Here is a 56,532-nt window from a genome sequence, read left to right as displayed (position 1 = left end):
AGAGCCACAACCGCCGGCTCAAGGCCATGCGCCTCGCCATCGCCCTGCTCGACTCGGGCGTGTATCACCCGTCGAGCGCGCCCAACCGGCGGATACGGAGCACGGCGGCCCGGATCGGGATCCACCCGCCGTCCAACACCACCTGCCGCATGGTGCGCGAGCTGATCCGCTAGCGGACCCGACGGCAGTGGCGGCGGCCGCCTCCCTCATGCTCCGAGGCGCCGCCGCCAGCGAACTTCGCCGTCGTGCCACTCATCGGTGGGGCTCAGTCCGACCGCCGCCGCGACCGCGCCGGACGCCCGATGGCCGGGATGGATATGGGCGATCACCGTCCCCACGCCCTGCTTCGTCAGCCACCCCACCAGCCCTCGCGCCGCCTCCGTGGCGAACCCGCGCCCCTGCCACGCGGTCCCCACCACCCAGGACAGCTCGGCGACCGTCTCGTCCCGGAGGGTGCGGTGCGGGGTGACGGTCGCCTGGACCGTACCGGACAGCTCTCCCGGGCCCGCCCGCTCCGTCAGCACCCAGTTGCACCAGGAGAAGGCCGGATCGGGCGAGCCGGCGACCAACCTCGTGTACCGACGGCGGAGTTCCTCCGCCGTCGACGGTCGGCCGCCGATGAACGCGTGCAGCGCGGGGTCGGCGAGCACGCCCGCCATCTCCTCCGCGTGCTCGACACACAGCGGCAGCAGCGTCAGCCGCGGCGTCTCGATCACGGCGGTCCGTACCGGGGGAACGGCGGTCACGACGGCTCCCGCTCCAGGTCATCGCCACCCGCCGCCGGCTCCGCCGCGTCGGAACCCGCACCTGGGGGCCGGAGCCAGGGCCGCATCCGGACGGTGTGCAGCCGGCCATGCCGGAGCGCGAACTCCGGCAGCGATATCCCGAACTCGTCCGAGAGCGCGGCGAGCGCCTCGTACTCGTCATCCGGATCCAGCCCCAGGGGCTCCACCCCCGCCCCCTGGCCCTCCTCGTACGCGGGGAACAACTCCTCCGGGTCGAGCGAGTCGGGCAGCTCCCCCCACTGCTCGATCTCCTCGCCGCGCACCGTGAACCCGTACACGCGCTGCCCGTCCTCGGCGTACGAGAAGTGGAACGCGCCCGGCGGCGCGGAGAGCCGATCGCCGCGCTCGCACCACACCGTGACCGACTCGGCGCCGGCGGACGCCGATTCTCCGAGCCCGTTCAGCCGCTCCGGCAGCAACGCCTCGGAGAGCTGGGCGCGGCTCTCGTAGGCGAAACTCCAGCCGTCCCCGCATCGGCCGACCCGGGCGACGGGCCGCCGCTCCCTGGTCATCTCGTCCTCACCGGCCGGCGCCAGCAGCGGCCCCTGCCCTATCCGGCCGGCCAACTCCTCCGGCGGGACGCCCCGTACGAAGACGAAGCGGTAGCCGCCCTCCCGGTCGGCCGCCGGGGAGGGCTCGTCGGCGAGCCAGGCGAGCCCGTCGTCCCACGACGCCCCCTTGCCCTCTTCGACCCCGCCACCGGCACCGGATCCGCCACCGCCACCGGCACCCGCACCCACGCCCGTCTCCCGCCCCTCCGCGCCCCGGGGCGTCTCCAGCAGATACCGGCCGCGCTCCGGGGTGAGCACGGGCCCGAGCAGCGGATCGGCGAGCAGCCCGACCGGGCCGAGGTGCTCGTCCCCGTACGGCTCCCAGAGGGCCGCGGCCGCGGCGAGGGTGTCCCACGCCGCCTCGGTGTCCCCCCAGCGCGCCTGCTCCCGCGCCGCGTCCACCGCGGCGCCGAACGGCCCGGGGGCCTCGTACCGGAACGTACTCCCCGAGGTCCCGCGGTCCCGCGTCCCACCGCCGTTCAGCAGCGCCTCCACCTCGACGCGCAGCCCGCGGGCACGGGGCCTGCCGCACTCCTCCGCCTCCGTGAAGACCTTCAGGGAGGCGTCGGCCGCCGCACCGCGCAGACAGGCCAGCCGCGCCTCCTCGACCTCGGCGTCCAGTTCGCGCGTCGTGTCGTTCTCGAACCCCGGTGTGTTCCAGTACGCCCGGTGGAAGCTCCGGAACAGGGCCTGCATCAGCTCCATGAAAGATTCGTACCGGTCCGGGGCGTCGGACGAACCGGGCCGGTGGAGGTAGGCGGCCCACTCCCCGTCCGCGTTCACGTCCCCGGGATCGAGCAGAACCTCGGCCGGGCCCGCCGCCCCATCCACCGCCACATCCGACTCCACACGCAGTTGCAGCGCCCGGCCCCACGGACCGTCCGGGCCCCGCAGACCGCCCCGCTCCTGCGGATCCCCGTACCACCGCGTCCCCTCCGCCGTCCCCAGCAGCCGGAGGCCCGTCCCGGCGGGGCGCCAGCCGTCCGTGACGGCCAGGAACGACCGGAAGGTCGGCGGCAGCACCACATCAGGACCGAGCCGCTCCTCCAGCGCGCCGATCCGCTCGGGACCGGCGCCCGCGAACCCGAGCCACCACTCGCCCGACGCGTCCGGGCCCGGATCCGAGTCCGCCCGCGCACCGGGGGAGCCGGCCCAGTCCGCACTCCACCGCTCAAGGAAGGGACGCCAGTTGTAGGTCTTCATGCCGTTCATGGTGCCAGCGCCCACTGACAGTCCCCCCGCCCCGTCCTCGCCCGGCTGGCCGGGGCCGGCCGTCTGCGGCTAACCTGATCGGGAGTACGAAAGCGGCGGTGGGGCTCGCCGTACCGGAACCGCGGTGCGACCACCGCCAACGGTCCCTACTTGCGATGGAGCGCGCCCCGGCGCGGGCGCCCGGCGAGTAGGAGAGTGTTCCGCGTGATGCCCGAGATCGCGGTGGTGGCGCTGGGCGGCGTGATCGGAGCGTCGGTCCGTTACGGGGCCGGGCTCCTGTGGCCCACCGCCCCCGACGCCTTCCCTTGGACGACGCTCACCGTGAACGCGGTCGGATGTGCGGTGATCGGTGTGTTCATGGTGGTGATCACCGACCTGTGGACGGCGCACCCCCTGGTACGGCCCTTCTTCGGCACGGGCGTCCTCGGCGGGTTCACCACCTTCTCGACGTACGCCGTGGACATCCAGCGCCTGGTCACGCACGGCCGGGCGGGCATCGGCACGGCCTATCTGGGACTGACCCTGCTCGCCGCGTTCGCGGCGGTGTGGAGTGCGGTGTGGGCGACCCGCCGCGTACTGGCATGGAGGCAGGCATGACCGGACCGACGGGTATGGCACTGCGCCTGACGGTCTTCGTCGGCGAGACCGACCTGTGGCACCACAGGCCGGTCTACACGGAGATCGTCCACCGCGCCCACAAGGCGGGGCTGGCGGGCGCCAGCGTCTTCCGCGGCGTCGAGGGCTTCGGCGCCTCCTCGATGATCCATACGCAGCGGCTGCTCTCCCTCAGCGAGGACCTGCCCGTGGCGGTCGTGATCGTCGACACCGAGGAACGGATCAGAGCCTTCCTCCCCCAGCTCGACGAAGTGGCCGGCGAGGGCCTGGTGACGCTGGACCGCTGCGAGGTCGTCCGCCACGGGGGCCGGGAGGCACCCCGGTGAACTGGTTCCTGGTGGCCCTGGGCGCCGCCGTCGGAGCCCCGCTCCGCTATCTGACCGACCGCTCCGTCCAGCGGCGGCACGACTCGCTCTTCCCCTGGGGCACCTTCACCGTCAACGTGACCGGCTGCCTCGTCCTCGGACTGGTGACCGGCGCGATCACCGCGGGCGCGGCCTCCTCCTCCGTACAACTCCTCCTCGGTACGGGCTTCTGCGGCGCGCTCACGACGTACTCCACCTTCAGCTACGAAACCCTCCGCCTCGCCGAGGACGGCGCCCGCCTCTACGCCGCGGCCAACGTGCTCGCCTCGGTGGTGACCGGCCTGGGCGCGGTCTACCTGGGCGTCGCACTCGCAGGAGCCCTATGGCCCTAGGGGCGGCGCGCCGTCACTGACCGCGCCAGATGTTGTCGTACGCGGCTTCCTCGATGGACCGCCGCTGCCGTACGGCCTCCAGTTCCATCACCGCGTCGTTGACGGCGGCGAGCACGGTCACCACCGAGTCGTCCCCGATCTCCGGCGCGTCCTCCCCCTGCCCTTCCCCGATCCCGAGCGCGGCGGCGAGCGCCGCGAGAACCGGCTCACCCGACGCCCAGCGGGCGGCCGCGTGGCGGCGCGCGGGGGAGTCGGCCAGGGCCGTCCGGCCCGTACGAACGGGAAGCCAGCGGTGGCGTTCCCGGGTGAGCCCGCCCTCCGCCTCCAGAGCGGCGACGTAGACATCGGACAGCCCCTGGCCCCGCCGCCACAGCCAGTCCTCGACGGTCTCGTACGGCGCGTCCCTCACCAGCGCCGACGCGGCCTCGTCCAGCAGGCGGTCCGGCAGCGTCGACCGGCCGCCGGGCACGATGCGGTCGCCTTCCAGCGTCAGCGCCTGGGCGCCCGAGAGGTCGATCACCTCGGCCCCGGCGAGCACGAGCGACAGGTCACCCCGTTCCACGGGGCGGCCGGCCGCCACGTCCATGGAAACGATCAGCAGGTCACGCGGTGTGGTCATGAGCGGCTCCGTGTCAGAGGCACTGTGGCGGTCCTGGCCGACTCCAGTCTCCCCCGCGCAGCCCCGGCAGACCGGAAACAGCCCCTCCGAACGGCGGTTTCGCCTGTTCGAAGGGGCTGCCGGGGAGGCTTCGGCCTAGATGTCGGGCCTAGATGTCGAAGTACAGCTCGAACTCGTGCGGGTGCGGACGGAGCTGGATCGGCGCGATTTCCTTCGTGCGCTTGTAGTCGATCCACGTCTCGATCAGGTCCGACGTGAAGACGCCGCCCGCCTGGAGGTACTCGTTGTCCGCCTCCAGCGCGTCCAGGACGGCCGGGAGGGAGGTCGGGACCTGGGGGACGCCCGCGTGCTCCTCGGGGGCGAGCTCGTAGAGGTCCTTGTCGATCGGCTCGGCCGGCTCGATCTTGTTCTTGACGCCGTCCAGGCCCGCGAGGAGGAGCGCGGAGAAGGCCAGGTACGGGTTGGAGGACGGGTCAGGGGCGCGGAACTCGACGCGCTTGGCCTTCGGGTTCGAGCCCGTGATCGGGATGCGCATCGCGGCGGAGCGGTTGCGCTGCGAGTAGACCAGGTTGACCGGGGCCTCGAAGCCGGGGACCAGGCGGTGGTACGAGTTCACCGTCGGATTGGTGAAGGCCAGCAGCGACGGGGCGTGCTTCAGGATGCCGCCGATGTAGTAGCGGGCGGTGTCCGAGAGGCCCGCGTAACCCTGCTCGTCGTAGAAGAGCGGCGTGCCGCCCTGCCACAGGGACTGGTGGACGTGCATGCCAGAGCCGTTGTCACCGAAGATCGGCTTGGGCATGAACGTCGCGGTCTTGCCGTTGCGCCAGGCGACGTTCTTCACGATGTACTTGAAGAGCATCAGGTCGTCGGCCGCGGCCAGCAGCGTGTTGAACTTGTAGTTGATCTCGGCCTGGCCGGCGGTGCCCACCTCGTGGTGCTGGCGCTCGACCTGGAGGCCGGACGCCTCCAGCTCCAGGGAGATCTCGGCGCGCAGGTCGGCGAAGTGGTCGACCGGCGGGGCCGGGAAGTAGCCGCCCTTGTAGCGGACCTTGTAACCCCGGTTGTCCTCGACCGCACCGGTGTTCCAGGCGCCCGCCTCGGAGTCGATGTGGTAGAAGCCCTCGTTCGCCGTGGTGTTGAACCGCACGCTGTCGAAGACGTAGAACTCGGCCTCGGGGCCGAAGTACGCGGTGTCCGCGATGCCGGTGGAGGCGAGGTACGCCTCGGCCTTCTTGGCGATGTTGCGCGGGTCGCGGCTGTACTGCTCGCCCGTGATCGGGTCGTGGATGAAGAAGTTGATGTTCAGCGTCTTGTCACGGCGGAACGGGTCCACCCGAGCCGTCGACAGGTCCGCGCGCAGCGCCATGTCGGACTCGTGGATGGCCTGGAAACCACGGATCGAGGAGCCGTCGAACGCGAGCTCCTCGGTCGGGTCGAACGCCTTCGCCGGGATCGTGAAGTGCTGCATCACGCCAGGCAGGTCGCAGAAGCGGACGTCGACGAACTTGACGTCCTCGTCCGCGATGAACTTCTTGGCCTCGTCGGCGTTCTGGAACATCCAGCTCCTCCTCCTCCCGTCCCGGGGAGGGGCGGGGGTTATCGGTCGTGCGGCCAGTGCGGTGGCACACGCTGGACCCGACCTTAGGTTTCCGGGATTTCTCCAGCATGACCCATTTGTTTCGTCGAAGTTAACCAGCCAGGGTGTGTGCCGGGGGTACGACGGCTCCGCACGCGTACCCCCGCGCCCCTGGCGCCAACCCCGTCCCGGGGGCGCCGGCACCGCCGCAGTACCGTGGACGGGTGGACAACAGGCAAGTAATCGGATCGTGGCTCTCGGGGCCCCGCGCCGCGGCCGAGAACATGGGCGTCGACTTCGGCTACCGGGGCGAACGGCTCGGTCTGCCGGAGCGCGGCCCCGGCTCCGTCGCCCCGCTCGGGCGGCGCTTCGGCGCCCTCTTCGTCGACTGGGGGCTCTGCATGCTGATCGCATACGGACTCCTCGCCGACGGTGACTGGCAGGCATCGGGCAACTGGGCCCTCGGGGTGCTCCTCGTGCTCGGCGTGCTCACCGTCGGCACGGTCGGCTTCACGCCGGGCAAGCGACTTTTCGGCCTCCGTGTCATCGCCGAGGGCGGCGGGCGCCTGGGCTTCTGGCGCGTTCTCGTCCGTACGGTGCTGCTCTGCATCGCCATCCCCGCGCTGGTCTGGGACCGCGACGGCCGCGGGCTGCACGACCGCCTCGCGCGGGCCGTGCAGGTACGCGCCTGAGGCCGACAGGTACGCGCCTGAGGCCGAAGCGGGCGTACGGAGAGGCCGGGCGCGTATCCGGAGAGCCGGGGCATGAAGAGAGGGCGGTCGGAGAGTTCTCCGGGCCGCCCTCTTCTGTGGCTTCTGTGGTTTCTTCTACGGGTTCTTCTGTTGCCGCTCGGTTGTGTGCGGCTAGCGCATCTTTCCGCCGCGCGGCATCCGCATGCCCTTCGGCATCGGCCCCTTCGGCAGCGGCATGTTGCTCATCAGGTCGCCCATCGCCCGCAGCCGGTCGTTGGCCGCCGTCACCTGCGGGCCGGCCAGCACCCGGGGCAGCTTCAGCATGGTCGTACGGACCTTCTTCAGCGGCACCTGGCCCTCGCCGTCACCGACGATGATGTCGTGCACCGGTACGTCGACCACGATGCGCGCCATCTTCTTCTTCTCGGCGGCCAGCAGGCCCTTCACCCGGTTCGGGTTGCCCTCGCCGACCAGGACGATGCCCGCCTTGCCCACCGCGCGGTGGACGACGTCCTGGCTGCGGTTCATGGCGACCGCCGGGGTCGTGGTCCAGCCACGGCCGACGTTCTCCAGGACCGCGGCCGCCGCGCCCGGCTGGCCTTCCATCTGGCCGAAGGCGGCCCGCTCCGCGCGTCGCCCGAAGATGATCGCCATCGCGAGGAACGCCAGGATGAAGCCCAGGATCCCCAGATAGATGGGGTGATCGATCAGGAAGCCGATCGCGAGGAAGACGCCGAAGGTGACGATTCCCACACCACCGACGACAAGCCCGACCTTCGAGTCGGCCCGCCGGGTCATCTTGTAGGTGAGAGCGATCTGCTTCAGTCGCCCCTGGTTCGCAGCAGTGTCTGCGTTGTCCTTCCTCGCCATGCCCAGAAGTTTACGTGGCGTGGGAAGTGGCGGCAGACACGGCCTCCAGTACGTGCTCCGCCTCGACCCGGTCCTTGGCCCTGCGGCGGTCCTCCAGGACGGCCGTCCAGGCGTTGCGGCGGGCCGTGCGCTGGCCGGCGCTCAGGAACAGGGACTCCACGGCGCGCAGCGCGGTGGAGACGGACGGCAGGGTGGCGGGGAGGGCCGCGGAGCGGCGGGTGGGTGTGTCCGCCGCCGTCGCCTCCGTGACGGTGGTGGGTCGTACCGGCGCGACCTGCATGATGGCGGTCCCCTCAGGAGCGGTGAAGGCAGACGTGCGGGCGAACGCACAAGCGAACGGATGAGCGGAGCGCGGGACGTCTGTTCGCAGAGCGTGCGTTCAGTGTCACTCACTGGTGTTACCAGGGCGTGACCGAACGGTCAAACGTGGATGAAACCCTGGCGCGGGGGCAGAAGTTGGACCCCGAACGAATGTGCGGTCCGTACGCCCCCTTGGCCTGCGAGGAGCGTACGGACCGCGACGTGCCGGGCGCTACCGGCTGGTAGTCACTTGTGCGCCGATTCACACAATCCGCGGGTCATACAGCCTGGGCGACGGCCGCCGCGCCGCGCCGCTCGATCGCCTGCTGGTAGAGCCGGCCCGCGCGGTACGACGAACGCACCAGCGGTCCGGACATGACGCCGGAGTAGCCGATGGCGTCGGCCTCGTCCTTCAGCTCCACGAACTCGGCGGGCTTCACCCAGCGCTCGACGGGGTGGTGGCGCGCGGACGGCCGCAGGTACTGCGTGATGGTGATCAGCTCGCATCCGGCGTCGTGGAGCTGGCGCAGGGCCTCGCTGATCTCCTCGCGGGTCTCGCCCATGCCGAGGATCAGGTTGGACTTGGTGATCAGTCCCGCCTCGCGGGCGCGGGTGATCACGTCGAGGGAGCGCTCGTAACGGAAGCCGGGGCGGATCCGCTTGAAGATCCGCGGCACCGTCTCGACATTGTGCGCGAGCACCTCGGGCCGCGACGAGAAGACCTCGGCGAGCTGCTCCGGCACCGCGTTGAAGTCCGGGATGAGCAGCTCGACCTTGGTGTGGCCGCTCTCGCGCTCCGCGGTCAGCGCGTGGATCCGGCGAACGGTCTCCGCGTAGAGCCAGGCCCCGCCGTCCTCCAGGTCGTCGCGGGCGACGCCGGTGATGGTGGCGTAGTTGAGGTCCATGGTGACGACGGACTCACCGACGCGGCGCGGCTCGTCGCGGTCGAGCGGCTCGGGCTTGCCCGTGTCGATCAGGCAGAAGTCGCACCGTCGCGTGCACTGTTCGCCGCCGATGAGGAAGGTGGCCTCGCGGTCCTCCCAGCATTCGAAGATGTTGGGACAGCCGGCCTCCTGGCAGACCGTGTGCAGGCCCTCGCTCTTCACGAGCTTCTGCAACTGCTGGTACTCGGGGCCCATTTTCGCCCGGGTCTTGATCCACTCGGGCTTGCGCTCGATGGGGGTCTGGCTGTTCCGGACCTCCAGGCGCAGCATCTTGCGTCCGTCGGGTGCGACAGCGGACACGTCCGGCACCTCTCTCTGCTGGCGCGGCATTCGATTCTTCGGCGAACACCAGGTTACGCCCGTTATTTGCGTGGTCTTACGTCTGGCCAACCCCTGGGCGGAGAGGCGCATTCCCCGGTGCGTTTCCGGGGGGCGTTCCCCGGTGCGGTTTCCCGTACGGCCGAGGGCCTACGGGCGGGGCCTGTCACCGCGTCCGCCGCGCGCCCCCTACGCGCTCGCTTTCAGTGCCGCGGCCGCCGGTCCGGGTTCCCGTACGGGCTCCCGTACGAGCTCTGCCACCGGCTCGCGCCCGATCGGGCGCGGCGTCGGCTCGGCCCCCTCCAGGATGTCCCGCAGGTGCCTCTCCACCACGGGGACGACCTCCGCGACCGTGATCTCCCGGCCCAGTTCGTACGAGAGCGACGTCACGCCCGCGTCCCGGATCCCGCACGGCACGATCCGGTCGAACCAGGTGTTGTCCGGGTTCACGTTGAACGAGAAGCCGTGCATCGTCACGCCCTTGGCGACCCGGATCCCGATCGCCGCGAGCTTGCGGTCCTCCCGGCGCTGGCCCGCGTTGGACGGGGCATACTCGGGCCCGTTCAGCCGGGGGTCGAACTCCTCGTCCGTCAGCCGGGGGTCCGCCCCCGGCGCCGTTCCGGGCGCGAGGTCCAGCGAGAGCCCGCCCAGCGGGGCGCGCTCCGGCACCGGATCGCCCAGCACCCACACGCCGCTGCGCCCCTCGACCCGGCTGGTCTCCAGGCCGAACTCGGCGGCCGTACGGATCAGCGCGTCCTCCAGGCGGCGGACATGCGCGACGACGTCCACCGGACGCGGCAGCTTCAGGATCGGGTACCCCACGAGCTGCCCGGGACCGTGCCAGGTGATCTTCCCGCCGCGGTCCACGTCGACGACAGGGGTGCCGTCGAGCGGGCGCTCACTGTCCGCCGTGCGCCGCCCGGCCGTGTAGACCGGCGGATGCTCCAGCAGCAGACAGGTGTCGGGGATCTCGTCCGCGAACCGGGCCGCGTGGACCCTGCGCTGCTCCTGCCACGCCTCCTGGTACTCGACCGCCTCCGCGCCGAAACCGAGATGGACGTACCGCAGCTCACCCACGGCAGAGCCTCCTTACCACCGGCCGAGAAACTTTCGTCCTGCACGCATCGCGCGCCCTTGCCACTGTACGGCGGCCTCCGGACGGAGGGCCGGGCAGGTGCGCCCGGCCCTCCGTCCGGAAGCCGGTGCCCGCCGCCGACGCGGATTCATGGACTTGTCCCACGTCAGCGACGCAATCGATCCTCACACGATCGGATGAATGTGGGGCGAACGTGGCAGTGAGACCGGTCACGGCTACTACATTCGCGCCGTTCCATAAGGGCTGCTCCCTTGGCCCGGAAGGCAGGAGACCGTACAGCACATGTCGGAACGACCTCCGCAGCGCACCCCCAACCGCCAGCTCGCCGCCCTCATCGCCGAAGCCGGATTCTCCCACGCGGGTCTCGCCCGCCGGGTGGATCAGCTGGGCCTTGAGCACGGCCTCGATCTGCGGTACGACAAAACGTCGGTGACCCGGTGGCTGCGCGGGCAGCAGCCACGCGGCACCACCCCCGCACTGATCGCCGAGGTCTTCACCCGCCGGCTCGGACGCCGGCTCTCCGCGCAGGATCTGGGGCTGGACGCCTGTGCCCCGGTCTACGCGGGCCTCGAATTCGCCTCGACCCCCGAGGAAGCCGTCGACATCGTCGGCGGACTGTGGCGCAAGGACTCCGGCAGCCACAACGAACTCCGCAAGATCGCGTTCACCCCCGCCGGCCTGGTCGTCCCCAGCCGCGACTGGCTGATCGGGCGCGCCGACGAACGGGTGGCCCACCCGGGGCTCACCGCCGGTCCCGCCGCGCCCGCCGGCCCCACCGCTCCGGGCGGCCAGGGCAGCCAGGCCGGGGCCGGCCCCGCACCCGCCGGAGCCGCTTCCGGCCGTACCCCCGGTCCCGTCCCGCCGCGCCCCGGCCGGGGGCCGGGAGCCGCCCGGGTGCCCGCCCAGGCCCAGGCCCAGGGGCTCGCCAAGGGGAGACCCCAGGTCCCGGGGCACGCCGCGCAGGGGCCGCAGGGCGCCCTCGCGGCCCAGCACACCCAGGGCGTCCCGGCCGCCCCGTCGGCCCTCTCCGCCCTGTCCGGCCTCCCGCGCCAGCGCACCGAACGCGCCGTCGGCCAGCGCGTCACCACCGGCGACATCGAGGCCCTGCGCTCCGTCGGCGACCTCTTCCGCACCCTCGACCACGCCTACGGCGGCGGCCACGCCCGCCAGGCCCTCGTGCGCTACCTGGAGCACGAGGCCGAACCGATGCTGCGGGGCCTGTACGGCGAGACCACCGGCCGCAGGCTCTTCGCCGCCGCGGCCGATCTGACCCGGCTGGCCGGCTGGACCTCGTACGACATCGCCGCGCACGGCCTCGCCCAGCGCTACTTCGTCCAGGCGCTGCGGCTCTCCCAGGCGGCCGGGGACCGCGCGTACGGCTCGTACGTCCTGGTCACGATGAGCCGGCAGGCCGTCTACCTCGGCCACGGCCGCGAGGCCGTCCAGCTCGCCCGCGTCGCCCAGCAGGGCATCGGCGCGTCCGCGCCCCCGGTCGTCCAGGCGCTGCTGCACTCCGCCGAGGCGCGCGGGCACGGCGTGCTCGGCGAGGCGCGGGCCTGCTCCGCCTCGCTCGTACGGGCCGAACGCGCCCTGGACGCGGCGCGCCCCGGCGACGAGACGCCGCGCTGGGCGCGCTTCTTCGACGAGGCGCAGTTCGCGGACGAACTCGCCCACTGCCACCGCGATCTCCAGCAGCACCGCGTCTGCGTCCAGCACGCCGAGCGCTCGCTCCAGCTGCGCGCCCCCGAGTACGCCCGCAGCCGCCTCTTCTGCCGGGTCGTGCTCGCCTGCGGGCGCCTCGGCCTCGGCGAGCTGGACCAGGCGTGCGTGCTCGGCGCGGAGGCCGCCCGGCAGGCCACGGAGATGCGATCGGCGCGCGCGGTGGAGTACGTACGCGACTTCGAGCGGCGGCTGGAGCCGTACCGGGACGCCACGGCCGTACGGAACTACCGCGACCGGGTTGCCGCGATCGGCTGAGGAGCGCCGCGTGGTGGGCCGCGTGGTGAGCCGGTCCCGTCCGGGGGAGGTCGACACCCGGACGGGACCGGAGCTGTGCGCCCGGGACGCCGCTACGCCACCGCGGCGATCGGCGCCGTCTCGTACGCCGGGCGTACGCCCAGGTCGCGCAGGATCGCGTGGGCGGCGCGGCGGCCCGAGAAGAGCGCGCCCTGCACGGTGTTCATGTCGCGGTGGTCGCCGCACACGTACAGCCCCGACAGCAGCCGCACCGGCCGGCGCAGGTCGTGCGGCGGGTCCATCGCGGGTACGGACTCCGGGTCGTGATGGACCGCCAGCAGCTCCCAGTCGTCGGTCGGCGTCCCGTACAGGCGGGCGAGGTGCGCGCGGACCGTACGGTCCAGCTCCGCGGCCGGGGGCGGGGTGCCGAGCACCGTCGACGAGATCAGCACGCGGCCCTGGGGCGCGCGCGACGGGTCCACCGCGCTCATCACCGCCGTGTGCGTGACGGGGCCCTCGCGGTCGGCGTCCAGCAGCAGCGCGGGCTCGGTCAGCGGGGGCGCGGGCGCCGTGTGGTGCAGCACCGTCACGGGGTGGAACTCCGGCACCCGCAGCCCGGGCAGCAGCTCGGCCGCGGCGCGCGCGCCCGTCGCCAGGACGAGCGAGCGGCAGGCGATCTCGCCGTGCTCCTTGGTGCTCACGCAGTTGATCGACGTGTCCGTGACACAGACGTCCGTACGGACGGTGCCCTCCGGCAGGGTCCGCGCCAGCAGTTCCGGCAGGGTGGCGGAGCCGCCGGCGGGGACGAAGAGCCGGCCCCGCGCGAACGCCCGCAGCGCGAGATCGGCGCACCGGCTCGACGTCCGGAGTTCCGGGTCGCAGAGCAGCGCGGTGAGCAGCGGGCGTATGAAGCCGTTGACGGTACGGGCGGGCAGCCCGCGCACCGCGAGCGCCTCCCCCGCGGTCCGCTCGGGGCGGCCCAGCAGCCGGGCCGTCGGGGTCGCCGCCAGGCGCCCCAGGGCGGCGCTGAGCCGCGCCTGGTCGACCGCGCCGCCCAGCGGCGGACGGGGGGCGCTCGCCAGGGCGCGCGCGACGGTGAGTGCGCTCCGCGCGCTCCCGACCGCACCGGTGCGGTAGTTCCTGCCCTCGCTGTGGACGAGCACGCCCGGCGAGAACATCCGCACGGCCGCGCCTTCGAGCCCCGGCGTGCGGAGCAGATCCGGGTACGAGGTGGTGAGGAGCCGTCCGCCGCGGTCCAGCCGGAAGCCGTCGACCTGGTCCGTGGCCATCCGGCCGCCGATGTGGGGGGCGGCCTCCAGGACGCTGACCGTGACGCCCGCGCTGGTGAGGTGGTGCGCGGCGGACAGACCTGCGAGGCCGGCTCCGATGATGACGACGTCTGCGTGGTGCGCGGTGCTGAGTGCGGTGCTGAGCACGTGCCCCTCCCCGAGGTCAGCGCGGCTGGGTGGGTGGTCCGATGCCCGGCACCGGATCCGATGCCCGCACCGGACCACCCGGAACGCCCCGGACGAGCCAGCCCGCAGTCCCGCCCGCGGCGCCACCGCGGACTCACTCGTCGAGTTCCGGGACGAGCGTAGGGACGGATGAGCGCCCGGCGGACGCGCGCGGGCGGGGGCACCGATGCATGGGGGGTGCGCGGCCCCGTACGGCGGACGCGGCCGAGCGGCGCGGGAGACTCCGCCCGGGCTCCGGCCCGTTCCGTGTGCGCTCCCGGGCCCGGCCACGAGCACGGCGGACCCGCTCCCGGGCCGGAGCGCCGCGCGCCGGCCCCCGGGACGCCGCACCGGCCCCGCGGGCCCCGCACCGCCCCGTGACGCCGCCCTGTCCCGCCCCCGCGCGGTCGCCCCGCCGGGCGCCTCCTGTCCCGCCCGCTACACCGCCGCCCGTACCGCCTCGTCGATGGTCGGGAACGCGAACGTGAAGCCCGACTCCAGCAGCCGCGACGGCACCACGCGCTGACTGCCCACGATGTCGTCCGCCAGGTCGCCCACCACCAGCCGCAACGCCGCCGCGGGGACCGGGAACGGGGTCGGGCGGTGCAGGACGCGGCCCATCGCCGCCGTCACCTCGCGGTTGGTGACGGGCTCCGGGGCCGTCAGGTTGACCGGGCCCTCCAGACCGTCCGTGTCGACGAGATGCCGCAGCGCCGCCACCTCGTCGTGCAGCGAGATGAAGCTCCAGTACTGGTCGCCCGAACCGAGCCGGCCGCCGAGCCCCGCGCGGAAGAGCGGGAAGAGCCGCCCCCACGCGCCGCCCTTGCGCGCGACCACCAGACCGGTGCGCGGGAAGACCGTACGGATGCCCGCCTCCTCCGCCGGCAGCGCGGCCTCCTCCCACTCCACGCAGAGCGACGGCAGGAAGCCGTCCCCCGGAGGGGTGCTCTCGTCCACCTTCCGGTCCCCGGTGTAGCCGTAGAACCCGATGGCGGAGCCGGAGACCAGCACCCGGGGCGGCGAGTCGAGCGTGGTGAGGGCCTCCGCGAGGGTGGCCGTGCCGAGGATCCGGCTGTCCCGGATCTCCCGCTTGTAGGCGTCGCTCCAGCGCCGGTCCCCGACGCCCGCGCCCGCGAGGTGGACGACCGCCTCGCAGCCGTTCAGCTTCCCCGCGTCGATCGTCTGCCGCACGGGGTCCCACTCGATCTCGTCCGCCGCGCGGGCCGCGTGCCGTACCAGCCGCGTCACCTCGTGCCCGTCCGCGCGCAGGGAGCTGACAAGTGCCGTACCGATGAGCCCGGTCGAACCGGTGACCGCGATTTTCATGCACCCATCCTGCCTCCGGAACATCACGTGACACAGTTGCGCCATGGTGGAACCCCGGATACGTCCCGCCGAGCGCGCGGACGACGACGCCCTCGGCGCGCTCGACCGCGCGACCTGGTCACCGCTGCACGCCGTTACGCCGCGCCCGCGCCCGCCGTACGGACCGTTCTTCGACGCCCAGCACCGGCCGGAGGACTTCCTGGTCGCCGAGACCGACGGAGCCGGGAGCGGACGCGGAGGCGGTGACGCGACCGGGAGCGGACGCGGTGAGTACGGTCCGGACCGTATCGCCGGGTACATCCGCGTCGCCCGCCCCACGCCCCTCGCCAGCAACGCGCATGTACGGCAGATCCAGGGCCTCACGGTGTACCCGTGGGCGCGCGGCCGGGGCGTGGCGCGCGCCCTGTTGCGCGCGGGCGTGCTGCACGCGCGCAACCAGGGCGCGCGGCGGCTGACCCTGCGCGTCCTGGGGCACAACGCACCGGCGCGGGCGCTCTACGAGGCGGAGGGCTTCCGCGTCGAGGGGATCCTGCCGGGGGAGTTCCTCCTCGACGGCGCGTACGTCGACGACGTCCTCATGGGGCTCCCGCTGGAGTGAGCCGCCGGGTGCCGCCCCCGAACGGGAAGCGGCCGGGCTCACTCGCCCCCGAAGCGCTCCGTCAGCCTGGGGAAGCGTTCCGCCAGCGCCGCCTCGTCCTCGAAGTCCAGCGGGGTGCCCTCCGGCTCCGGGCGCTGCGCCGCGATCCCCAGGGCGGGCGCCACCACGCCCGTGAGCTGTTCGTACGCCTCGTCCGCCGCGTACCCCAGCTCCTCGCCGTCCCCGTCGACGGTCTCGTCGAACTCGTCCAGCAGCCCGGCCAGGCTGTCCGGGTCGTGCAGCGCGCCCTCGAAGACCTCCCGGCCCTGCCCGATCAGCCAGCAGCGGAAGTAGTCGAAGGCGTCGTCACTCGCGCCGCCGAGCAGGACGGCCGCCGCGCCCCAGAGATCCCAGTGGTAGGCGCGGTTGTAGCGCGACTCGAAGTGCCGCGCGAAGTCCAGTACGGAGTCGGGATCGAGCTGGAGGAGCCGTTCGACCAGCAGGTCGGCATGGTCCTCGGGGTCGCCGTCGGCGGCCTCGCGGGTGCTGTCGACGATCTCCCAGAACTCCGTCTCGTCCATCACGGGTCAAGCATCGTGCCTGCGGAGGAGCGGCGCACGCGGAGCCGCGAGTCGCAGGACTTCTGTGACCTGCCACGCCCCGCACCCCCTGCCACGCCCCGCACCCCCTGCCCGGCCCCCGCACCCCCTGCCCGGCCCCCGCACCTCCTGCCCGGCCCCCGCACCTCCTGCCCGGCCCCCGCGCCCCCTGTCGGCCCCTGTACCCCTCTGCTACCGGTACAGGTCCCGCATCCGCGCCGCCGCCTCCGCGAACCGGCGCCGCAGCGTGTCCGGCGCCAGCACCTCCGCGTCCGGGCCCAGCGTCAGCAGCTGGGTGTACGCCACCTCCTCCGACTCCACCGGCAGCGTCACCGTGATCCGGCCCTTCGCGTCCGCCGGGGCCGCCGCTTCGACCGCCTCCGTGGCTGCCACCCGGTCCGCCACGTACGGCAGTCTGCGGGCGCCCTCGGGCGAGAGGCGCACCTCGATCTCCGTGTGCAGCAGGGAGCGCGCGAACTCCGCCGCGCGCTCCTCCCAGAACGCCGGCAGATCGAAGGTCTCCTCACGAGAGAAACGTTCCTGCAACGGTTCGACCGCGGTGAACCGCTCGATCCGGTAGACCCGGAACGTGCCCTCCGTGGCCGCGCACAGGTACCAGACGCCCGCCTTCAGCACGAGACCGTACGGCGCCAGCTCCCGCTCCACCTCCACGTCCTTGCGCAGGTAGCGCGCCGCCACCAGCCGGTCGCCCCACACCGCCTCCGCGACCGCGGGCAGCAGCTCCGGGGTCCCCGGCTCCTGGTACCAGCCGGGCGCGTCGAGGTGGAAGCGCTGCGCCGCCGCGGCCGGGGCGTCCCGCAGCGACGGCAGCAGCGCCGCCGAGACCTTCAGCCGGGCGGCCGACGAGATGTCGTCGAGCCCCATCTCGCGCAGCGCCCCCGGCACCCCGGAGAGGAACAGCGCCTCCGCCTCGCCGCGCGCCAGGCCGGTCAGCCGGGTGCGGTAACCGCCGATCAGCCGGTACCCCCCGGACCGGCCCCGGTTGGCGTACACCGGGACGCCGGCCTCGGAGAGGGCCTGGGCGTCCCGGGTGATCGTGCGTTCGGACACCTCCAGCTCACGGGCCAGTTCGCCGGCCGTCATCGAGGGTCTGGACTGGAGGAGAAGGACCATTTTGATCAGGCGGGCAGCACGCATACGTCCATCATGCAGGGAGCCCCCGCCACCGAGTGACAGGGGCTCCCCGGCCTGCTATAGGGGATCTGACGGGCCGGCGGTCCGTGGAACGCCGGCCCGTGCAACGGCCGTCAGAGGCCGTAGCGCTCCCGCGCCTCCGCGATCCGCTCCGGCTTGACCTCGCCGCGCCGCGCGAGCTGCGCCAGCGCCGCGACCACGATCGACCGCGCGTCCACCCCGAAGTGGCGGCGCGCCGCCTCGCGGGTGTCCGAGAGCCCGAAGCCGTCCGTGCCGAGCGAGCTGTAGTCCTGCTCCACCCACTGGCTGATCTGGTCCGGCACCTGCCGCATCCAGTCGCTGACCGCGAGCACCGGGCCCGGGGCGCCCGCCAGCGCGCGGGTCACGTACGGCACCTTCTCCTCGCCGCGCAGCAGGGCCTCGTCGGCCTCCAGCGCGTCCCTGCGCAGCTCGCTCCAGGAGGTGGCGGACCAGACGTCGGCCGTCACGCCCCAGTCGGCGGCGAGCAGTTCCTGTGCCTCCAGGGCCCAGTGGATCGCCGTACCGGACGCCAGGAGCTGGATCGCCGGTGCGTCGGCCGCAGCCGGGACGCCCTCCTTGAAGCGGTACAGGCCCTTGACGATGCCCTCCTCGACGCCCTCGGGCATCGCGGGCTGCGGCATCGGCTCGTTGTAGACCGTCAGGTAGTAGAAGACATCCTGGTCCTCGCCGGGCACGGGCTCGCCGTACATCCGCCGCAGACCCTCCTTGACGATCACCGCGACCTCGTACGCGAACGCCGGGTCGTAGTTGAGCGACGCCGGGTTGGTGGCCGCGATGAGGTGCGAGTGGCCGTCCGCGTGCTGGAGCCCCTCGCCCGTCAGCGTCGTCCGGCCCGCGGTGGCGCCGACGATGAAGCCCTTGCCGAGCTGGTCGGCGAGCTGCCACATCTGGTCGCCCGTGCGCTGCCAGCCGAACATCGAGTAGAAGATGTAGAACGGGATCATCGTCTCGCCGTGCGTCGCGTACGACGTCGCGGCGGCGATGAAGTCGGCCATCGAACCGGCCTCGGTGATCCCCTCGTTGAGGATCTGGCCGTCCTTGGCCTCCTTGTAGTACATGATCTGGTCGCGGTCGACCGGGTCGTACGTCTGGCCCAGCGGCGAGTAGATGCCGGCCGACGGGAACAGCGCCTCCATGCCGAAGGTGCGGGCCTCGTCGGGGACGATCGGGACCCAGCGCTTGCCGGTCTCCTTGTCCCGCATCAGGTCCTTCATCAGCCGGACGAACGCCATCGTCGTCGCCACGGACTGCTTGCCCGAGCCCTTGGCGACGGCCTGGAACGGCTTCTCGGACGGCTGGGGCAGCGCCACCGCGTGCACCCGGCGGGCCGGGGCGGGGCCGCCGAGCGCCGCGCGCCGCTCCTGGAGGTAGCGCACCTCGGGGGAGTCCGCGCCGGGGTGGCCGTACGGCACCAGGCTGTCGTCGAGTTTCGCGTCCGGGATCGGCAGCTCCAGCAGGTCGCGCATGGTGCGGAACTGCTCGCCGGAGAGCTTCTTCATCTGGTGGTTGGCGTTGCGCGACTCGAAGCCGGCGCCGAGCGTGTAGCCCTTCACCGTCTGCGCGAGGATCACGGTCGGCGCGCCCTCGTGGGCCAGCGCCGCCCGGTACGCCGCGTACACCTTGCGGGCCTCGTGGCCACCGCGCGAGGTGAAGAAACACTCGGCGATCTTCGCGTCGGTCAGCAGCTTCGCCAGCTCGACGAGGGCCGGCTCGGCGCCGAAGAAGTGCTCACGGATGTACGCGACGTCCCGCGTGGCGTACGTCTGGAACTGGGCGTCCGGCACCTGGCGCAGCCGGCGTACCAGCGCGCCCGTGGTGTCCAGCGCGAACAGCTCGTCCCAGGCGGAGCCCCACAGCGTCTTGACGACGTTCCAGCCGGCGCCGCGGAACTGGGCCTCCAGCTCCTGCACGACCCGGAAGTTCGCGCGGACCGGGCCGTCGAGGCGCTGGAGGTTGCAGTTGATGACGAAGGTCAGGTTGTCGAGCCGCTCCCGCGCCGCGAGGGCGAGGGCCGCCGTCGACTCGGGCTCGTCCATCTCGCCGTCGCCGAGGAACGCCCAGACGTGCGAGGCGGAGGTGTCCTTGATGCCGCGGTTGGTCAGGTAGCGGTTGAACCGCGCCTGGTAGATCGCGGAGAGCGGGCCGAGGCCCATGGAGACGGTGGGGAACTCCCACAGCCACGGCAGCCGCCGCGGGTGCGGGTACGAGGGGAGGCCCTGGCCGCCCGCCTCCTGGCGGAAGTGGTCCAGGTCCGTCTCGGTGAGCCGGCCGTCGAGGAAGGCGCGGGCGTAGATGCCGGGGGAGGCGTGGCCCTGGACGTAGAGCTGGTCGCCCGAACCGTCACCCTCCTTGCCGCGGAAGAAGTGGTTGAACCCCGTCTCGTACAGCCACGCGGCGGACGCGAAGGTGGCGATGTGCCCGCCGACGCCGTACCGGGCGCCGCGGGTGACCATCGCCGCCGCGTTCCAGCGGTTCCAGGCGGTGATCCGGGACTCCATCTCCAGGTCGCCGTCGAACGCGGGCTCGGCGTCGGTGGGGATGGTGTTCACATAGTCGCTCTCCAGCAGCTCGGGCACCGGGACCCCGGCGGTCCCCGCGTGCTGGAGGGTGCGCCGCATCAGGTACGCGGCGCGGTGCGGGCCCGCGTGTTCGGTGACGGCGTCCAGGGAGGCCGCCCATTCGGCGGTCTCCTCGGTGTCACGGTCCGGGAGCTGGTCCAGCTCGCTCGGAAGCTTGCCTACGGGGTCGGGCATCATCGCCGCCTTCCGGACAGGAGGGGGGTGGAGAAGTGGTCATGTCTGGCAGGACAGGACGCTGGGCTGGGTGCAGCCCGTCGTCGACTGTAAAACGCTGATCGATGATCGATCAAAGGGTTGAACGGCAAAACTTCTCGATCTCAAGAAATTGGCATCCCGTGCCGCACGATAGGGCACGGAGTGACGGACGGTAATTCATGACAGAAGTGGGGCAGAAGGGGGCGAGTCAGGCGCGCGGCGCGCATCCGAGCACATGGTCCTTCACCAGTGAGCCGATGCCCGGGTCCCGTCTGCGGAACGCTTCGACCAGCTCCTGATGCTCCTCGGCGTACGACTTCTGCACCGTGCCCAGCCAGCGGATCGACAGCGCGGTGAAGACCTCGATGCCGAGCCCCTCCCAGGTGTGCAGCAGCACAGCGTTACCGGCCGCCCGCACCAGCTCCCGGTGGAAGCCCACCGTGTGCCGTACCTGCGCGGTCCCGTCGGCCGCCCGGTCCGCCGCGTACAGCGCCGTCACGTGCGGCTCCAGCGCGGAACAGTCCACGGCCAGCCGCTCGGCGGCCAGCTCCGCGGCGATCTGCTCCAGACCGGCCCGTACGGGATAGCTCTCCTCCAGGTCGGCCGCGGTCAGGTTCCGGACCCGTACGCCCTTGTTGGGCGCCGACTCGATCAGCCGCAGGGACTCCAGCTCGCGCAGCGCCTCGCGTACGGGCGTCTGGCTGACCTGCAGCTCCGTCGCGATCCGGCGCTCGACGATCCGCTCGCCCGGCTTCCAGCGACCGCTGACGATCCCCTCCACGATGTGCTCGCGGATCTGTTCGCGCAGCGAGTGGACGACAGGCGGACTCATGAAGGGCTCCTCGGGCCGGGAAGATGTCTGGACAATACGGCGGTACGCACCGAACGACAGCGCCCCCGCCCGGACTTTTCTCCGGGCGGGGGCGCCATTGCCGTACGGGGGATGCCTGCGACGCTCCCGCGGTCGTCCCAGGCCGGTGCTCCACCTCTTACAGGCCGAGCTCCACCTCGAACTCGCCGGCTTCGAGGATCGCCTTGACCGCCGTCAGGTAGCGGGCGGCGTCGGCGCCGTCCACCAGGCGGTGGTCGTAGGAGAGCGCGAGGTACGTCATGTCGCGCACCGCGATGGTCTCGCCGAGGTCCGGGTGGTTGATGACCACCGGGCGCTTGACGGTGGCGCCGATGCCCAGGATGGCGACCTGGGTCGGCGGCACGATGACCGTGTCGAAGAGCGCGCCGCGCGAGCCCGTGTTGCTGATGGTGAACGTGGCACCGGCCAGGTCGTCCGGTGTGATCTTGCTGGCCCGGACGGCCGCCGCCAGTTCCGCGGTCTTCTTGGAGATGCCGGCGATGTTCAGGTCGCCCGCGCCCTTGATGACCGGGGTCATCAGACCCTTCTCGGAGTCCACCGCGATACCGATGTTCTCCGAGTCGAAGTACGTGATCGTGCCCTCGTCCTCGTTGATCCGGGCGTTGATGACCGGGTGGGCCTTCAGCGCCTGGGCCGCCGCCTTGACGTAGAACGGCATCGGGGAGAGCTTGACGCCCTCGCGGGCGGCGAAGGAGTCCTTCGCCTGCGCGCGCAGCCGCATCAGCTTCGTGACATCGACCTCGACCACGCTGGTGAGCTGGGCCTGCGTGTGCAGCGCCTTCACCATGTTGTCGCCGATGACCTTGCGCATGCGGGTCATCTTGACGGTCTGACCGCGCAGCGGGGACGCCTCCAGCTTCGGCGCCCTGGACGCCGCCGGGGCGGCGGCGGCCGGAGCCGGGGCTGCAGCGGCGGCCTTGGCGGCGGCGGCCGCTTCGGCGGCGGTGATGACGTCCTGCTTGCGGATCCGGCCGCCGACGCCGGTGCCCTTGACGGACGCCAGGTCGACCGCGTTCTCCGCGGCGAGCTTGCGGACCAGCGGCGTGACGTACGCGCCGGCGTCGTCGCCCGCGGGGGCGGCCGGGGCGGCGGGGGTGACCGGAGCCGGAGCGGCCGGAGCCGGAGCGGCGGGGGCGGCCGGCGCGGGCGCCGGAGCCTTCGGGGCCTCCTGTACGGGGGCGGCCGGGGCCGGCGCCGGAGCGGCCGGGGCCGGAGCGGCCGGAGCCGGCGCGGGAGCCGCCGGAGCCGGAGCCGCGGCCGGGGCCGCCGGGGCAGCGGCGGCGGGGGCGGCCGGGGCCGCGCCCGGGGCGCCGATGACGGCCAGCTTCGCGCCGACCTCCGCGGTCTCGTCCTCGCCGACCACGATCTCCAGCAGCACACCGGCGACCGGGGCGGGGATCTCGGTGTCGACCTTGTCGGTGGAGACCTCCAGCAGCGGCTCGTCCTCCGCGACCTCCTCGCCGACCTCCTTCAGCCACCGGGTGACGGTGCCCTCGGTGACCGACTCGCCCAGCGCGGGCAGCGTGACATCGGTGCCGGAGGCGCCACCGGCCGGGGCGGCGGGCGCGGCGGGCGCGGGCTCGGCGGCCGGTGCGGCCGGTGCCGGGGCCTCGGCGGCGGGGGCCGGGGCGGCCGGAGCCGGAGCCGCGGCGGGGGCCGGAGCGGCCTCGGTCGGCTGGGCCGCCGCCTGGCCGCCCGTGCCGTCGTCGATGATGGCGAGCTCGGCGCCGACCTCGACGGTCTCGTCCTCGGCGACCTTGATGGACGCCACGACACCGGCGACCGGCGCCGGGATCTCGGTGTCGACCTTGTCGGTCGAGACCTCCAGCAGCGGCTCGTCGGCCTCGACTCGCTCGCCCTCGGCCTTCAGCCAGCGGGTGACAGTGCCCTCGGTGACGCTCTCGCCGAGCGCCGGCAGGGTTACGGAAACCGACATGGTTTCAGTTGCTCCTATCGAATGTACGGAAGTGGTCGTCGCGCCCGGACTGAACCATCAGTCGTGGGAGTGCAGCGGCTTGCCGGCCAGGGCCAGGTGGGCCTCGCCGAGCGCCTCGCTCTGGGTGGGGTGCGCGTGGATGAGCTGCGCGACCTCGGCCGGCAGAGCCTCCCAGTTGTAGATGAGCTGAGCCTCGCCGACCTGCTCGCCCATACGGTCACCGACCATGTGGACACCGACCACGGCACCGTCCTTGACCTGGACGAGCTTGATCTCACCGGAGGTCTTGAGGATCTTGCTCTTTCCGTTGCCCGCGAGGCTGTACTTGAGGGCGACGACCTTGTCCGCGCCGTAGATCTCCTTGGCCTTGGCCTCGGTGATGCCGACGGAGGCGACCTCGGGGTGGCAGTACGTCACCCGCGGCACGCCGTCGTAGTCGATCGGAACGGTCTGGAGACCGGCCAGCCGCTCGGCGACGAGGATGCCCTCGGCGAAGCCCACGTGCGCGAGCTGGAGGGTCGGGACCAGGTCGCCGACGGCCGAGATCGTCTCGACGTTCGTGCGCATGTACTCGTCGACCACGACATAGCCGCGGTCGATCGCGACGCCCTGCTCCTCGTAACCGAGCCCCTGCGAGACCGGGCCGCGGCCGATCGCGACCAGCAGCACCTCCGCCTCGAAGGTCTTGCCGTCGGCGAGCGTGACACGGACGCCCGTGTCGGTGTACTCCGCCTTGTCGAAGAACGTACCGAGGTTGAACTTGATCCCGCGCTTGCGGAACGCGCGCTCCAGCAGCTTCGAGCTGTTCTCGTCCTCGACCGGGACCAGGTGCTTCAGGCCCTCGATGACCGTGACGTCCGTGCCGAAGGACTTCCACGCGGAGGCGAACTCGACGCCGATGACGCCGCCGCCCAGGATGATCGCGGACTCCGGGACGCGGTTCAGCGTCAGCGCGTGGTCGGAGGAGATGATCCGGTCGCCGTCGATCACCAGGCCCGGCAGCGACTTCGGTACGGAACCGGTCGCGAGGAGGACGTGGCGGCCCTGGACGCGCTGACCGTTCACGTCGACGGAGGTGGGCGACGAGAGCCGGCCCTCGCCCTCGATGTACGTCACCTTGCGGGAGGCGACCAGCCCCTGGAGCCCCTTGTACAGGCCCGCGATCACGTCGTCCTTGTACTTGTGGACCCCGGCGATGTCGACACCCTCGAAGGTGGCCTTGATGCCGAACTGCTCGCTCTCGCGGGCCTGGTCGGCGATCTCGCCGGCGTGCAGCAGGGCCTTCGTGGGGATGCAGCCGTTGTGCAGGCAGGTGCCGCCCAGCTTGTTCTTCTCGATCAGTGCGACGTCCAGGCCCAGCTGCGCTCCGCGCAGCGCCGCGGCGTAACCGCCGCTACCGCCGCCGAGGATCACTAGGTCGAAAACGGTGCTGGCGTCGTTCGCCACGTCACGTCCTCCATGCATGTGCGCCGGGCGCGGTCTCACATCGACCGGGCGGCGGCTGGTCTTCGGCCGCTATGTCTTCGGCCCTGTGGTGGGGGCCCTGTCCTGCCGATTACCCATCTTTGCACGGTGCGCGGCCCGACGGGGTCGGGGGTCACGGTGCGAACGGACACCCCGCCCGCACCACGACCCCCGCCCGCCACCGCCCGGGGCGCCCCCGGGATCAGCCCAGGTCGCCCGCGGCGGTGCGCTCCGCCAGCCGCACCAGCGTGCGGACCGAGGAGCCCGTGCCGCCCTTGGGGGTGTAGCCGTACGGGGCGCCCTCGTGGAAGGCCGGGCCCGCGATGTCCAGGTGGGCCCAGGTGATGCCCTCGCCGACGAACTCCTTCAGGAAGAGGCCCGCGACCAGCCCGCCGCCCATCCGCTCGCCCATGTTCGCGATGTCCGCGGTGGGGGAGTCCATGCCCTTGCGCAGGTCGGCGGGGAGCGGCATCGGCCAGGAGGCCTCGCCCGCCTCCTCGGCGATCTCGTGGAGCGAGGTGCGGAACGCGTCGTCGTTCGACATGATCCCGAAGGTGCGGTTGCCCAGCGCCAGCACCATCGCGCCGGTCAGCGTCGCCACGTCCACGATCGCGTCCGGGTTCTCCTCCGAGGCGCGGGTCAGCGCGTCCGCCAGCACGAGCCGGCCCTCGGCGTCGGTGTTGAGGACCTCGACGGTCTTGCCGCTGTACATGCGCAGCACGTCACCGGGGCGGGTCGCCGTCCCCGACGGCATGTTCTCGGCCAGCGCCAGCCACCCGGTGATGTTGACCGGCAGGCCGAGGCGCGCCGCGGCGACGACCGTGGCGAACACGGCGGCGGCGCCGCTCATGTCGCACTTCATCGTCTCGTTGTGCCCGGCGGGCTTGAGGGAGATGCCGCCCGAGTCGTAGGTGATGCCCTTGCCGACGAGCGCGAGCGTCTTCTGCGCGTCGGGGTGCGTGTACGCGAGCTTCACCAGGCGCGGCGGGTTGGCCGAGCCCTGGCCGACGCCGAGGATGCCGCCGTAGCCGCCCTTGGCCAGCGCCTTCTCGTCCAGGACCTGGACCTTGATGCCGTTCTCCTTGCCCGCGGCGGTGGCCACGGCGGCGAAGGACTCGGGCGTGAGGTCGTTCGGCGGGGTGTTCACGAGGTCACGGGCGCGGTTGACCTCCTCGGCCAGCGCGATCGCACGCTCGGCGGCCCGCTTGTGGGCCTTGTCACGCGGCTTGGCGCCGACCAGCACCACCTCGCCGAGCGGCTGCTTGGGGCCCTCGCCCTTCTTCGCGTTCCTCTCGCCGCCCTGGTACGCGGTGAAGGCGTACGCACCGAGCAGCGCGCCCTCGGCGATCGCCTCGATGTCCTCGACCGACTCGACGGGCAGCGCGAACGCGGCCTTCTTGACGCCGGAGAGGGCGCGCGCCGCCGCACCGGCGGCCCGGCGCAGCGTCTCGGCGCCGTACGTCTCGTCCTTGTCCGGTACGGGGCCGAGGCCGACCGCGATGACGACCGGGGCCTTCAGACCGCCCTGCGCGGGCAGCTTGGTCACCTCGCTCTCGCCGCCGGAGGCACCGAGTGTCTCCAGGACGGCGGCGAGCTTCCCGTCGAACGCCGTGTCCACGGCCTCGGAGCCCGGTGCCGCCACCGGCCCCTTGGCGCCCTTCGCGATGCCGACGACGATCGCGTCGACGCGCAGGGTCGCCACGCCGGCGGGCTTAAGAGTGAGAGCAGTCACGGTGGTGAAATCTCGCTTTCATTGAGTTCTCGACGGCCGGGGGGTTGCGCCGGCCGTGCCCGCCGCGGCGGCCCGTCCCCGCCGCGCGGCGGGATTGAGCCTACGCTCGGTGATGGACGCGCCTCACAGCGGCGGCGGTTCACTCGTCTGTGGGGGTGTTCGGCACGTTTCGGGACGCCCGCGGGACCGGCTCCGTACGACGCCCGCAGGACCGGCTCCGTACGACGGTCGCGCGCCGTACGTCACTTGGTCGCGCGCCGTACGTTCCGGGGCGCGCGGTACGGGGTCAGCCGAGCGTCAGCGCGACGAGTGTCGCCGTCGCGGCCGTCTCCGCGAGCGCGCCGAACACATCGCCGGTGACCCCGCCGAAGCGCCGTACGCAGTGCGCCAGCAGCAGCGCCGCCGCACCGAGCCCGGCCACCACCGCCAGCGCGTGGCGCACGGCGCCGGCCGCCCCGAAGAGCCCGCCCGCCGCCGCGGCCACGCCCGTGACCAGGAGCGCGGCGCACCACGCGGCCCGCACCGGCACCGTGCCGGCCACCGCGGCGCCGAGCCCCTCGGGCCGGGCCGGCGGGACGCCCGTGCGGCAGCCGAGGGTGAGCGCGAGCCGGGCGGTGAGCCCGGCCAGCACGGCCGCCACCGCGCCCCGGGCCACGCTCTGGCCGTACAGCTCCGCGACCGCCGCCACCTGCGCGAGCAGCACCAGCAGCAGGGTGATCACCCCGAACGGGCCGATGTCCGACCGCTTCATGATCCGCAGCGCGTCCTCGGCGGGCTGGGCGCTGCCCAGGCCGTCCGCGGTGTCGGCGAGACCGTCGAGGTGCAGCCCCCGGGTGAGGACGGCGGGCGCGGCGACGGCCGCCACCCCGGCCGACAGGGGTGAGGCGCCCGCGAGCAGCAGCAGCGCCGAGGCCGCCGCGGCGCAGCCGCCCACGGCGAGCCCGGCGGCCGGGGCGCTCAGCATCCCGGCGCGCGCGGCCGGGCGGTCCCAGCGCGCCACGCGGACGGGGAACACGGTGAGGGTGCCGAACGCGAAGCGAAGTCCGTCGGCGAGCGAGGCGCGGCCGTTCGCGTCGGTGGAGGTCATCGCGGGAAGGGTAGCCGGGCGCCGGCGGCGGCCCCGGGGCAGGGCGGGCGGAGGCGGGCCCCGGGCCGGGGCGGGCACCGGCGAGGGTGGCGAAACGCGCTAAATTGCGCATACGTGATCAATGGGTGCGATCGGTGATGCGGGAGTGGCCGGCATGGGGGACTGGTTCCAGCGGAACATCACCGATCCCGGCAAGCTCCCCACGCTGCTCACTCTCGCCTCGTTCGTCCTCACGTTCCTGGTGACGCGTACGGTCACCCGGCTCATCCGGGCCGGCAAGGGCCCGTTCCGGAACATCGCGCCGGGCGGGGTGCACATCCACCATGTGGTCCCCGGGGTGATCCTCACCGTGGTCGGCGGCTTCGGCGCCGTCGGCAGCGGACGCCACGGGGTCACCGCCTGCGTCTGCGCCGTGGTCTTCGGCGTCGGCGCGGGGCTCGTACTCGACGAGTTCGCGCTGATCCTCCACCTCGACGACGTCTACTGGAGCGAACAGGGCCGCCGGAGCGTGGAGGTGGTGATCCTCGCCGCCGCGCTCGCCCTGCTCGTCCTGAGTGGATTCTCGCCGCTCGACGTCAGCTCCCTCACCCCCGACGAGCGGGAGAACCGCGGCTCCGCGATCCTCACGATCCTGGTCAACTTCGGCTTCGTGCTGATCGCGCTCTTCAAGGGCAAGCTCCGCATGGCCCTCATCGGCACGCTCGTGCCCTTCGTCGCGCTCGTCGGCGCGCTCCGGCTGGCCCGGCCCGGATCGCCGTACGCCCGCCGCTGCTACCGCCGCCGCCCCCGGGCACGGGCGAGGGCGGAACTGCGCGCCCACCGCCGCGACCTGCGCTGGGCGGGCCCGCGCCGCCGCGTACAGGACTGGATCGGCGGCCCCGCCGACACCCCCGCCGGGCCGGAGCGGCCGCCCCGCTGACGGCGCGCCGCCCGGCCGTCACCTCGCCCGGGGCCGGAGCCCGCCGCGCCGTCTCCACTCCAGTACGGCGAGCAGCACCAGCACCGCCGACGCCGCCGCCAGATGCTCCCGGCCCGCCAGATTGTCCTTGAGCGCGCACTCCCCGACCAGCGCCACGAGCAGCGCCCCCGCCGTCCACCGCGCCCGGTAGCGCGAGCACACCACCAGCGCGAGCCCCACCACCGCCGCCGAAGGGCCCGTGTCGACGATCTCCGCGTCCGACGCGGGCAGCCCCAGGAACGCCTCAGGACCCAGCGCGACGCCGACCCGCGCGTACAGCGTCCCGGCCAGCGTCGCCACGTACGCGATCGCCAGCGTCCGCCACCGGCCCAGGCAGATCTCCGCGACCCCGAACACCAGCAGGATCTGCGCCAGCGCGCCCCACACCGGCAGGTCGAGCGCCGGTACGAACAGCGACAGCGGTGTACGGAGCAGGGCCGCCCCGAGCGGATCCTCGGCCCGGACCGCGCCGAGGTCCATCACCGGCCGGTACCCCCACGGCTGGTTCTGCGCGATCTGCGCCACAGCCGTCAGCCCCACCGCCGTCAGCGTCATCGGGACCGCCCGCGCCCCCCGCTTCGACAGCGTGGTCCCCACCGTGGTCAGCAGCGGCCCCCACTCCCGCCGGGCGAACCGGCGCAGCCGCGTACGGAGCGCCGTCCCCCTCGCCCCCACCGTCACCGGCGGCTCTCCAGCCGCCGGCGATGCAGCCACCCCGGCAGCCCCGGCGCCTCCAGAAAACCCTCGGCGCGCCCCGCCGCCAGCCCGATGCGCAGCAGGTCGGCGCTCTTCTCGAAGAGCATGAAGCGCGGCTCCCAGACCGGCCGGTACTTGGCGTTGGCGCGGTACAGCGACTCGATCTGCCACCACCGGGAGAAGAAGCTGAGCAGCGAACGCCACAGCCGCAGCACCGGCCCGGCGCCCAGCTTCGCGCCCCGCTCGAAGACGGACCGGAACATGGCGAAGTTCAGTGAGACCCGGGTGATCCCGATCTCGCCGGAGCGCTGGAGGAGTTCGATCACCATGAACTCCATCAGGCCGTTCTCGGCGTCCCGGTCACGGCGCATCAGGTCGAGCGAGAGCCCGTTCGGCCCCCACGGCACGAAGCTCAGCACCGCCCGCAACTCGCCCTCCCCGTCCAGGCATTCGAGCATCACGCAGCGCCCGTCGTCCGGATCCCCGAGCCGGCCCAGCGCCATCGAGAATCCCCGTTCGGTGGCGCCGTCGCGCCAGTCGTCCGCGCGCCGCAGCAGCCCGGCCATCTCCTCGGCGGGGATGTCCTCATGACGCCGGATCCGGACCCGGTAACCGGCCCGCGCGACCCGGTTGTACGCCTGCCGCACCGTCCGCATCGCCCGCCCCCGGAGCGCGGACGGCTGCCCCGGCGGACGCCCCGCGACCGCCCACCCGGCGGTCTCCACCAGCGCCTCGTCGCCCAGCTCCAGCGCGTCCATGCCGTGCCGGGCGTAGATCGTCCCGGCCTCCTCGCCCGCCCCCATCACCGCCGGGATCCACCCGTGGGCCCGCGCCTGCGCCAGCCACGGCGTGATCGCCCCCGGCCACGCCTCCGGATCGCCGATGGGATCCCCGGACGCCAGCGACACCCCGCCCACCACGCGGTAGACGACGGCCGCCTTGCCCGTCGGGGACCACATGACGCTCTTCTCGCGGCGCAGCGCGAAGTACCCCAGCGAATCCCGTTCGCCGTGCCGGGCGAGCAGCACCCGCAGCCGCGCCTCGTCGTCCACCGTCAGCGGATCCACCGCGCGCCGCGCCCGGAACGCCGCGTACACCACCGCCAGCAGCAGCAGCGTCGAGAGCACGTTGACGACCACGTCGACCCAGCCCGGGGTGGCGATCCCCGGGAACCGCGTCTCGTCCGCCGCCAGCGAGACCAGCCGCATCGTGCCGTACCGCCACCGCTCGGTGAACGACGAGCCGCCGTGCGCCGTGTTCGTGACGGTGACCAGCACCGCCGCCACCAGCGAGGTCACCAGCAGCCCGCCCGCCGCCACCGCCGCGGCCAGCCGCGGATTGGCCCGGTCGCCCTTCGCGTAGAACGCCCGCCGCCCCAGCAGCAGCGCCGCGACGAACGACGCAGTCAGCCCCAGCGAGACCCAGTTCTGCACATGCTGACGCAGTTCGGGGAAGGTCATCGCGAACGAGAACAGCAGCAGGAAGGGGCCCGAGATGACCAGGTTGAGAATCCACGCGGCGCGCTTGCGGCGGCGCATCGTGATCGCCAGGAACAGCGTGAAGAGCCCGGACGCGAACCCCGCCGTCAGGAGATAGGGCGTGAAGTAGTCGTCCACGTTGTGCCGCCGCAGATCCTGGCCCAGCGAGACCCAGACGGCGCTCAGGAAGTTGATGAAGGTGACGGTCCGCAGGTACCAGACGGCGTACGCCGCGGCGCGCCGGGAAAGGACCGTGCCCCGGCCCTTACTGTCCCCCTGACCCGGGGCGCTCTCCCGGGTCGACCGCTCGGCAAGCACGTGCACTTCTCCCATGAAACGCGATCATATGGGGCATCACGCTGCATGCCGGGTGAGGCGGCGGCCCGTCCCGGCCGCCGCATCCGATGCCCCGCTCCTACGTGGTCACCACATCGGCCCCGCCGACGTCACCGACGTCACCGGCCTCCTCCGCGGCCTCGGGCTCCGGCCGCTCCGGCAGCTCCGCCGCGAGCGCGGCCGCCGCCTGGACGAGCGGAAGCGCCAGCAGCGCCCCGGAACCCTCGCCCACAGTGACGCCCTGGTCGAGCAGCGGGTTGAGCGCCATCCGGTCCAGTGCCTTCGCCTGCGCGGGCTCGCCGCTCAACTGCCCCGCCAGCCACCAGTCCGGGGCCCGGAACGCCGCCCGCTGCCCCACCAGCGCGCACGCAGCCGACACCACACCGTCCAGGATCACCGGCATCCGGCGCACCGCCGACTGCAGCAGGAACCCCGTCATCGCCGCCAGGTCCGCGCCGCCCACCGTCGCCAGCAGCTCCACCTGGTCCCCGAGCACCGGCCGTGCCCGGCGCAGCGCGTCCCGTACCGCCGCGCACTTGCGCATCCACGCCAGATCGTCGATGCCCGCGCCGCCGCGCCCCGTCACCACCGACGCGTCCGTGCCGCACAGCGCCGCGATCAGGGTGGCCGCGACCGTCGTACCGCCCACGCTGAGATCCCCGAGGACCACCAGATCGGTCCCCGAATCCGCCTCCTCGTCCGCGATCGCCATCCCGAGCCGTACGGCACGCTCCGCCTCGTCCCGGGTCAGCGCGTCCTCGACATGGATCCGCCCGCTGCCGCGCCGCACCCGGTGGCGCACGACCTCCTCGGGCAGCAGCGCCGGATCGCAGTCGAGACCGGCGTCCACCACCCGGACGGACACCCCGGCCCGGCGGGCCAGCACGGCGACGGGGCTCGCTCCGTCCAGCACCGCGCGCACCAGCGCGTGCGCGCTGCCCGCGGGCCGGCCCGACACATCGAGCCCGGCGACTCCGTGATCCCCGGCGAACAGCACCACGCGCGGCTGCTCCACCGCCCTCACCGGCACGGACCCCTGCGCCGCCGAGAGCCACTCACCCAACTCGTCGAGGCGCCCGAGCGCCCCCGGTGCCACGACCAGCCGCTCCCTGCGTTCCTCGGCGTCGCGCCGGGTGCCGCTGTCGGGGCGCTCGATCAGATCGGAGAAGTCATCGAGATTAAGCGAACTCATCCGGCGACAGTACCGGGCCGCGCCGCGCCCGACGACGGGGTGTCACCGCAGGGCGAGGGCCTGGCCCGCCACCACCAGGAGCACCTGCTCGCACTCGTCCGCGACGGCCGCGTTCAGCCGGCCCAGTTCGTCGCGGAAGCGGCGCCCCGAGCGGGTGGCCGGGACCACCCCCGCGCCCACCTCGTTGGTCACCGCCACCACCGTGCGCCGCGTGGCCCGCACCGCCGCGACCAGCTCCCCGGTCCGCTCGCGCAGCGCCTTCTCGCCGCCCGAGGACCAGGCGGCGTCGTCCCACGCGTTCACCCGGTCCATCGCGTCCGTCAGCCACAGCGACAGGCAGTCGATCAGCAGCGGCGGGCCCTCCTCCGCCAGCAGCGGGACGAGGTCGCAGGTCTCGGCCGTACGCCAGGAGCCGGGGCGGCGCTCGCGGTGGGTACGGACCCGCTCCTCCCACTCCGTGTCGCCCTCGCGGCCGCCGCCCGTCGCCACGTACAGCACCCCGGGGAACGCCGCCAGCCGCCGCTCCGCCTCCCAGGACTTGCCCGAGCGCGCCCCGCCCGTCACCAGCGTGCGGCGCGGCACCTCGGGGACGGGGTGGTACGCGCCCACCGTCAGCGTCGTCCCGTCGGGGACGGCCCGCGCGCCGGCCGCCGCCAGCCGCCGCACCAGCTCGGGCCCCGGCGGTACGTCGTGGTCGAGATGGACGGCGACGACATCCGTGGCGGGGCCGATCGCGCCCGCCGCGCGCAGCCGCGCCACCGCGTCCGGGCGGCCGATCACATCGGCGGCGACCATGTCGTACGGGGCGGTCGCGGCCCGCGTACGGCCGTTCCCGGGGGCCACCCCGGCCGGCGCCCCGCCCGGCGGGAGATGCAGCAGCCGCTCGCCGCCGGGGCCCGTCACCTCGTACCCGGTGCCCGGCGCGTCCATCGCCACCGCCCGCACCCGGTGGCCGCTGAGCAGGGTCAGCACCCGGCCGTCCGCGACCCGCCCGGCCGACGGCAGCCCGGCGGGCAGCTCCACCGCGGGGCCGTCGTGCGGATGGGTGAGCAGGACCTGCCGTACCCCCGCCAGGGAGTGCCCGGCGCGGGCCGCGGCGAGCGCGGCCCCCGGGGTCAGGTCCAGCAGCAGTACACCGTCCACGAGGAGGGCAGTGGCGGCGCGGGCCCACGGGCCGCGCGCGGTGGCGCACGCCGCGCAGGGGCAGTGGGGGCGGGGGAGCCCGGTGGGGGCACCGGTGCCGAGCAGAGTCAGTTCCACAGGGTTGATCCTCCCGCGTCACCGCGTACGGTGCGCGCCCGGCTACGCTGCGGGCAGGTAGATCGATCAGTTCCGCGGGAGCCGGGAGGCGCACATGGCGTGGATGTGGCGGTTCGAGAAGACCGACGGGACGGAGGTCCCGCCGGCGGTGGAGCCGGAGGAGTTCACGACGCAGGGCGACGCCGAGTCATGGGTCGGCGAGGTCTGGAGAGAGCTCCTGGACGGCGGCGCCGACCAGGTGTCGCTGTTCGAGGACGGCACCAAGGTATACGGCCCGATGAGCCTCCAGGCCGACGCGGGCTGAACCACGCGTCCGTGAGTTCGCGCGTCCGTGAGTCCGCACGGCGGTAGGCCCGTCGGCCGGCGCGGACACGGGGCCGTACGTCCGGGGGAGCCCCCCAGGCGTACGGCCCCGCGTCACATCTCGCCCAGCGTGGCCTCCACCGTCCTCGTCGCGCCGCCCCGGGTGAAGGTCACCTTCACCCGCTGCCCCGGCTTGTCCGACGCGAGGATCTCGGAGAGCGAGGCGATCGTCGTCACCCGGGTCCGGTCGATCGCGATGATGATGTCCCCGGCCCTGATCCCCGCCTCCGCCGCCGCGCCGCCCTTGCGCGCCGTGACGACCGCGACGCCCGCCGGCTGGAATTCGGGACCGACCACCGTACGCCCCGTGATGCCCAGCGCCGCCCGGCCCGAGTCGACGACCCGGCCGTGCTCGATGATCTGGTCCGCGACCGTCCGCACCATCGACACGGGGATCGCGAAGCCGATCCCGGGCGCGGCGCCGTTGCCCAGCTCCGGATCGGTCGCGGCCAGCGTGGGGATGCCGATCACCTCGCTGTCCAGATTGACCAGCGCGCCCCCGCTGTTGCCCGGATTGATCGCCGCCGAGGTCTGCACCATGTTGGCGATGGTGGCCCCCGTACCACCGCCCGCCCCGCCCTCGCTGACGGTCCGGCCGACCGCCGAGACGATGCCCTCGGTGACACTGCTCGACAGCCCGAGGGGCGAGCCCATGGCGAGCACGATCTGGCCGACCGCCACCTTCGCCGTGTCGCCGAACGTCGCGGGCTTCAGCCCGCGCGGGACCGCGTCGAGCTTGATGACGGCGAGATCCTGCGCGGGGAAGCTGGAGACCAGCCTGGCGCGCAGCGGCTGCTCGCTGTTGGCGACGGTCACCGTCAACGTCCGCCCGCCGCCGATCACATGGGCGTTGGTGACGATGTGGCCCTGCCCGTCGTAGATGACGCCCGAGCCCAGGCTGTTCCCGGCCTCGATCTGCACGACCGACGGCAGGACGTTCCTGATCACCGTCTCGTAGTCGCCCTGGAGACCGGCCCCGGAGCCGGGCGTGGCCTGCGCGGGCCGGGCGGGGTGCGCGGCCCGCTCGGCGGCGACCGGCGCGGCGGTGCCGGGTGTGGAGCAGCCGCCGGCCAGGGCGACCATGCAGAGCGCGGCGGTCAGGGACAGCGGCACCCGGTGGGCGTGGCGGCGACGGCGGCGGGAGGGGAGGGAAGCATCCATGCCGGGATTATCCCGTTTGCCCCCTGGGTCGGCTCGCGTTGCGCCGCCGATCAGGGGCCCGGCTCAGGCCCGGCTCAGGGGCTCGCGGAAGAGCCGGCCGGGCCCCGCCGGAGGTCCCGCCGCCCCGGCGGCGGTCAGCGTGAAGCCGCCAGGAACTGCGTCGCCGCCAGCTCCCCGTACAGCGGATCGTTCGCCACCAGCTCCTCGTGCGTGCCCACCGCGCGGACCAGGCCCGCGTCCATCACCACGATCCGGTCCGCGAGCGTCACCGTCGACAGCCGGTGCGCCACCACCAGCACCGTCACCTCGCGCGCCGCCTCCGCCACCACGTCGCGCAGCGCCAGCTCGTTGACCGCGTCGAGCTGCGACGTCGCCTCGTCCAGGAGCAGCAGCCGTGGCCGCCGCAGCAGCGCCCGCGCGATCGCCACGCGCTGCCGCTCACCGCCGGACAGCTTCGAGCCGCGGTGGCCGACCAGCGTCTCCAGACCGTCCGGCAGCCGGTCGACGAGCCCGTCCAGCCTGGCCCGTACGAGAACCTCCCGGATCTCCTCCTCGGTGGCGTCCGGTGCGGCGAAGACCAGGTTCTCGCGGAGCGTCCCGGCCAGCACGGGGGCGTCCTGCTCGACATAGCCGATGGCGGCGCGCAGCTCGGGCAGCGGCCACTCCCGTACGTCCCGGCCGTCCACCAGCACCCGGCCGCCGGTCGCCTCGTAGAACCGCTCCACCAGCCCGAAGACGGTGGTCTTGCCCGCGCCGGACGGGCCGACGAAGGCGGTCATCCCGGGGCCCGGCACCTCGAAGGAGACACCGTGGTGGATGTACGGCAGCTCCTCGCGGTACCGGAAGGTGACGTCCTCGAAGACCACGGAGGCGGGCCCGGCGGCCACTGCCGCCCCCTCCTCCCCGGTCCGCGGTCCGCGCGTCACCGGCTCCGGCCGTTCCGTCTCCAGCTGCTCCGTCTCCAGTTGTTCCGCCTCCACGAGCCGCGCCACCGCCGCCGACCCCACCTGGTACTGCGTCACCGCGCCCACCAGCTTCGACACCGGGTCGATCAGATAGAAGAGGAAGAGCAGGAACGCCACCAGCGTCGACACGGAGATGGCCCCCGAGGCCACCCGCGCCCCGCCGATCCCCAGCACCGCCAGGAACGACACCTGCACGGCGAGCCCGACCGAGGACCCGGCCACCGACTGCCACTTCGCCGCCCGCACCCCGTGCAGCCACGCCTCCCGCGCGGCCGCCTCCACCACGGCGGTCTCCCGCTCCTCCGCGCCCGACGCCTTGACCGTACGGAACGCCCCGAAGGCCCGCTCCAGCACCGCCGAGATATGGCCGACGGCCTCCTGGGAGCGCTTCGCCGCCCGCGAGATCCGGGGCATCACCAGCGCCACGGCGCTGCCGATCACCACGATCACCCCGAGGGTTACCCCGAGCAGCACCGGGTCCAGCCAGCCCATCAGCGCGATCGTCGCGAGGAACGCCAGACCGCCGGTGGCCGCCGAGACGATCGACTGCGTCGTCACCGCGCGCAGCAGCGTTGTGTCCGAGGTGATCCGGGACATCAGATCGCCCGGCTGGGTCCGCTCCACCTCGGGCAGCCGCAGCCGCAGCAGCCGCCCGATCAGGGTGCGGCGGGCGGCCAGCACGACGGACTCGGCGGTCCGCTCCAGAAGGTACGAGCCCACCGCCTCGACCGCGGTGCCGAACAGCACCAGGGCCGTGAGGAGCAGCAGGATGCCGGTGATCGAGGAGTCCCCGCCGAGCCGGTCCACCAGCTCCCGCGCGGCGAGCGGCTGCGCCAGCCCGCTCGCCGCGCCGATCAGCGCGAGGAGGCCGCCGAGGGCGACGGTTCCGCGGTACGGGCGGAAGTGCCGGTAGAGAGCGCTCCAGGTCTCCCGGGCGGGCAGCGGCGGCGTCCGGGGCGCGCCGCTCCTGATGTCCTTCTCCGCGGGGGCCGCGGGGGCCGCGGGGGCCTTCTCCGGGCGGGTTTCCGCCGCGTCGTCTTGTTCCGCGCCGGTCTTCCCCGCGCTGTTCACAGTGGTCACCCCGGTAAGGACGCCGTGGCGGCCCGATCACCTGAGCGGAGCGTGCCTCCGTTCACCGGAGTCGGCGACCCCGGCGATCCGGCGCCCCGGGCCCGGTGCGCCGCCGGGCCCCGTTCAGCCGCGTACCCCGCACAGGTGCAGCAGCGCCGCCACCCCGCGGTACGGGTCGGTGCGCCCCGCCCGGTCCTCCGCGGCCAGCAGCCGCTCCAGGTCGGCACCGGGGGGCGGCAGCGCGTCGTCGGCCGCCCCGTCCGTGAAGACCCGTACGCCGTACCAGGCATGCAGCGGGGCGGCGATCCCCGCCAGTGTCGCCGTCAGCGCCTCCAGCCGGTCCGCCCGTACCCGCAGGCCCAGCCGGTTCGTGTACGTGTCCGCGTCGAAGGCGTCGAGTGCCCCCGCCCAGTCCCCGGCCACGCCGGGCCGCAGGGCCAGGCCGTTCCCGTTCCGTACCAGCAGCGACAGCAGGCCGCCCGGCGCCAGCATCCTGGCCAGCCCCGCGAGCAGCGCGTCCGGCTCGTTCACGTACATCAGCACGCCGTGGCAGAGGACGACGTCGAAGCTGCCGGGCAGGAAGTGCACCCCGGTCTCCAGGCCGTCGCCCTCGATCAGCCTGACCCGCTCACGTATCCCCGCCGGCTCCGTGGCCAGCGCCTCGCGCGCCGTGGCCAGCATCCCGGCGTCCGACTCCAGCCCCGTCACGGAGTGCCCGCCGCGCGCCAGCCGCAGGGCCTGCGTGCCCTGGCCCATGCCGACGTCGAGCACCCGCAGCCGCTGACCGACCGGGAAACGCCCGGCTATCTGCTCGTCGAGCTGGCGCGCGACCAGCTCCTGACGGACCACGTTCCGCAGCCCACCGAGCCCGGCCAGCCAGCTCGCCGAGCCGCCGGCGAAGCCGGAGACCTCAGCGCTCAGGGCCGCTCTCCGCGCTTGACCTGCGGCTTGGGCAGCCGCAGCCGGCGCATCTGGAGCGTACGCATCAGGCCGTAGGCCACGGCGCCGCGCTTGGGGGTGTCGGGGAAGCGCTCGGCGAGCTGCTTCTTCAGGCGCAGCCAGATGCCGATCGAGTCGACGACGATCATCACGATCACACCGAGCCACAGCAGCAGCGCGATGTTCTGGAGCGAGCCGACCCGGACCATGCTCAGCACGAGGATCACCACCGCGAGCGGCAGGAAGAACTCGGCGACGCAGAAGCGCGAGTCGACGTAGTCGCGGACGAAGCGGCGCACCGGCCCCTTGTCACGGACAGGCAGATAGCGCTCGTCACCGTTGGCCAGCGCCTCGCGCTGCCGGGCCAGATCCACGCGGCGCGCCTCGCGCTGCTGCTTCATGGCCGACTTGCGGTCGGTCGGTGGGGTGACGGCACGCCGACGCTGCGACTGTGCCTCACTGCGCTTGGGGGTCGGGCGGCCCTTGGGGGCCTGCGGGTCGCGGGGCGTGGAGAGGTCCGCCGTCACCTTGGTGGCGGTGGCCTTCTCTTCCTTCGAGCGGCTTCGGAACACAAAGCCCAAGGGTACGGGGTGTCGCGGTTGGACCCCACCCCGCCGGGGAACGATCCCGCAACGGCGTGCGTCTGTACTGGGACAGACGGGACTTTGTGCCGCGTCCCCTGATGGTCATCTACTCCTTGCGCCTGATGGCGGGGCGGAGCAGTCGTCCTTGGGGAGGAGCGCATCCGTGCTGGAACAGTGCGGTAATAGAGGCAGGGCCCGTACTGTGGGTTCTGTTGGAGTGCTGGAGCTGTAGTCCGTCAGAAGGGGGCGCGCGAAGCCCATGAGCGGTGTCATGAAGCGTATGGGGATGATCTTCCGCGCGAAAGCCAACAAGGCCCTTGACCGGGCCGAGGATCCGCGCGAGACCCTTGACTACTCGTATCAGAAGCAGCTCGAACTGCTGCAGAAGGTGCGTCGCGGCGTCGCCGACGTGGCGACGTCCCGCAAGCGCCTGGAGCTGCAGCTCAACCAGTTGCAGGGCCAGTCGAGCAAGCTGGAGGACCAGGGCCGCAAGGCGCTGGCGCTGGGCCGGGAGGACCTGGCGCGCGAGGCGCTGTCCCGCCGTGCCTCGCTCCAGCAGCAGGTCAGCGACCTGGAGACGCAGCACCAGACCCTCCAGGGCGAGGAGGAGAAGCTGACCCTCGCCGCGCAGCGCCTCCAGGCCAAGGTCGACGCCTTCCGTACGAAGAAGGAGACGATCAAGGCCACCTACACCGCCGCCCAGGCGCAGACCCGGATCGGCGAGGCCTTCTCCGGCATCTCCGAGGAGATGGGCGACGTCGGCATGGCGATCCAGCGCGCCGAGGACAAGACCGCCCAGCTCCAGGCGCGCGCGGGTGCCATCGACGAGCTGCTGGCCTCCGGCGCCCTGGACGACCACTCCGGGCTCGCGAAGGATGACATCGCGACGGAGCTGGACCGCATCTCCGGCGGTTCGGACGTGGAGCTGGAGCTGCAGCGCATGAAGGCCGAGCTGGCCGGCGGCTCGGCCCAGAAGCAGGCGATCGAGGGCGGCGCGGCCGACCCTCAGGACGCCACCCCGAGCCAGCACAAATTCGACAAGCAGTAGGGATTCGTCATGATCGTACGGATCATGGGGGAGGGCCAGGTGAAGCTGGCGGACAGCCACTTCACCGAGCTCGACAAGCTGGACGACGAACTGCTGGCCGAGGTCAGGAGCAGTGACGAGGACGGCTTCCGCCGCACCTTCCACGCGCTCCTGGCCAAGGTGCGTGAACTGGGCGAACCGCTTCCCGCCGACGCGTTGGAACCGTCCGAACTGATCCTGCCGTCCCCGGATGCCACGCTGGAGGAGGTCCGGGCCCTCCTGAACGACGACGGCCTGATTCCGGCGTCTTCCTAGGGCTCGGTTCCCGCTCCGTGGTCCCGGGCCGTGCTGCGGCAGGGCGCTCCCCGGCGCACCATGGAAGGCGGGGGCTCAGGGGTGGGGAACCCGAAATCGGGGGCCCAGTCAGTGGGAGGTACGAGACCGATGGCCACCTTCATGGACATCCACCACGGCATGCGCGACATCACCGGTGACCAGCTCCGGGAGGCCCACAACGCCGACCTCGCCGTCGAGAGCCAGGAGAACGTCCACTTCCAGCACGCCTGGGCCGACCCGGCCTCCGGCGATGTCTTCTGCCTCTCCGAGGCGCCCTCGGCCGAGGCCGTGCAGCGCGTTCATGAGCGGGCCGGCCACCGGGCCGACGAGGTCCACCCCATACCGTTCTCCGTGTGAGACCACCGTTCTCCGTGTGAGACCGGCTCTGCCCCGGCGGGCACCGGGGGACGGGAGCGCACCGTACCGTTGGGTGGCGTGACCTCCCTCGGAAGCGTGTTCGGGCGCACGCGGCGCTGGGCCCGCGCCCACCCTCTCGCCGTCGACGGCGTGCTCGCCGCGGGCGCCCTCGTCTTCATGATCATCGGTTCGTTCACGGAACCGCACCGGGGTCCCGGCGGCCCCTCCTTCGGGACCCGCACCCCCACCACGCTCAGCCTCGTGCTCGTGGTGCTCGGCGCCGCCGTGCTGGTCTTCCGGCGCCGCGCGCCCATGCAGGTCCTGCTGTGCGCCGGCGCGCTGACCCTCGTCGGGCTGATCACGACGGAGAAGCCCGCGCCGGTCTTCGTCTCCGCCGTTCTGGCGCTCTACACCGTCGCCGCCCGTACCGATCGCCCCACCACCTGGCGCGTCGGCTTCGTCACCATGAGCGCGCTCGCGGCGGTGGCGATGGGGATCGGCCCCGGGCCCTGGTACTCGCAGGAGAACTTCGGGATTCTCGCCTGGACCGGGTTGGCGGGCGCCGCGGGGGACGCCGTACGGAGCCGCCGCGCCTTCGTCGACGCCATCCGGGAACGCGCCGAGCGCGCCGAACGCACCCGCGAGGAGGAGGCGCGCCGCCGGGTCGCCGAGGAGCGGCTGCGGATCGCCCGCGACCTGCACGACGTCGTCGCCCACCACATCGCCCTGGTCAACGTGCAGGCGGGGGTCGCCTCCCACGTCATGGACAAACGGCCCGACCAGGCCAAGGAAGCCCTCGCCCACGTACGGGCGGCCAGCCGCTCGGCGCTCGACGAACTGCGCGCCACCGTCGGCCTGCTCAGACAGTCCGGCGACCCGGCCGCCCCGACCGAACCGGCCCCGGGCCTCGCCCAGCTCGACGGGCTGCTCGACACGTTCCGGAACGCGGGCCTGCCCGTGGAGTTCGCGACGAACAGCGCGGCCCGCCCCGGGGACGAGCTGCCCGCCGCCGTCGATCTCGCCGCGTACCGGATCATCCAGGAGGCGTTGACCAATGTGCGCAAGCACGCGGGCGGGGGAGCGAAGGCCGAGGTCAGCGTCGTACGGGTGGGACCCACCGTGGAGATCACCGTCCTGGACAACGGCACCGGCGACACCGACACCGAGGCCGGCATCGCCGACACCGGTGGCCACGGCCTCATCGGCATGCGCGAGCGCGTCACCGCCCTCGGCGGCACCCTCACCGCGGGCCCCCGCTACGGCGGCGGCTTCCGCACCCAGGCGATACTGCCGGTGATGAACCGGACCGGGGAGAACGTGTGACGATCAGGGTGCTGCTCGCCGACGACCAGGCGCTGCTGCGCAGCGCGTTCCGCGTACTGGTCGACTCCGAGCCCGACATGGAGGTCGTCGGCGAAGCCGCCGACGGCGCGCAGGCCGTCGCCCTCGCCCGCGCCACCCGCGCCGACGTGGTCCTGATGGACATCCGGATGCCCGGCACGGACGGCCTCGCCGCCACCCGTACGATCAGCGCCGACCCGGAGCTCGCCGGGGTGCACATCGTCATGCTGACCACCTTCGAGGTCGACGAGTACGTGGTGCAGTCGCTGCGCGCCGGGGCCTCCGGCTTCCTCGGCAAGGGCGCCGAGCCCGAGGAACTCCTCAACGCCATCCGGATCGCCGCCGCGGGCGACGCGCTGCTGTCGCCCGCTGCCACGAAGGGGCTGATCGCCACCTTCCTCGCGCAGGGCGACGGACAGCCCGAGACGCGGGATCCGGCCCGGCACCACGAGCGGCTCGCGGCCCTCACGGTGCGCGAGCGCGAGGTGCTCGTCCTCGTCGCGGGCGGCCACTCCAACGACGAGATCGCGGAACGCCTTCAGGTCAGTCCGCTGACTGTCAAGACCCATGTGAACCGCGCGATGGCAAAACTTGGCGCCCGGGACAGGGCACAACTCGTGGTAATCGCCTACGAATCGGGCCTCGTACGTCCAAGGGTGGAGTAGGAAACCGCGTTCGACTACTCCAGGCGCGGTATGCGGAGCATAAGGAAAAGAGACCTGGGGGCGACGGATTCGGCTCCCGAATGGTTGATCGTATGAGGAGAGGTCGTCGCCGTTCTCCGCCGGCCGCGTCATGCACTTCCGGCGGAGGTGCCATGCCGTGCCTCCACGGCCGGGCCGTACCGCCCGCCTGCCGCGTACACCACAAGAAGAGAGACCCCATGTCCTGGCTGGCAAAATTCAGCCTCGCGCAAAGGGCCCTGATAGGGCTGATGTCTATCATCGCGCTGCTCTTCGGAGCGATCGCGATACCGCAGCTCAAGCAGCAACTGCTGCCCTCCATCGAACTCCCGATGGTCTCGGTGCTCGCCCCCTACCAGGGCGCCTCCCCCGATGTGGTCGAGAAGCAGGTCGTCGAACCGCTCGAGAACTCCATCAAGACCGTCGACGGCATCGAGACCGTCACCTCCACCGCCAGCGAGGGCAACGCCGTCATCATGGCGAGCTTCGACTTCGGTGACAGCGGTACGAAGCAGCTCGTCGCCGACGTCCAGCAGGCCGTGAACCGCGCCAGGGCCCAGCTCCCGGCCACCGTGGACCCGCAGGTCATCGCCGGCTCGACGGACGACATCCCGACCGTCGTCCTCGCCGTCACCTCCGACAAGGACCAGCAGGCCCTCGCCGACCAGCTCGACCGCTCGGTGGTTCCCGCGCTCCAGGGCATCGACGGCGTCGGCCAGGTCACCATCGACGGCGTCAGGGACCTCCAGGTCTCCGTCACGCCCGACGACAAGAAGCTCGCCGCGGCCGGCCTCAACGCCATGTCGCTGTCCGAGGCCCTCAAGGCGGGCGGCGCGGCCTTCCCCGCGGGCTCCTTCACCGAGGACGGCAAGAGCCGTACGGTGCAGGTCGGCGGCGGCTACACCTCCCTCAAGCAGATCGAGGACCTGCGGATCGCGCCCGCGGCCGGCGGCGCCGGCGGAGCCGGTGGCGGAGCAGGTGACAGCGGGGCGCCGTCCGGCGCCGTACGTCTCGGCGACATCGCCACCGTCGAGCAGACCGAGTCCGCCGCGGCCTCCCTGACCCGTACCAACGGCAAGCCCAGCCTCGCCGTCGCCGTCACGATGGACAAGGACGGCAGCGCCGTCGCCATCTCGGACGCGGTCAAGGAGCAGCTGCCCGACCTGCGCAAGGACCTCGGCTCCGGCGCCGGCCTCACCGTCGTCACCGACCAGGGCCCCGCGGTCTCCAAGTCCATCTCGGGCCTGACCACCGAGGGCGCGCTCGGCCTGCTCTTCGCGGTCCTCGTGATCCTGGTCTTCCTGGCCTCGCTGCGCTCCACCATCGTCACCGCGGTCTCCATCCCGCTCTCCATCGTCCTCGCGCTGATCGTGCTGTGGACGCGTGACCTGTCGCTCAACATGCTCACCCTCGGCGCGCTGACCATCGCGATCGGCCGCGTCGTCGACGACTCGATCGTCGTCCTGGAGAACATCAAGCGCCACCTCGGCTACGGCGAGGAGCGCGAGAAGGCGATCCTCACCGCGGTCCGCGAGGTCGCGGGCGCCGTCACCGCCTCCACCCTCACCACCGTCGCGGTCTTCCTGCCGATCGGTCTCGTGGGCGGCATGGTCGGCGAGCTGTTCGGCTCGTTCTCGCTCACCGTGACGGCGGCCCTGATCGGCTCGCTGATCGTCTCGCTCACCGTGGTCCCGGTGCTCTCGTACTGGTTCCTCCGGCCGCCGAAGGAGATCGTCGGGGTCGACCCCGACGAGGCACGCCGCGTGGCGGAGGAGAAGGAGACCAACAGCAGGCTCCAGCGGCTGTACGTCCCGGTCCTCCGGTTCGCCACCCGGCGCCGGATCGCGAGCCTGGCCATCGCGGTCGTCGTCCTGCTCGCCACGTTCGGCATGGCACCGCTGCTCAAGACCAACTTCTTCGACCAGGGTGAGCAGGAGATCCTCACCGTCAAGCAGGAGCTGGAGCCCGGCACCAGCCTGGAGTCGGCGGACGCCGCCGCGAAGAAGGTCGAGAAGGTCCTCGCCGACACGGACGAGGTCAAGGACTACCAGGTCACCGTCGGCTCGTCCGGCTTCATGGCGGCCTTCGGCGGCGGTACGGGCGCCAACCAGGCGTCGTACCAGGTGACTCTGAAGGACGCGGCGCAGGCCGAGCGGACCACGGAGCACCTGGAGAAGGAGCTCGCCGAGCTCGACGGCATCGGCAGCACCACGATCGGCGCGGGCGACGGGTTCGGCAACCAGAACCTGAGCGTCGTGGTCAAGGCGTCCGAGGCGGACACCCTCGACAAGGCGGCGGAGCAGGTACGGGACGCGGTCGCCGGCCTCGACAACGTCACCGACGTCGAGAGCGACCTGGCGCAGAGCATCCCCCGTATCTCCGTCAAGGCCAACTCCAAGGCCGCCGACGCCGGTTTCAACGACACCACGCTCGGCATGGCGGTCGGCCAGGCCGTCCGCGGCACCCCGGCCGGTACGGCGATGCTGGACGACAGCGAGCGCGATGTCGTCGTCACCTCCGACAAGCCCGCCACGACCATCGCCGAGCTGAAGAACCTGCCGCTCGGCCCGGTGAAGCTCGGTCAGATCGCGACCGTCGAACTGGTCCCCGGGCCGGTCTCGATGACCCGCATCGACGGCGCGCGTGCCGCGACCATCACCGCCAGGCCGGTCGGCGACAACACGGGCGCGGTCAGCACCGAGCTCCAGTCGAAGATCGACTCCCTGAAGCTGCCCGAGGGCGCCACCGTCTCCATCGGCGGTGTCTCGGCGGACCAGTCGGACGCGTTCGTCCAGCTCGGCCTGGCCATGCTCGCGGCCATCGCGATCGTGTTCATGCTCCTGGTCGCGACCTTCCGCTCGCTGGTCCAGCCGCTGATCCTGCTGGTCTCCGTGCCGTTCGCGGCGACGGGCGCGATCGGGCTGCTGGTGGTGACCGGTACGCCGCTGGGCATCCCGGCGATGATCGGCATGCTGATGCTGATCGGCATCGTGGTGACCAACGCGATCGTCCTGATCGACCTGATCAACCAGTACCGCGCCCAGGGCCTGGGCGTCGTGGAAGCGGTCGTCGAGGGTGGCCGCCACCGGCTCCGCCCGATCCTGATGACGGCGCTGGCCACGATCTTCGCGCTGCTCCCGATGGCACTCGGCATCACGGGTGAGGGCGGCTTCATCGGCCAGCCGCTCGCCGTGGTGGTGATCGGCGGCCTGCTGTCGTCGACGCTGCTGACGCTGCTGCTGGTGCCGACGCTCTACGCGATGGTGGAGCTCCGCAAGGAGCGCCGCGCGAAGAAGAAGGCGGCGAAGAGGTCCACGGACGAGAACCCGCCCGCGCGGACCGGGACGGACGCGGGCTCGGGCTCGGCACCGACCCCGGAGCCGGCGAACGCCTGACACCCCGTCCGGTGTGAAGTGCCCCGGAGCGGCCGCGCTGAGCGGCCCGCTCCGGGGCACTGTGCTGAGCGGAGCGGGTCTCCTCTGTTTCGGTTACGTCCCGTACAACTCGGGGACCACGTAAGCCAGTTGTGTCAGACCCAGGGCGGAGGGCAGGTGCAGCCCGGCGGGGGATCCGCAGGTGCGGCCCGTTCCTGAAAGATCGTTCCTGTCCGAACACGCGACCGGAAGGATCGATATCGTGCGCAGACGACGTCTCGCGCCCCTGTTGGCCGTGGGTGTCACGGCAACGCTGGCCCCCGTGCTCGCCGCCCCGACGGCCACCGCCGCTCCGACCGCTTCCTTGTCGACCGCTTCTTCGTCGACTGCCTCCTCGTCCGCGGCCAAGGGCGCGCTGGACCCGTACGTGCAGCAGAAGCCGCAGTGGAAGCGGTGCCTGGCCGACGACGCGCCGGAGTTCGAGTGCGCCACGATCGAGGTCCCGCTCGACTACCGGGCCCCCGGGGGCAAGCGGATCGACCTGGCCATATCCCGGATCAAGAGCACCGCGCCCGACAAGCGGCGGGGTGTCCTGCTCTCCAACCCCGGCGGCCCCGGCGGGCACGGGCTCTACATGCCGATGGGGATGCGGGAGAACCTTCCCGAGTCCGCACAGCAGAAGTACGACCTCATCGGCTTCGACCCGCGCGGTGTGGGAGAGAGCAGTCCCGTCTCCTGCGACCTGGAGCCGGAGGAGGAGGATCCGCTGCGGCCGTACAAGGAGGAGACGTTCGACAAGGACGTCGCCTGGGCCCGTGGCGTCGCGGACAAGTGCCGGGAGAAGGCGGGCGACACGCTCCCGCACATCACCACGCGGAACACCGCGCGTGACATGGATCTCCTCCGGGCGATCCTCGGCGAGAAGAAGATCTCGTACGTGGGCTACTCGTACGGCACCTACCTGGGCGCCGTCTACACCCAGCTCTTCCCGGGCCGGGCCGACCGGTTCGTGCTGGACAGCGCGGTCGACCCGGCGCGCGCCTGGCGCGGGATGATCCAGTGGTGGGCGGAGGGCGCCGAGCCCGCCTTCGACCGGTGGACCGAGTGGGCTGCCGCGCGTGCGGAGAAGTACGGCCTCGGGGACACCCCGAAGGAGGTCGAGCGGACCCTCTGGGACCTGGTCGCGCAGGCCGACGAGAAGCCCATCCTGGTCGACGGGCAGCCGACCACCGGTGACGACATCCGCAGCGGCATGCGTGGGGCGGTCTTCACTCCTGTGTACGCCACCGAGGGGGTCGTGGAGCTGAAGAAGGCCGCGGCCGGCGGGCCCGCCTCGGCGAAGAAGCTCGCGCCGTTCGCCGGATCCGAGCGTGCCGGGACAGCAGGGACAGCAGGGGCCGCGGGCGCCGGGGTCGGCGCCGGTGCTGTTGAGGCCGCCAGGGCTGCCGCTGCCGCCTCCGGTGCCGTGGAGGTGCCTGCCGACAACATGACGGCGAGCTTCTGGGCCGTGGTGTGCGGCGACAACTCGGCCGCGTGGTCCCGCGATCCGGAGAGCTACCGGCGGGACGCCATCGAGGACAAGATCCGTTACCCGCTCTTCGGTGACTTCGCCTCCAGCATCAAGCCCTGTGCGTTCTGGGACAGGTCCGTGGAACCGGCGACCGACGTGAACAACAAGGTCCCCTCCCTGGTCGTCCAGAACGAGTGGGACTCGCAGACCCCGCTGCCCAGCGGCCAGGCGATGCACGCCGACCTGAAGGGCTCGAAGATGGTCACCGTCCTCGGCGGGGAGGGCCACGGTGTCTATCCGAACGGCAACGCGTGCACGGACGACACGGTCACCGGGTACCTGCTCACCGGCAAGCTCCCGGCGAAGGACGTGACCTGCCGGGCGACGGCCGACTCGAACGCGGAGGCGCGGAAGAACCAGAAGCGGGACGAACTTCCCGGCTCCCCGCTCCCGCAGCGGGCCCCGGACCGCTTCTGACCCGACGCGTGTTCTGACCTGACGCGTGTTCTGACCCGACTCGTGGAAATCTGACGCGTGGCGACCTGACGCGTGGAAGACGTGGAAGACAGGGCGGGACCTCCTGGCGGGGTCCCGCCCTCTCGTGCGCCGACCCTGCCGGGGCGGGCACTAGACTCCGACCCTGTTGTCCTGTTGATCTCCCTGGGGGCCAGTCGTGGGTGAGCCACGGTATGCGGTCATCGCGAGCGACCTCATGTCCAGGCTCGCGGACGGGCAGTGGGCCGTCGGCTCCCTGCTCCCGACCGAACCCGAACTGGCCGCCTCGTACAAGGTGTCGCGGGAGACCCTGCGCCGGGCCCTGCGGCAGCTGGAGGCGGGCGGGCTCATCTCGCGCCATCCGGGGACGGGTACCCGGGTGGAACGGACCCTGCCGGTGGCGGCGTTCACCACACACCTCGGCAGCCTCCAGGAACTCACCCAGTACGGCACCTCGGCGGTCAGAAGCATCCTGTCCGTCGACCACGTGGTGGTGGACGAGGCGCTCGCCGCGGTGACCGGACTGGCCCCGGAGGCCCGCAGCGTCCGCATCACGTCCGTACGCCGCGACCCGGACCACGCCGATCAGGTGGTCTCCTGGGCCAGGGTCTATCTGGAGCCGTCCGACGCGCACGCCATCGCCGGTCCCCTCGAAGACAGCCCGCGGCTGATCTCGGACCTGGTCGAGACGCACGCGGGGCGAGCGGTGGACCGCGTGGTGCAGCGGGTGCGGGCGGTCGGTGTCCCGGCGGAGGCGGCCGCCCGTCTCGGGGTCGCGACGGGCAGCCCGGGACTGGAGTTCGTACGCCGCTACTACGACGCCCGGGGACGCCTCTTCGAGGTCAGCGTCAGCGTTCACGCCCAGGGCACCTTCGTCTACGAGACGACGCTCCAGCGCAGTTGAGCCCGGGGGCAGGAGCCGAGGGCCCGAGAGCCCAAGGGTCCGGGGCGGGAGCCGTACTCCCGTAGTCCCGTACTCCCCGTACTCCTGCGCGCCGGCCCACCCATTCCTCCGCGACCTCCGTCGCGACTTCCGACGCGACCCCTTGACAGCGATATTTCCATGAGGTTCCTTGTCTAGACACAACTCATGTCTAGACAAGGATGTGCCCGCATGAGGTCCCAGGAGCAACTGCTGTCCACGGATCCGCCACCCCCACGCAAGAACCGCTGGTACCGGGGGATCGGGGCCCAGATCGCCGTCGCCATGGCACTCGGCGTCGCGGTCGGCTTTCTCTTCCCCGGCTTCGCCGTCGACCTGAAGATCGTCGGAGACCTCTTCCTCGCGCTGGTCAAGGCGGGCGTGGCGCCGCTGGTCTTCTTCACCGTGGTCATGGGCATCGCCTCCGCGGGCGACCTCAAGAAGGCGAGCCGCATCGGCTTCCTGGCCCTCGTGTACTTCGAGGTCGTCTCGACACTCGCCCTCGTCATCGGCCTGGTGGCCGCGAACCTCCTGGGCGTCGGCAAGGGGCTCGGATCCCTCTCCGCGGACACGGGCGCCGCCCCTCCGGCCGGGGAGGGCGAACACGGCTTCACCGCCTTCCTGAAGGGCATCGTCCCCGACAACTTCGTCGGAGCGTTCTCCTCGGGGCAGTTGCTCCAGGTCGTGGTGCTGGCCGTGCTCTTCGGCATCGGACTGCTCGCCCTCGCCCCGCATCTCCAGACCCAGGTCAACAAGGGGCTGGAGGTGATCTCCGAGACGTTCTTCGCCTTCGTCAACGTCATCATGAAGCTCGCGCCGATCGGGGCGTTCGGCGCCATCGCCTACTCCGTGGGCGCGAACGGCAGCGGCATGCTCCTCGCCCTGGCCGAACTGGTCCTGGAGTACTGGGCGGTCGTGGCCCTCTTCATCGGCTGCGTCCTCGGCCTGGTCTGCCTGCTGGCGGGGTTCAACATCTGGCGCATCCTCCAGTACGTCCGCGTCGAGATGACCCTGGTCCTCGGGACCGCCTCCTCCGAGGCGGCGCTGCCCGGCCTGCTCAAGAAGCTCTCCAGGATCGGCTGCTCCAAGCAGACCGTCGGACTGGTCGTGCCGACCGGCTACGCCTTCAACCTCGACGGCACCTCCCTGTACATGGCCATCTGCACCATGTTCGTCGCCAACGCCTACGGCATCGACATGAGCATCCCGCAGCAGCTCGGGCTCCTGCTCATCATGCTGCTCACCTCGAAGGGGGCGGCCACGGTCTCCGGCGGCACCTTCGTCGTCTTCGCCTCGACCGTCGCGGCCACCGGCTACCTGCCGGTGGAGGGCGTCGCCGTGCTCTTCGGCGTGTACCGCCTGATGTCCATGGCCACCGCCTTCTGCAACACCTTCGGCAACGTCGTCGCCACTTTCGCCATCGCCAAGTGGTCCAAGGAGATGGACGTCGACAAGGTCAACCGGGCGCTCGCCGACCCGAAGGCGTTCCTCGCCCTGCCGGAGACCGACGACACCCGCCCGGAACCCGGCACCACCCCCACGACCGCCCCCGCCGAACCCACTACCGCCCCCGCCGAACCCGCTGCCACCACCACCGAACCCGCCATCGCGCAGAAGTGAGATCCCCCGTGAGCACGACCGTCTACGACTCCTTCCTCTTCCGCGACATGTTCGGAACCCCCGCCATGCGGGAGGTGTTCAGCGACAGCGCGTACGTCCGACGCCTCATCGACACCGAGACCGCGCTCGCCCGCGCCCAGGCCAAGGTCGGGATCATCCCCGCCGAGGCCGCCGAGGACATCACGCGCAAGGCCGACTTCGACAGCCTCGACCTGGAGCGGCTGCGCGCGGAGACCGAGATCGTCGGCTATCCGGTGCTGCCCCTCGTCAAGCAGATCGCGGACCAGTGCGGGGACGCCGGCCACTACCTTCACTGGGGCGCGACCACCCAGGACATCATGGACAACGCGGTCATGCTCCAGTGCAAGCAGGGCGTCGCACTCCTGGCGGCCCAGCTCGACCGGGTCCGGGACGCCCTGCGCCGGCTCGCGGAGGAACACGCGGACACCGTCACCGCGGGCCGCACCCACCTCCAGCACGCCCTGCCGGTGACGTTCGGCTACCGCTGCGCCGTGTGGCTGTCCGCCCTCGACCGCCACGCCGAGCGCCTGGAGCAGGCCCGGGCCCGCGCGCTGATGGTCCAGTTCGGGGGCGCCGCCGGCACACTCGCCTCACTGGGCGACGGCCCCGAAGGGCTCCTGGCCCGTGCCGCGCTCGCCGAGGAACTGGGGCTGGCGGACCCCGCCATCACCTGGCACGTGACCCGCGACGGCCTGGTGGAACTGGTCTCCCTCTTCGCGTCCGTCGGCGGCTCGCTGGGCAAGATCGCCTGGGACGTGATGATGATGTGCTCCTCGGAGTACGGCGAACTCGCGGAACCCTTCGTCCCCGGACGCGGCGCCAGCTCCACCATGCCGCAGAAGCGCAACCCCATCTCCAGCGAGCTCATGTTCGCGGCCGCCAAGCTGCTGCGCGACAAGTCCTCGACGATGCTCGACGCGACCATGCAGGACTTCGAACGGGCCACCGGCCCCTGGCACCTGGAGTGGGCGACCGTTCCGGAGGCGTTCCTGCTGCTGTCCAGCTCGCTCCACCAGGCGGAGTTCATGCTCTCCGGACTTGAGGTCAGGACCGACAGGATGCGCAGCAACACCCTCCTGACCGGCGGCCTCATCGTCGCCGAAGCCGTGATGATGGACGTCGCCCCCGTCCTCGGCCGCAACCAGGCGCACGAGGTCGTCTACGAGGCCTGCCGCGCCGCCATCGAGACCGGCACCACGCTGGAGGCGGAACTGCTCACCCACGACGACCTCGTACGCCACCTCGGCGCTGCCCGCATCAAGGAGCTCTGCGACCCGGCCCGTTACCTCGGCAGCGCCCGGGCCATGACCCGCGACGTGGTCGGCCGCCGGTAGCCGATCCGCTCCGCGCCGGGGCGCCGCGACGTGCGGTACGGTCGAAGGAAAATATCGACGACGCCGACAACGCTGCACCCGGTCCAGGCAGTTCCGGCGGAGCTGACGGAGCCTCACCGAGGAGGGGCCATGCCCGACGACGCGTACGAGAACCCGGGCGAGGCGAGCCCGGCCGACGTCGCGCGCGCCCGCTACGCCCTGTACGTGGAGTCGCTCAGAGCCCGGATGCCCGGTGAGCAGTTCGAGCTGCTCATGGAGGTCATCCGGCTGTGGGCCGAGGCCGGCGGCGGCACGGTACGGCTGAAGATGGACGGCCCGGAGCGGGAGTTGTTCACCCAGGAACTCCAGCAGGAGTTCCTGACCCTCATGGGTCTGATCGGCGCGATGCAACCGGGCCACGAGGACCGCGCGGACCATGTCGTCGCCCACCTCGGCGACGGCGAACACACCAAGGGCGCCATGTCGCTGGTCCCCCCTGAGGTGGCCGCCGATCCGGCCAAGCTGCGGGCCATGCGGGAGAAGCTCGAAGCCCAGCAGAAGCGGCGCCGCAGCGATGAACAGACGGTCGAAGGCATCGCCCGCGCGAGTGGAATGTCCACGGCTCCGTCCGACGGCGACGACGCTGCATAGACACGGCACGGAACGGCAGGGCGGGCCGGGCACGCGCGGGACGCCCGCCGCCCGTCACGGGCTCCTGTGACGGCCCGCCGGTCACGGTCCCCCGCGCGACGGCCCGCCCGTCACGGGGGTTCGTGACGCCCCCCGTCACGGCCCCCTGTTACGGTCGGCGGCGGTCCCGCCCCGTACGCTTCCCGCCCCGACGCTCCCCGCACCGGCGGCCGCCGCCCGCCCGGCGGTCCGCGCCGCCAGGATCGCCACCCCGCCGCACAGCGCCATCCCCGCGAATACCGGCACCGCCGACCCCGCCCCGCCCAGCCCCGCCAGCGGAGCCACCGCCGCGCCCACCGCGCTCTGCGCCGTGCCCAGCAGGGCCGACCCCGTGCCCGCCGCGTCCGGGACGCGTGCGACCGCCAGCGACGCGGCGTTGGCGAGGACCAGCCCGAGACCGGCGCAGAACACCGTCACGAGCGGTACGTACACGCCGAACGTCAGCACCCCCGCCCCGGCCGCCGCGAGCAGTGCCACCGCCGCCGCCCACAGCGCGTACAGCCCGAGACCGAGCAGCCGTTCCGCGCGGACCCGGCCCACCAGTCGTGCTGCCACCGCGCCGGAGAGCGCCAGGACCACCGCGCCACCGGAGAAGACCACCGACGAGGCACCGACGCCCAGCCCCAGCACGTTCTGGAGCAGGAACGGCGACCCCGAGACGTAGCAGAACAGCGCGCCGAAGGCGAAGGAGAAAGCCAGCGCGTAACCGGTGTACGCGCGGTCGCCCGCCACCGTCCGTACCGTACGGAGCAACGCCCCGCGCCCGCCCGGCCGGCGCCGTTCCGGCGGCAGGGTCTCCGGTACGGCGACGGCCACGGCGGCCACCGTCAGCAGCGCCACCCCCGCCAGCGCCCAGAACACCCCGCGCCAGCCGGCCACGCCGATCACCGCACCGCCCGCGAGCGGGGCGAGCACCGGCGCGATGCCCGCCAGTGTCATCAGCACGCCCAGCAGCCGCGCCGCCGCCGCGCCCGACGCGATGTCCGCGACCACGGCGCGCCCGACGACGACCCCCGCCGCCCCGCTGAATCCGGCGGCCAGACGCAGCGCGATCAGGGTGCCGAGCCCGGGGGAGAGGGCGCAGAGCGCGGTGGCCACGGCGCAGACCGCCGTCCCCGCGAGCAGGGGGACGCGCCGCCCGTGACGGTCGGAGAGCGGGCCGAGCACGAGATGGCCGAGCGTCATGCCGGCCAGGAACGCGGTGAGGGTGAGCTGCACGCCGGAGGCGTCCGTACGCAGCTCGCCGGCCATGCGTGGAAAGGCGGGCAGATACATGTCGGTGGAGAGCGGGCCGACGAAACAGAGCAGGACGAGTGCGGCGGTGAGCCGGTGACGGGGCACGGTGCGACGACCTCTGATGTCCGGAACGGAGAAACGGAAAAGGGGAGAAGCGATCCGGGACGAACAGGGGGGATTTGTGGGCGCAACCGGCTGCCACGGCGGAGCGGGCGGGGATGCCCCCGGGCTCGGAACACCTGGCCGGTGAGATCGTCACTCTAGAGCCAGCGGCGGTGACTTGTCCTGCGAGTGAGGGTGATGGCGACGGCCCACGACCGCTGCGGTGCCGGGTGCGGGTCAGGGCGGAGGGGTAACGGGGGTGTGCCGGGGTCGGGTGGGTTGCCGTGGGGCGGGCCCGGCTAACCAACACACCACAGGGACACCCTCACTTGCCCCTCACCCCCGCCCCGGCCCGCCCTGCTCCGCTGCCGCGAGCGCGGTGGGCGCCGGGGTGCCTATGGCAGTGCCAGCATCCGCTCCAGTGCGCGCTGTGCGAAGTCCGCCGTCTCCTGGTCGACCCGGATGCGGTTGACCTCGTTGCCCTCGGCCAGTGACTCCAGGGTCCAGACCAGGTGCGGGAGGTCGATCCGGTTCATGGTGGAGCAGAAGCAGACCGTGCGGTCGAGGAAGACAATCTCCTTGCCCTCCGGGGCGAAACGATTCGCCAGGCGCTGTACGAGGTTCAGCTCCGTACCGATCGCCCACTTCGAGCCCGCCGGGGCCGCCTCCAGCGCCTTGATGATGTACTCCGTGGAGCCGACGTAGTCCGCCGCCGCCACGACCTCGTGCTTGCACTCGGGGTGCACCAGGACGTTCACGCCCGGGATCCGCTCCCGTACGTCACGCACGGAGTCCAGCGAGAACCGGCCGTGCACCGAGCAGTGGCCGCGCCACAGGATCATCTTCGCGTCCCGCAGCTCCTGCGGCGTGAGCCCGCCGTTCGGCTTGTGCGGGTTGTAGAGGACACAGTCGTCGAGCGACATCCCCAGATCACGCACGGCCGTGTTCCGCCCCAGGTGCTGGTCGGGGAGGAAGAGCACCTGCTCGCCCTGCTCGAAGGCCCACTTCAGGGCGCGCTCGGCATTAGAGGAGGTGCAGATCGTGCCGCCGTGCCTGCCGGTGAACGCCTTGATGTCGGCCGAGGAGTTCATGTACGAGACGGGCACGACCCGCTCGGCTATGCCGGCGTCCGTCAGCACGTCCCAGCACTCCGCGACCTGTTCCGCCGTCGCCATGTCCGCCATGGAGCAGCCCGCCGCGAGATCCGGCAGGACGACCTTCTGGTCGTCGGCCGTCAGGATGTCCGCGGACTCGGCCATGAAGTGCACACCGCAGAACACGATGTACTCGGCGGCCGGCCGGGCCGCCGCGTCCTTGGCGAGCTTGAAGGAGTCGCCGGTGACATCGGCGAACTGGATGACCTCGTCGCGCTGGTAGTGGTGGCCGAGGACGAACACCTTCTCCCCGAGCTTCTCCTTCGCCGCGCGGGCGCGCGCCACCAGGTCCGGATCGGACGGGGAGGGCAGATCGCCGGGGCACTCCACGCCGCGCTCGCTGCGCGGGTCGGCCTCCCGGCCGAGCAGCAGCAGAGCGAGGGGCGTCGGCTGGACGCCGAGGTCCTGGACGGCGAGATCCTGAACGGGCTGGGCCGTGGTCACGTCACGCACCCTCTCTTCTCAGCGGATTCTTCTCAGCGGACACTGCTCGGCAGCATCCCCTTTTCGTCTCATTGACGCTATCTATCATAGCCGCTTCATGTCACGTTGACGATGGCCATAGCGTCGATGTGACGCATTCCGGCGCGGCGCCCGGTGTGCGAGCATGAAGGCGGGAAAGACACGCGCCGGTGCCCGGAATGAATCCGTGGCCGAGCAGGTTGCACTGTCGGCAAGCAGTCCGTACAACCCGGGAGAGAAGCAGATGTCCGTATCGGACGAGACCACCACCGTGAGCGACGGCATCCTCCTGTCCGACGCCGCCGCGGGCAAGGTCAAGGCACTGCTGGACCAGGAAGGCCGGGACGACCTCGCACTGCGCGTCGCCGTTCAGCCCGGCGGCTGCTCCGGCCTCCGCTACCAGCTGTTCTTCGACGAGCGCTCGCTCGACGGCGATGTCGTCAAGGACTTCGACGGCGTCAAGGTCGTCACCGACCGGATGAGCGCCCCGTACCTGGGCGGCGCCTCGATCGACTTCGTCGACACGATCGAGAAGCAGGGCTTCACCATCGACAACCCGAACGCGACGGGCTCCTGCGCCTGCGGTGACTCCTTCAGCTAGGACTCACCCGGCTGAGAGTCACGGCCGGCAAGCGGTACGTGAAAGGCGGCGGCGCTCCCCTGGAGGGAGCGCCGCCGCCTTTTCGGCGCTGTGGGCGCTGTGCGGGGGGCTGCGAACGGGCGGGGTCAGTGGCGCGGTCAGTGGCGCGCGATCTTCTCGCCCGTCTTCGCGTCCACCACCTGCCGGTCGCCCAGCGGCTTGTCCAGCGTCACCTCGACCGACTGCTCCTTGGCCATCGCGACGCAGAGCCGCTCCGGATCGGGGTCGGTCACGACCACCTTCACCTTCACCGCCGTGCCGCTCTCGTCGGCCGTTGCCCCGTACGTGTCGCACACACCGCCCGTGAAGTGCAGCGTCAGGGTCCGGCCCGCCGTCTCGTACGACGTGGCGTGCTGCGTCGGGACCGTGCCGGGGCCGTCCTTCCCGGGGGCGCCGGGCAGCTCCTTGTGCGGGGGTACGGGCTCGGGCGCCGCCTTCTTCAGGAACTTCGGCGCCACCGCCGGGTGCGTGACCGTGTACGGCAGGGCGCCGTCCTCCGATGCCACCTCGAACAGCCAGGACGGCACGAGCGCCCGGCGCCCGTCCACCGAGTGCGCCGCGAGCCCGAAGACCGCCTGGGTGATCTCCGCGGAGTGCGGGTCCGCCGCCGTGCCGCTCTTCGGCGCGCACGGCAGCGCGGGCGGCACGTCCGCCCCCGTACGCGCCGTGCCGTCGTCCAGCGGCACCGGTGTCGCGCAGCCGCCGATCCGGCCGGCACCGGAGCCCGGACCGGCGCCGTCCGCCGCCCTGTTCAGCTCCTTCAGCGCCTCCTCCGCGCTGATCACCGGATACGCGTCCCCCCGCTCCGGGGTCGTGAGCTGCCCGTACCCACCGGTCACCCGGCCGTCGGGGCTCACCTGGATCGCCGTCGACCAGCCGTACGTGGGCAGCCCGCCGATCACCGGGTCCGCGGTGACCACCCGGACCGCGCCCATGAGCCCGCTCGCGTCGATGTCCGCGTCGTCCTGTCCCAGCGCCTTCAGCATCGGCGCGGCCGC

50 protein-coding genes (2 of these 50 cut by a window edge) are annotated in these 56,532 nt (G+C 72.5%); 21 read left to right on the top strand and 29 right to left on the bottom strand.

All coding sequences use genetic code 11. The features are described from left to right. On the top strand, window positions 1–173 hold the 3' portion of the coding sequence (locus ACFTZC_RS10885) for a hypothetical protein (protein WP_382888468.1). The gene continues 163 nt to the left of window position 1, outside the view; the window shows 173 of its 336 coding nt (coding positions 164–336); the start codon falls outside the window, past its left edge; it ends in the stop codon at window positions 171–173. Window positions 174–206: 33 nt separating this feature from the next. Here ACFTZC_RS10885 and ACFTZC_RS10880 read toward each other — a convergent pair whose 3' ends face one another. Continuing rightward, the gene (locus ACFTZC_RS10880; protein ID WP_382888467.1) at window positions 207–746 is read right to left on the bottom strand and encodes a GNAT family N-acetyltransferase; all 540 of its coding nucleotides are present in this window, start codon (window positions 744–746) and stop codon (window positions 207–209) included. Next, window positions 743–2,539 carry an SMI1/KNR4 family protein gene (locus tag ACFTZC_RS10875; protein WP_382888466.1) on the bottom strand — a complete coding sequence of 599 codons (1,797 nt, stop codon included), beginning with the start codon at window positions 2,537–2,539 and terminating at the stop codon, window positions 743–745. Before ACFTZC_RS10875 ends, ACFTZC_RS10880 begins: the two co-directional genes overlap by 4 nt. Before the next feature lie 216 nt (window positions 2,540–2,755). On the opposite strand from ACFTZC_RS10875, the gene crcB (ACFTZC_RS10870) reads away from it, so the two are divergent. From crcB (ACFTZC_RS10870) to crcB (ACFTZC_RS10860), 3 genes are read left to right on the top strand one after another with little or no spacing between them, the layout of a single operon-like run. Then, on the top strand, window positions 2,756–3,145 hold the full coding sequence (gene crcB / locus ACFTZC_RS10870; protein ID WP_382888465.1) for a fluoride efflux transporter CrcB: 390 nt from the start codon (window positions 2,756–2,758) through the stop codon (window positions 3,143–3,145). Beyond that, window positions 3,142–3,489: a DUF190 domain-containing protein gene (locus tag ACFTZC_RS10865; RefSeq protein WP_382888464.1), complete on the top strand. Its 348-nt coding sequence runs from the start codon at window positions 3,142–3,144 to the stop codon at window positions 3,487–3,489. The genes crcB (ACFTZC_RS10870) and ACFTZC_RS10865 overlap by 4 nt, the downstream gene beginning before the upstream one ends. Beyond that, window positions 3,486–3,860 carry a fluoride efflux transporter CrcB gene (crcB, locus tag ACFTZC_RS10860; protein WP_382888463.1) on the top strand — a complete coding sequence of 125 codons (375 nt, stop codon included), beginning with the start codon at window positions 3,486–3,488 and terminating at the stop codon, window positions 3,858–3,860. The genes ACFTZC_RS10865 and crcB (ACFTZC_RS10860) overlap by 4 nt, the downstream gene beginning before the upstream one ends. A 13-nt stretch (window positions 3,861–3,873) precedes the next feature. On the opposite strand, the gene ACFTZC_RS10855 is transcribed toward crcB (ACFTZC_RS10860), so the two are convergent. Further along, on the bottom strand, window positions 3,874–4,479 hold the full coding sequence (locus ACFTZC_RS10855; RefSeq protein ID WP_382888462.1) for a GPP34 family phosphoprotein: 606 nt from the start codon (window positions 4,477–4,479) through the stop codon (window positions 3,874–3,876). Window positions 4,480–4,627: 148 nt separating this feature from the next. Then, complete coding sequence (gene glnA, locus ACFTZC_RS10850; protein ID WP_382888461.1) at window positions 4,628–6,037, bottom strand: type I glutamate--ammonia ligase; 1,410 nt, start codon at window positions 6,035–6,037, stop codon at window positions 4,628–4,630. A gap of 242 nt (window positions 6,038–6,279) precedes the next feature. On the opposite strand from glnA, the gene ACFTZC_RS10845 reads away from it, so the two are divergent. After that, the gene (locus tag ACFTZC_RS10845) at window positions 6,280–6,747 is read left to right on the top strand and encodes an RDD family protein (RefSeq protein WP_382888460.1); all 468 of its coding nucleotides are present in this window, start codon (window positions 6,280–6,282) and stop codon (window positions 6,745–6,747) included. Window positions 6,748–6,918: 171 nt separating this feature from the next. Here ACFTZC_RS10845 and ACFTZC_RS10840 read toward each other — a convergent pair whose 3' ends face one another. The 4 genes from ACFTZC_RS10840 to lipB all read right to left on the bottom strand — a co-directional run bounded on the left by ACFTZC_RS10840 (window position 6,919) and on the right by lipB (window position 10,256). Further along, entirely contained in the window at window positions 6,919–7,617 is a 699-nt protein-coding gene (locus ACFTZC_RS10840; protein WP_382888459.1) for a DUF4191 domain-containing protein, read from the bottom strand. A gap of 10 nt (window positions 7,618–7,627) precedes the next feature. Continuing rightward, entirely contained in the window at window positions 7,628–7,807 is a 180-nt protein-coding gene (locus ACFTZC_RS10835) for a hypothetical protein (protein ID WP_382888611.1), read from the bottom strand. 388 nt (window positions 7,808–8,195) lie between these two features. Further along, window positions 8,196–9,161, bottom strand: coding sequence for a lipoyl synthase (gene lipA, locus ACFTZC_RS10830; protein ID WP_382888458.1), 966 nt, complete (start codon window positions 9,159–9,161; stop codon window positions 8,196–8,198). Between the two features lie 207 nt (window positions 9,162–9,368). Continuing rightward, complete coding sequence (gene lipB, locus ACFTZC_RS10825) at window positions 9,369–10,256, bottom strand: lipoyl(octanoyl) transferase LipB (RefSeq protein ID WP_382888457.1); 888 nt, start codon at window positions 10,254–10,256, stop codon at window positions 9,369–9,371. A gap of 301 nt (window positions 10,257–10,557) precedes the next feature. Between lipB and ACFTZC_RS10820 the strand changes: the two genes are divergently transcribed. Then, window positions 10,558–12,252, top strand: a complete 1,695-nt coding sequence (locus ACFTZC_RS10820; protein WP_382888456.1) for a regulator — start codon at window positions 10,558–10,560, stop codon at window positions 12,250–12,252. Window positions 12,253–12,344: 92 nt separating this feature from the next. On the opposite strand, the gene ACFTZC_RS10815 is transcribed toward ACFTZC_RS10820, so the two are convergent. Then, window positions 12,345–13,667 carry an NAD(P)/FAD-dependent oxidoreductase gene (locus ACFTZC_RS10815; RefSeq protein WP_382888455.1) on the bottom strand — a complete coding sequence of 441 codons (1,323 nt, stop codon included), beginning with the start codon at window positions 13,665–13,667 and terminating at the stop codon, window positions 12,345–12,347. Between the two features lie 456 nt (window positions 13,668–14,123). After that, window positions 14,124–15,011: a TIGR01777 family oxidoreductase gene (locus tag ACFTZC_RS10810; RefSeq protein WP_382888454.1), complete on the bottom strand. Its 888-nt coding sequence runs from the start codon at window positions 15,009–15,011 to the stop codon at window positions 14,124–14,126. Between the two features lie 43 nt (window positions 15,012–15,054). Here ACFTZC_RS10810 and ACFTZC_RS10805 point away from each other — a divergent pair, with 43 nt between their 5' ends. After that, a complete protein-coding gene (locus tag ACFTZC_RS10805; RefSeq protein ID WP_382888453.1) occupies window positions 15,055–15,609 on the top strand; it encodes a GNAT family N-acetyltransferase in 555 nt (184 codons plus the stop codon). A gap of 38 nt (window positions 15,610–15,647) precedes the next feature. Here the strand turns inward: ACFTZC_RS10805 and ACFTZC_RS10800 are convergent, their stop codons facing one another. The 8 genes from ACFTZC_RS10800 to ACFTZC_RS10765 all read right to left on the bottom strand — a co-directional run bounded on the left by ACFTZC_RS10800 (window position 15,648) and on the right by ACFTZC_RS10765 (window position 27,248). Continuing rightward, window positions 15,648–16,169: a DUF4240 domain-containing protein gene (locus tag ACFTZC_RS10800; protein ID WP_382888610.1), complete on the bottom strand. Its 522-nt coding sequence runs from the start codon at window positions 16,167–16,169 to the stop codon at window positions 15,648–15,650. Between the two features lie 210 nt (window positions 16,170–16,379). After that, window positions 16,380–17,345, bottom strand: coding sequence for a helix-turn-helix transcriptional regulator (locus tag ACFTZC_RS10795; RefSeq protein ID WP_382888452.1), 966 nt, complete (start codon window positions 17,343–17,345; stop codon window positions 16,380–16,382). Between the two features lie 110 nt (window positions 17,346–17,455). Beyond that, window positions 17,456–20,137 (bottom strand): pyruvate dehydrogenase (acetyl-transferring), homodimeric type, encoded by a 2,682-nt coding sequence (gene aceE / locus ACFTZC_RS10790; protein WP_382888451.1) that lies wholly within the window; start codon window positions 20,135–20,137, stop codon window positions 17,456–17,458. A 229-nt stretch (window positions 20,138–20,366) separates the two neighbouring features. Continuing rightward, entirely contained in the window at window positions 20,367–20,990 is a 624-nt protein-coding gene (locus tag ACFTZC_RS10785; protein ID WP_365806751.1) for a GntR family transcriptional regulator, read from the bottom strand. 157 nt (window positions 20,991–21,147) lie between these two features. Beyond that, window positions 21,148–22,965 carry a 2-oxoglutarate dehydrogenase, E2 component, dihydrolipoamide succinyltransferase gene (gene sucB, locus ACFTZC_RS10780; protein ID WP_382888450.1) on the bottom strand — a complete coding sequence of 606 codons (1,818 nt, stop codon included), beginning with the start codon at window positions 22,963–22,965 and terminating at the stop codon, window positions 21,148–21,150. A 57-nt stretch (window positions 22,966–23,022) separates the two neighbouring features. Further along, window positions 23,023–24,411, bottom strand: a complete 1,389-nt coding sequence (lpdA, locus tag ACFTZC_RS10775; RefSeq protein ID WP_382888449.1) for a dihydrolipoyl dehydrogenase — start codon at window positions 24,409–24,411, stop codon at window positions 23,023–23,025. A gap of 220 nt (window positions 24,412–24,631) precedes the next feature. Continuing rightward, window positions 24,632–26,161 (bottom strand): leucyl aminopeptidase, encoded by a 1,530-nt coding sequence (locus tag ACFTZC_RS10770; RefSeq protein ID WP_382888448.1) that lies wholly within the window; start codon window positions 26,159–26,161, stop codon window positions 24,632–24,634. A gap of 286 nt (window positions 26,162–26,447) precedes the next feature. Continuing rightward, window positions 26,448–27,248, bottom strand: a complete 801-nt coding sequence (locus ACFTZC_RS10765; protein WP_382888446.1) for an adenosylcobinamide-GDP ribazoletransferase — start codon at window positions 27,246–27,248, stop codon at window positions 26,448–26,450. 154 nt (window positions 27,249–27,402) lie between these two features. Between ACFTZC_RS10765 and ACFTZC_RS10760 the strand changes: the two genes are divergently transcribed. Continuing rightward, entirely contained in the window at window positions 27,403–28,167 is a 765-nt protein-coding gene (locus ACFTZC_RS10760) for a hypothetical protein (protein ID WP_382888445.1), read from the top strand. A gap of 18 nt (window positions 28,168–28,185) precedes the next feature. Here ACFTZC_RS10760 and ACFTZC_RS10755 read toward each other — a convergent pair whose 3' ends face one another. From ACFTZC_RS10755 to ACFTZC_RS10740, 4 genes are all read right to left on the bottom strand, one after another. Next, complete coding sequence (locus tag ACFTZC_RS10755; protein ID WP_382888444.1) at window positions 28,186–28,887, bottom strand: hypothetical protein; 702 nt, start codon at window positions 28,885–28,887, stop codon at window positions 28,186–28,188. Next, window positions 28,884–30,713 (bottom strand): phosphatidylglycerol lysyltransferase domain-containing protein, encoded by a 1,830-nt coding sequence (locus ACFTZC_RS10750; RefSeq protein WP_382888443.1) that lies wholly within the window; start codon window positions 30,711–30,713, stop codon window positions 28,884–28,886. Before ACFTZC_RS10750 ends, ACFTZC_RS10755 begins: the two co-directional genes overlap by 4 nt. Window positions 30,714–30,795: 82 nt before the next feature. Then, entirely contained in the window at window positions 30,796–31,908 is a 1,113-nt protein-coding gene (gene cobT, locus ACFTZC_RS10745; RefSeq protein WP_382888442.1) for a nicotinate-nucleotide--dimethylbenzimidazole phosphoribosyltransferase, read from the bottom strand. Window positions 31,909–31,950: 42 nt separating this feature from the next. Further along, window positions 31,951–33,168, bottom strand: a complete 1,218-nt coding sequence (locus tag ACFTZC_RS10740) for a bifunctional adenosylcobinamide kinase/adenosylcobinamide-phosphate guanylyltransferase (protein ID WP_382888441.1) — start codon at window positions 33,166–33,168, stop codon at window positions 31,951–31,953. Between the two features lie 94 nt (window positions 33,169–33,262). Here ACFTZC_RS10740 and ACFTZC_RS10735 point away from each other — a divergent pair, with 94 nt between their 5' ends. After that, a complete protein-coding gene (locus ACFTZC_RS10735; protein WP_382888440.1) occupies window positions 33,263–33,472 on the top strand; it encodes a hypothetical protein in 210 nt (69 codons plus the stop codon). Between the two features lie 113 nt (window positions 33,473–33,585). Here ACFTZC_RS10735 and ACFTZC_RS10730 read toward each other — a convergent pair whose 3' ends face one another. From ACFTZC_RS10730 to ACFTZC_RS10715, 4 genes are all read right to left on the bottom strand, one after another. Further along, window positions 33,586–34,692 (bottom strand): S1C family serine protease, encoded by a 1,107-nt coding sequence (locus ACFTZC_RS10730; RefSeq protein ID WP_382888439.1) that lies wholly within the window; start codon window positions 34,690–34,692, stop codon window positions 33,586–33,588. Window positions 34,693–34,826: 134 nt separating this feature from the next. After that, entirely contained in the window at window positions 34,827–36,629 is a 1,803-nt protein-coding gene (locus tag ACFTZC_RS10725; RefSeq protein WP_382888608.1) for an ABC transporter ATP-binding protein, read from the bottom strand. Window positions 36,630–36,851: 222 nt separating this feature from the next. After that, a complete protein-coding gene (locus tag ACFTZC_RS10720) occupies window positions 36,852–37,586 on the bottom strand; it encodes a class I SAM-dependent methyltransferase (RefSeq protein ID WP_382888607.1) in 735 nt (244 codons plus the stop codon). Window positions 37,587–37,645: 59 nt separating this feature from the next. Further along, window positions 37,646–38,239, bottom strand: coding sequence for a DUF3043 domain-containing protein (locus ACFTZC_RS10715; RefSeq protein ID WP_365806733.1), 594 nt, complete (start codon window positions 38,237–38,239; stop codon window positions 37,646–37,648). A 283-nt stretch (window positions 38,240–38,522) separates the two neighbouring features. On the opposite strand from ACFTZC_RS10715, the gene ACFTZC_RS10710 reads away from it, so the two are divergent. The 11 genes from ACFTZC_RS10710 to ACFTZC_RS10660 all read left to right on the top strand — a co-directional run bounded on the left by ACFTZC_RS10710 (window position 38,523) and on the right by ACFTZC_RS10660 (window position 51,901). Continuing rightward, complete coding sequence (locus ACFTZC_RS10710) at window positions 38,523–39,299, top strand: PspA/IM30 family protein (protein ID WP_382888438.1); 777 nt, start codon at window positions 38,523–38,525, stop codon at window positions 39,297–39,299. A 9-nt stretch (window positions 39,300–39,308) separates the two neighbouring features. Continuing rightward, window positions 39,309–39,593, top strand: coding sequence for a hypothetical protein (locus ACFTZC_RS10705; protein ID WP_382888437.1), 285 nt, complete (start codon window positions 39,309–39,311; stop codon window positions 39,591–39,593). A 129-nt stretch (window positions 39,594–39,722) separates the two neighbouring features. Beyond that, entirely contained in the window at window positions 39,723–39,971 is a 249-nt protein-coding gene (locus tag ACFTZC_RS10700; RefSeq protein WP_382888436.1) for an SCO4226 family nickel-binding protein, read from the top strand. Window positions 39,972–40,049: 78 nt separating this feature from the next. Continuing rightward, window positions 40,050–41,294, top strand: a complete 1,245-nt coding sequence (locus tag ACFTZC_RS10695) for a sensor histidine kinase (protein WP_382888435.1) — start codon at window positions 40,050–40,052, stop codon at window positions 41,292–41,294. Continuing rightward, window positions 41,291–41,977 carry a response regulator gene (locus tag ACFTZC_RS10690; protein WP_382888434.1) on the top strand — a complete coding sequence of 229 codons (687 nt, stop codon included), beginning with the start codon at window positions 41,291–41,293 and terminating at the stop codon, window positions 41,975–41,977. The genes ACFTZC_RS10695 and ACFTZC_RS10690 overlap by 4 nt, the downstream gene beginning before the upstream one ends. A 218-nt stretch (window positions 41,978–42,195) precedes the next feature. Then, the gene (locus ACFTZC_RS10685; protein ID WP_382888433.1) at window positions 42,196–45,390 is read left to right on the top strand and encodes an efflux RND transporter permease subunit; all 3,195 of its coding nucleotides are present in this window, start codon (window positions 42,196–42,198) and stop codon (window positions 45,388–45,390) included. A gap of 241 nt (window positions 45,391–45,631) precedes the next feature. After that, window positions 45,632–47,356: an alpha/beta hydrolase gene (locus ACFTZC_RS10680; RefSeq protein WP_382888432.1), complete on the top strand. Its 1,725-nt coding sequence runs from the start codon at window positions 45,632–45,634 to the stop codon at window positions 47,354–47,356. 196 nt (window positions 47,357–47,552) lie between these two features. Next, complete coding sequence (locus ACFTZC_RS10675) at window positions 47,553–48,278, top strand: GntR family transcriptional regulator (protein ID WP_382888431.1); 726 nt, start codon at window positions 47,553–47,555, stop codon at window positions 48,276–48,278. Window positions 48,279–48,488: 210 nt separating this feature from the next. Continuing rightward, window positions 48,489–49,916 (top strand): cation:dicarboxylate symporter family transporter, encoded by a 1,428-nt coding sequence (locus ACFTZC_RS10670; protein ID WP_382888430.1) that lies wholly within the window; start codon window positions 48,489–48,491, stop codon window positions 49,914–49,916. Between the two features lie 8 nt (window positions 49,917–49,924). Beyond that, window positions 49,925–51,271 (top strand): adenylosuccinate lyase family protein, encoded by a 1,347-nt coding sequence (locus tag ACFTZC_RS10665; RefSeq protein WP_382888429.1) that lies wholly within the window; start codon window positions 49,925–49,927, stop codon window positions 51,269–51,271. A gap of 129 nt (window positions 51,272–51,400) precedes the next feature. Beyond that, on the top strand, window positions 51,401–51,901 hold the full coding sequence (locus ACFTZC_RS10660; protein WP_382888427.1) for a hypothetical protein: 501 nt from the start codon (window positions 51,401–51,403) through the stop codon (window positions 51,899–51,901). 135 nt (window positions 51,902–52,036) lie between these two features. On the opposite strand, the gene ACFTZC_RS10655 is transcribed toward ACFTZC_RS10660, so the two are convergent. Together ACFTZC_RS10655 and nadA are read right to left on the bottom strand one after the other, a co-directional pair. Further along, window positions 52,037–53,281, bottom strand: a complete 1,245-nt coding sequence (locus tag ACFTZC_RS10655; RefSeq protein WP_382888426.1) for a multidrug effflux MFS transporter — start codon at window positions 53,279–53,281, stop codon at window positions 52,037–52,039. Between the two features lie 392 nt (window positions 53,282–53,673). Next, window positions 53,674–54,885: a quinolinate synthase NadA gene (gene nadA, locus ACFTZC_RS10650; RefSeq protein ID WP_382888425.1), complete on the bottom strand. Its 1,212-nt coding sequence runs from the start codon at window positions 54,883–54,885 to the stop codon at window positions 53,674–53,676. A gap of 253 nt (window positions 54,886–55,138) precedes the next feature. Between nadA and ACFTZC_RS10645 the strand changes: the two genes are divergently transcribed. After that, window positions 55,139–55,495, top strand: a complete 357-nt coding sequence (locus tag ACFTZC_RS10645) for an iron-sulfur cluster assembly accessory protein (protein WP_329826308.1) — start codon at window positions 55,139–55,141, stop codon at window positions 55,493–55,495. 137 nt (window positions 55,496–55,632) lie between these two features. On the opposite strand, the gene ACFTZC_RS10640 is transcribed toward ACFTZC_RS10645, so the two are convergent. Beyond that, window positions 55,633–56,532, bottom strand: the 3' portion of a protein-coding gene (locus ACFTZC_RS10640; protein WP_382888423.1) for a hypothetical protein. It continues 672 nt past the right edge of the window; the window shows 900 of its 1,572 coding nt (coding positions 673–1,572); its start codon lies beyond the right edge, outside the window — the gene reads right to left on this strand; its stop codon occupies window positions 55,633–55,635.

Origin of the sequence: Streptomyces sp. NPDC056987 (assembly GCF_042673865.1) — a bacterium.
GTDB lineage: Bacteria > Actinomycetota > Actinomycetes > Streptomycetales > Streptomycetaceae > Streptomyces.
This window is presented reverse-complemented; position numbering and strand designations above follow the sequence as displayed.

What these genes read in the sequence shown, in the direction of transcription:
- ACFTZC_RS10865 (WP_382888464.1), top strand. Translation starts at nt 3,142, where the DNA reads ATGACCGGACCGACGGGTATGGCACTGCGCCTGACGGTCTTCGTCGGC.
- ACFTZC_RS10735 (WP_382888440.1), top strand. Translation starts at nt 33,263, where the DNA reads ATGGCGTGGATGTGGCGGTTCGAGAAGACCGACGGGACGGAGGTCCCG.
- ACFTZC_RS10855 (WP_382888462.1), bottom strand. Translation starts at nt 4,479, where the DNA reads ATGACCACACCGCGTGACCTGCTGATCGTTTCCATGGACGTGGCGGCC.
- ACFTZC_RS10820 (WP_382888456.1), top strand. Translation starts at nt 10,558, where the DNA reads ATGTCGGAACGACCTCCGCAGCGCACCCCCAACCGCCAGCTCGCCGCC.
- ACFTZC_RS10840 (WP_382888459.1), bottom strand. Translation starts at nt 7,617, where the DNA reads ATGGCGAGGAAGGACAACGCAGACACTGCTGCGAACCAGGGGCGACTG.
- ACFTZC_RS10705 (WP_382888437.1), top strand. Translation starts at nt 39,309, where the DNA reads ATGATCGTACGGATCATGGGGGAGGGCCAGGTGAAGCTGGCGGACAGC.
- ACFTZC_RS10730 (WP_382888439.1), bottom strand. Translation starts at nt 34,692, where the DNA reads ATGGATGCTTCCCTCCCCTCCCGCCGCCGTCGCCGCCACGCCCACCGG.
- aceE (WP_382888451.1), bottom strand. Translation starts at nt 20,137, where the DNA reads ATGCCCGACCCCGTAGGCAAGCTTCCGAGCGAGCTGGACCAGCTCCCG.
- ACFTZC_RS10710 (WP_382888438.1), top strand. Translation starts at nt 38,523, where the DNA reads ATGAAGCGTATGGGGATGATCTTCCGCGCGAAAGCCAACAAGGCCCTT.
- ACFTZC_RS10805 (WP_382888453.1), top strand. Translation starts at nt 15,055, where the DNA reads ATGGTGGAACCCCGGATACGTCCCGCCGAGCGCGCGGACGACGACGCC.
- ACFTZC_RS10685 (WP_382888433.1), top strand. Translation starts at nt 42,196, where the DNA reads ATGTCCTGGCTGGCAAAATTCAGCCTCGCGCAAAGGGCCCTGATAGGG.
- ACFTZC_RS10700 (WP_382888436.1), top strand. Translation starts at nt 39,723, where the DNA reads ATGGCCACCTTCATGGACATCCACCACGGCATGCGCGACATCACCGGT.
- ACFTZC_RS10800 (WP_382888610.1), bottom strand. Translation starts at nt 16,169, where the DNA reads ATGGACGAGACGGAGTTCTGGGAGATCGTCGACAGCACCCGCGAGGCC.
- ACFTZC_RS10795 (WP_382888452.1), bottom strand. Translation starts at nt 17,345, where the DNA reads ATGCGTGCTGCCCGCCTGATCAAAATGGTCCTTCTCCTCCAGTCCAGA.
- sucB (WP_382888450.1), bottom strand. Translation starts at nt 22,965, where the DNA reads ATGTCGGTTTCCGTAACCCTGCCGGCGCTCGGCGAGAGCGTCACCGAG.
- crcB (WP_382888465.1), top strand. Translation starts at nt 2,756, where the DNA reads ATGCCCGAGATCGCGGTGGTGGCGCTGGGCGGCGTGATCGGAGCGTCG.
- ACFTZC_RS10810 (WP_382888454.1), bottom strand. Translation starts at nt 15,011, where the DNA reads ATGAAAATCGCGGTCACCGGTTCGACCGGGCTCATCGGTACGGCACTT.
- ACFTZC_RS10645 (WP_329826308.1), top strand. Translation starts at nt 55,139, where the DNA reads ATGTCCGTATCGGACGAGACCACCACCGTGAGCGACGGCATCCTCCTG.
- ACFTZC_RS10670 (WP_382888430.1), top strand. Translation starts at nt 48,489, where the DNA reads ATGAGGTCCCAGGAGCAACTGCTGTCCACGGATCCGCCACCCCCACGC.
- ACFTZC_RS10750 (WP_382888443.1), bottom strand. Translation starts at nt 30,713, where the DNA reads ATGGGAGAAGTGCACGTGCTTGCCGAGCGGTCGACCCGGGAGAGCGCC.
- glnA (WP_382888461.1), bottom strand. Translation starts at nt 6,037, where the DNA reads ATGTTCCAGAACGCCGACGAGGCCAAGAAGTTCATCGCGGACGAGGAC.
- ACFTZC_RS10660 (WP_382888427.1), top strand. Translation starts at nt 51,401, where the DNA reads ATGCCCGACGACGCGTACGAGAACCCGGGCGAGGCGAGCCCGGCCGAC.
- cobT (WP_382888442.1), bottom strand. Translation starts at nt 31,908, where the DNA reads ATGAGTTCGCTTAATCTCGATGACTTCTCCGATCTGATCGAGCGCCCC.
- ACFTZC_RS10785 (WP_365806751.1), bottom strand. Translation starts at nt 20,990, where the DNA reads ATGAGTCCGCCTGTCGTCCACTCGCTGCGCGAACAGATCCGCGAGCAC.
- ACFTZC_RS10765 (WP_382888446.1), bottom strand. Translation starts at nt 27,248, where the DNA reads ATGACCTCCACCGACGCGAACGGCCGCGCCTCGCTCGCCGACGGACTT.
- ACFTZC_RS10760 (WP_382888445.1), top strand. Translation starts at nt 27,403, where the DNA reads ATGGGGGACTGGTTCCAGCGGAACATCACCGATCCCGGCAAGCTCCCC.
- ACFTZC_RS10875 (WP_382888466.1), bottom strand. Translation starts at nt 2,539, where the DNA reads ATGAAGACCTACAACTGGCGTCCCTTCCTTGAGCGGTGGAGTGCGGAC.